General features: G+C 61.6%; 43 protein-coding genes, 1 pseudogene and 1 riboswitch (1 of these 45 running past the window's edge). Of the genes and pseudogenes, 30 read left to right on the forward strand and 14 right to left on the reverse strand.

The window, feature by feature from the left end; genetic code table 11:
- Window positions 1-87 precede the first annotated feature (87 nt).
- A complete protein-coding gene (gene putP, locus HX805_RS06435; protein WP_003209422.1) occupies window positions 88-1,572 on the forward strand; it encodes a sodium/proline symporter PutP in 1,485 nt (494 codons plus the stop codon).
- Between the two features lie 268 nt (window positions 1,573-1,840).
- Here the strand turns inward: putP and HX805_RS06440 are convergent, their stop codons facing one another.
- Window positions 1,841-2,335 (reverse strand): DUF2165 family protein, encoded by a 495-nt coding sequence (locus HX805_RS06440; protein WP_008439179.1) that lies wholly within the window; start codon window positions 2,333-2,335, stop codon window positions 1,841-1,843.
- A 188-nt stretch (window positions 2,336-2,523) separates the two neighbouring features.
- Here HX805_RS06440 and HX805_RS06445 point away from each other — a divergent pair.
- A pseudogene (locus HX805_RS06445) lies at window positions 2,524-4,558 on the forward strand (type VI secretion system tip protein VgrG).
- Window positions 4,559-4,620: 62 nt separating this feature from the next.
- Window positions 4,621-5,268 carry a DUF4123 domain-containing protein gene (locus tag HX805_RS32295; RefSeq protein WP_256348088.1) on the forward strand — a complete coding sequence of 216 codons (648 nt, stop codon included), beginning with the start codon at window positions 4,621-4,623 and terminating at the stop codon, window positions 5,266-5,268.
- Here HX805_RS32295 and HX805_RS06450 read toward each other — a convergent pair.
- Window positions 5,254-6,531 carry an O-acetylhomoserine aminocarboxypropyltransferase/cysteine synthase family protein gene (locus HX805_RS06450; protein WP_008439168.1) on the reverse strand — a complete coding sequence of 426 codons (1,278 nt, stop codon included), beginning with the start codon at window positions 6,529-6,531 and terminating at the stop codon, window positions 5,254-5,256. The two genes, HX805_RS32295 and HX805_RS06450, sit on opposite strands and share 15 nt — an antisense overlap.
- Before the next feature lie 174 nt (window positions 6,532-6,705).
- Between HX805_RS06450 and HX805_RS06455 the strand changes: the two genes are divergently transcribed.
- Entirely contained in the window at window positions 6,706-7,542 is an 837-nt protein-coding gene (locus HX805_RS06455) for a 23S rRNA (adenine(2030)-N(6))-methyltransferase RlmJ (protein ID WP_003209435.1), read from the forward strand.
- A gap of 134 nt (window positions 7,543-7,676) precedes the next feature.
- Here HX805_RS06455 and msrA read toward each other — a convergent pair whose 3' ends face one another.
- The 4 genes from msrA to aceE all read right to left on the reverse strand — a co-directional run bounded on the left by msrA (window position 7,677) and on the right by aceE (window position 15,714).
- Window positions 7,677-8,324, reverse strand: coding sequence for a peptide-methionine (S)-S-oxide reductase MsrA (gene msrA / locus HX805_RS06460; RefSeq protein WP_003209436.1), 648 nt, complete (start codon window positions 8,322-8,324; stop codon window positions 7,677-7,679).
- 74 nt (window positions 8,325-8,398) lie between these two features.
- Window positions 8,399-11,089 carry a bifunctional diguanylate cyclase/phosphodiesterase gene (locus HX805_RS06465; protein ID WP_177080407.1) on the reverse strand — a complete coding sequence of 897 codons (2,691 nt, stop codon included), beginning with the start codon at window positions 11,087-11,089 and terminating at the stop codon, window positions 8,399-8,401.
- A gap of 315 nt (window positions 11,090-11,404) precedes the next feature.
- Window positions 11,405-13,057 (reverse strand): dihydrolipoyllysine-residue acetyltransferase, encoded by a 1,653-nt coding sequence (gene aceF / locus HX805_RS06470; RefSeq protein WP_177080406.1) that lies wholly within the window; start codon window positions 13,055-13,057, stop codon window positions 11,405-11,407.
- An 11-nt stretch (window positions 13,058-13,068) separates the two neighbouring features.
- The gene (gene aceE / locus HX805_RS06475; protein ID WP_003209439.1) at window positions 13,069-15,714 is read right to left on the reverse strand and encodes a pyruvate dehydrogenase (acetyl-transferring), homodimeric type; all 2,646 of its coding nucleotides are present in this window, start codon (window positions 15,712-15,714) and stop codon (window positions 13,069-13,071) included.
- A gap of 383 nt (window positions 15,715-16,097) precedes the next feature.
- Here aceE and glnE point away from each other — a divergent pair, with 383 nt between their 5' ends.
- From glnE to HX805_RS06515, 8 genes are read left to right on the forward strand one after another with little or no spacing between them, the layout of a single operon-like run.
- The gene (glnE, locus tag HX805_RS06480; protein ID WP_177080405.1) at window positions 16,098-19,037 is read left to right on the forward strand and encodes a bifunctional [glutamate--ammonia ligase]-adenylyl-L-tyrosine phosphorylase/[glutamate--ammonia-ligase] adenylyltransferase; all 2,940 of its coding nucleotides are present in this window, start codon (window positions 16,098-16,100) and stop codon (window positions 19,035-19,037) included.
- Between the two features lie 55 nt (window positions 19,038-19,092).
- Window positions 19,093-20,127 (forward strand): lipopolysaccharide heptosyltransferase II, encoded by a 1,035-nt coding sequence (gene waaF / locus HX805_RS06485; RefSeq protein WP_177080404.1) that lies wholly within the window; start codon window positions 19,093-19,095, stop codon window positions 20,125-20,127.
- A 1-nt stretch (window position 20,128) separates the two neighbouring features.
- Window positions 20,129-21,187, forward strand: a complete 1,059-nt coding sequence (gene waaC, locus HX805_RS06490) for a lipopolysaccharide heptosyltransferase I (RefSeq protein ID WP_177080403.1) — start codon at window positions 20,129-20,131, stop codon at window positions 21,185-21,187.
- The gene (locus tag HX805_RS06495; protein WP_003209448.1) at window positions 21,187-22,311 is read left to right on the forward strand and encodes a glycosyltransferase family 4 protein; all 1,125 of its coding nucleotides are present in this window, start codon (window positions 21,187-21,189) and stop codon (window positions 22,309-22,311) included. The genes waaC and HX805_RS06495 overlap by 1 nt, the downstream gene beginning before the upstream one ends.
- Window positions 22,308-23,114: a lipopolysaccharide core heptose(I) kinase RfaP gene (gene rfaP / locus HX805_RS06500; RefSeq protein ID WP_177080402.1), complete on the forward strand. Its 807-nt coding sequence runs from the start codon at window positions 22,308-22,310 to the stop codon at window positions 23,112-23,114. The genes HX805_RS06495 and rfaP overlap by 4 nt, the downstream gene beginning before the upstream one ends.
- On the forward strand, window positions 23,114-23,848 hold the full coding sequence (locus HX805_RS06505; protein ID WP_003209451.1) for a lipopolysaccharide kinase InaA family protein: 735 nt from the start codon (window positions 23,114-23,116) through the stop codon (window positions 23,846-23,848). The genes rfaP and HX805_RS06505 overlap by 1 nt, the downstream gene beginning before the upstream one ends.
- Window positions 23,845-24,597, forward strand: coding sequence for a lipopolysaccharide kinase InaA family protein (locus HX805_RS06510; protein ID WP_008439156.1), 753 nt, complete (start codon window positions 23,845-23,847; stop codon window positions 24,595-24,597). The genes HX805_RS06505 and HX805_RS06510 overlap by 4 nt, the downstream gene beginning before the upstream one ends.
- Entirely contained in the window at window positions 24,597-26,039 is a 1,443-nt protein-coding gene (locus tag HX805_RS06515; protein WP_177116709.1) for a lipopolysaccharide kinase InaA family protein, read from the forward strand. The genes HX805_RS06510 and HX805_RS06515 overlap by 1 nt, the downstream gene beginning before the upstream one ends.
- A gap of 66 nt (window positions 26,040-26,105) precedes the next feature.
- On the opposite strand, the gene HX805_RS06520 is transcribed toward HX805_RS06515, so the two are convergent.
- Complete coding sequence (locus HX805_RS06520; protein WP_177116710.1) at window positions 26,106-28,196, reverse strand: TonB-dependent receptor; 2,091 nt, start codon at window positions 28,194-28,196, stop codon at window positions 26,106-26,108.
- Window positions 28,197-28,353: 157 nt separating this feature from the next.
- Here HX805_RS06520 and HX805_RS06525 point away from each other — a divergent pair, with 157 nt between their 5' ends.
- The 7 genes from HX805_RS06525 to HX805_RS06555 all read left to right on the forward strand — a co-directional run bounded on the left by HX805_RS06525 (window position 28,354) and on the right by HX805_RS06555 (window position 35,420).
- Window positions 28,354-28,686 carry a YceK/YidQ family lipoprotein gene (locus HX805_RS06525; protein ID WP_177116711.1) on the forward strand — a complete coding sequence of 111 codons (333 nt, stop codon included), beginning with the start codon at window positions 28,354-28,356 and terminating at the stop codon, window positions 28,684-28,686.
- Between the two features lie 53 nt (window positions 28,687-28,739).
- A complete protein-coding gene (locus HX805_RS06530) occupies window positions 28,740-29,093 on the forward strand; it encodes a YceK/YidQ family lipoprotein (protein ID WP_008439144.1) in 354 nt (117 codons plus the stop codon).
- A 154-nt stretch (window positions 29,094-29,247) separates the two neighbouring features.
- Window positions 29,248-31,005 carry a carbamoyltransferase gene (locus HX805_RS06535; protein WP_008439143.1) on the forward strand — a complete coding sequence of 586 codons (1,758 nt, stop codon included), beginning with the start codon at window positions 29,248-29,250 and terminating at the stop codon, window positions 31,003-31,005.
- A complete protein-coding gene (locus tag HX805_RS06540; protein ID WP_177080399.1) occupies window positions 31,006-31,902 on the forward strand; it encodes a GNAT family N-acetyltransferase in 897 nt (298 codons plus the stop codon).
- The gene (locus tag HX805_RS06545; RefSeq protein ID WP_177116712.1) at window positions 31,899-33,305 is read left to right on the forward strand and encodes a PIG-L deacetylase family protein; all 1,407 of its coding nucleotides are present in this window, start codon (window positions 31,899-31,901) and stop codon (window positions 33,303-33,305) included. The genes HX805_RS06540 and HX805_RS06545 overlap by 4 nt, the downstream gene beginning before the upstream one ends.
- A gap of 85 nt (window positions 33,306-33,390) precedes the next feature.
- Window positions 33,391-34,539 carry a glycosyltransferase family 4 protein gene (locus HX805_RS06550; RefSeq protein WP_134325632.1) on the forward strand — a complete coding sequence of 383 codons (1,149 nt, stop codon included), beginning with the start codon at window positions 33,391-33,393 and terminating at the stop codon, window positions 34,537-34,539.
- Window positions 34,536-35,420, forward strand: coding sequence for a glycosyltransferase (locus HX805_RS06555; RefSeq protein WP_102604281.1), 885 nt, complete (start codon window positions 34,536-34,538; stop codon window positions 35,418-35,420). Before HX805_RS06550 ends, HX805_RS06555 begins: the two co-directional genes overlap by 4 nt.
- A gap of 66 nt (window positions 35,421-35,486) precedes the next feature.
- Here the strand turns inward: HX805_RS06555 and HX805_RS06560 are convergent, their stop codons facing one another.
- On the reverse strand, window positions 35,487-37,364 hold the full coding sequence (locus HX805_RS06560) for an O-antigen ligase family protein (RefSeq protein ID WP_008439137.1): 1,878 nt from the start codon (window positions 37,362-37,364) through the stop codon (window positions 35,487-35,489).
- A gap of 159 nt (window positions 37,365-37,523) precedes the next feature.
- On the opposite strand from HX805_RS06560, the gene msbA reads away from it, so the two are divergent.
- Window positions 37,524-39,329: a lipid A export permease/ATP-binding protein MsbA gene (gene msbA, locus HX805_RS06565; protein ID WP_003209481.1), complete on the forward strand. Its 1,806-nt coding sequence runs from the start codon at window positions 37,524-37,526 to the stop codon at window positions 39,327-39,329.
- A 154-nt stretch (window positions 39,330-39,483) separates the two neighbouring features.
- Window positions 39,484-40,905 (forward strand): bifunctional D-glycero-beta-D-manno-heptose-7-phosphate kinase/D-glycero-beta-D-manno-heptose 1-phosphate adenylyltransferase HldE, encoded by a 1,422-nt coding sequence (gene hldE, locus HX805_RS06570; protein ID WP_003209486.1) that lies wholly within the window; start codon window positions 39,484-39,486, stop codon window positions 40,903-40,905.
- Window positions 40,906-41,038: 133 nt separating this feature from the next.
- On the opposite strand, the gene HX805_RS06575 is transcribed toward hldE, so the two are convergent.
- The 4 genes from HX805_RS06575 to HX805_RS06590 all read right to left on the reverse strand — a co-directional run bounded on the left by HX805_RS06575 (window position 41,039) and on the right by HX805_RS06590 (window position 44,522).
- Window positions 41,039-42,007 carry a hypothetical protein gene (locus HX805_RS06575; RefSeq protein WP_008439131.1) on the reverse strand — a complete coding sequence of 323 codons (969 nt, stop codon included), beginning with the start codon at window positions 42,005-42,007 and terminating at the stop codon, window positions 41,039-41,041.
- Between the two features lie 41 nt (window positions 42,008-42,048).
- Window positions 42,049-42,861, reverse strand: coding sequence for an aldo/keto reductase (locus HX805_RS06580; RefSeq protein ID WP_003209490.1), 813 nt, complete (start codon window positions 42,859-42,861; stop codon window positions 42,049-42,051).
- Window positions 42,858-44,033 (reverse strand): FAD-binding oxidoreductase, encoded by a 1,176-nt coding sequence (locus tag HX805_RS06585; protein WP_177080396.1) that lies wholly within the window; start codon window positions 44,031-44,033, stop codon window positions 42,858-42,860. Before HX805_RS06585 ends, HX805_RS06580 begins: the two co-directional genes overlap by 4 nt.
- Before the next feature lie 153 nt (window positions 44,034-44,186).
- Window positions 44,187-44,522: a multidrug efflux SMR transporter gene (locus tag HX805_RS06590; protein ID WP_003209492.1), complete on the reverse strand. Its 336-nt coding sequence runs from the start codon at window positions 44,520-44,522 to the stop codon at window positions 44,187-44,189.
- Window positions 44,523-44,625: 103 nt separating this feature from the next.
- On the opposite strand from HX805_RS06590, the gene HX805_RS06595 reads away from it, so the two are divergent.
- Complete coding sequence (locus HX805_RS06595) at window positions 44,626-45,516, forward strand: LysR family transcriptional regulator (RefSeq protein WP_008439125.1); 891 nt, start codon at window positions 44,626-44,628, stop codon at window positions 45,514-45,516.
- Between the two features lie 23 nt (window positions 45,517-45,539).
- Window positions 45,540-46,817, forward strand: coding sequence for a lipid IV(A) 3-deoxy-D-manno-octulosonic acid transferase (gene waaA, locus HX805_RS06600; RefSeq protein WP_177028654.1), 1,278 nt, complete (start codon window positions 45,540-45,542; stop codon window positions 46,815-46,817).
- Between the two features lie 122 nt (window positions 46,818-46,939).
- Here waaA and HX805_RS06605 read toward each other — a convergent pair whose 3' ends face one another.
- Window positions 46,940-48,379: a TolC family outer membrane protein gene (locus HX805_RS06605; RefSeq protein ID WP_087692490.1), complete on the reverse strand. Its 1,440-nt coding sequence runs from the start codon at window positions 48,377-48,379 to the stop codon at window positions 46,940-46,942.
- Between the two features lie 196 nt (window positions 48,380-48,575).
- Window positions 48,576-48,681: riboswitch (TPP riboswitch) on the forward strand.
- A 145-nt stretch (window positions 48,682-48,826) separates the two neighbouring features.
- Here HX805_RS06605 and thiC point away from each other — a divergent pair.
- Together thiC and cytX are read left to right on the forward strand one after the other, a co-directional pair.
- Complete coding sequence (gene thiC, locus HX805_RS06610) at window positions 48,827-50,731, forward strand: phosphomethylpyrimidine synthase ThiC (protein WP_008439122.1); 1,905 nt, start codon at window positions 48,827-48,829, stop codon at window positions 50,729-50,731.
- A gap of 189 nt (window positions 50,732-50,920) precedes the next feature.
- Window positions 50,921-52,210: a putative hydroxymethylpyrimidine transporter CytX gene (gene cytX, locus HX805_RS06615; RefSeq protein ID WP_177080395.1), complete on the forward strand. Its 1,290-nt coding sequence runs from the start codon at window positions 50,921-50,923 to the stop codon at window positions 52,208-52,210.
- On the opposite strand, the gene HX805_RS06620 is transcribed toward cytX, so the two are convergent.
- Window positions 52,179-52,925, reverse strand: coding sequence for an RsiV family protein (locus HX805_RS06620; RefSeq protein ID WP_003209503.1), 747 nt, complete (start codon window positions 52,923-52,925; stop codon window positions 52,179-52,181). The two genes, cytX and HX805_RS06620, sit on opposite strands and share 32 nt — an antisense overlap.
- A 211-nt stretch (window positions 52,926-53,136) precedes the next feature.
- Between HX805_RS06620 and HX805_RS06625 the strand changes: the two genes are divergently transcribed.
- The 5 genes from HX805_RS06625 to parE form a co-directional block, all read left to right on the forward strand.
- Window positions 53,137-53,754, forward strand: coding sequence for an NUDIX domain-containing protein (locus HX805_RS06625; RefSeq protein ID WP_177080394.1), 618 nt, complete (start codon window positions 53,137-53,139; stop codon window positions 53,752-53,754).
- Entirely contained in the window at window positions 53,745-54,194 is a 450-nt protein-coding gene (locus HX805_RS06630; protein WP_003209507.1) for a DUF1249 domain-containing protein, read from the forward strand. The genes HX805_RS06625 and HX805_RS06630 overlap by 10 nt, the downstream gene beginning before the upstream one ends.
- A 99-nt stretch (window positions 54,195-54,293) precedes the next feature.
- Window positions 54,294-55,109, forward strand: coding sequence for a 3',5'-cyclic-AMP phosphodiesterase (gene cpdA, locus HX805_RS06635; protein ID WP_177054821.1), 816 nt, complete (start codon window positions 54,294-54,296; stop codon window positions 55,107-55,109).
- 49 nt (window positions 55,110-55,158) lie between these two features.
- Entirely contained in the window at window positions 55,159-55,767 is a 609-nt protein-coding gene (locus tag HX805_RS06640) for a YqiA/YcfP family alpha/beta fold hydrolase (RefSeq protein ID WP_003209516.1), read from the forward strand.
- Window positions 55,768-55,811: 44 nt separating this feature from the next.
- Window positions 55,812-57,671 carry the 5' portion of a DNA topoisomerase IV subunit B gene (parE, locus tag HX805_RS06645; protein WP_003209518.1) on the forward strand. It continues 45 nt past the right edge of the window, so 1,860 of the gene's 1,905 nt are visible here — the first part of the coding sequence; the start codon lies at window positions 55,812-55,814; its stop codon lies off the right edge, out of view.

Here is a 57,671-nt window from a genome sequence, read left to right on the forward strand (position 1 = left end):
GCGCCAGGCTTCGTCTATCCACTAGCAAAGTGGATGGCCGTCCGGACAGACCGCCGCTACATAAAAACAAAGCCAGGGCGTAACTCAATGAGCGTAAGTAATCCTACCCTGATCACATTTGTGATCTATATCGCTGCCATGGTGCTGATCGGCTTTATGGCCTATCGCTCCACCAACAACCTTTCCGACTACATCCTCGGCGGTCGCAGCCTCGGCAGCGTGGTCACCGCGCTCTCGGCCGGTGCCTCGGACATGAGCGGCTGGTTGCTGATGGGCTTGCCCGGCGCGATCTACATGTCTGGCCTGTCGGAAAGCTGGATCGCCATCGGCCTGATCGTCGGTGCCTACCTGAACTGGCTGTTTGTAGCTGGCCGCCTGCGGGTGCAGACCGAGCACAACGGCGACGCCCTGACCCTGCCGGATTACTTCTCCAGCCGTTTCGAAGATAAAAGCGGCCTGCTGCGAATCATCTCTGCGGTGGTGATCCTGGTGTTCTTCACCATCTACTGCGCTTCCGGCATCGTGGCTGGCGCCCGTCTGTTTGAAAGCACCTTCGGCATGTCCTACGAGACCGCGCTGTGGGCCGGTGCTGCCGCGACCATTGCCTACACCTTCGTCGGTGGTTTCCTGGCCGTGAGCTGGACCGACACCGTGCAAGCCACGCTGATGATCTTCGCCTTGTTGCTGACCCCGATCATCGTGCTGCTGGCCACCGGTGGCGTCGACACCACCTTCCTGGCGATCGAAGCGCAGAACCCTGACAACTTCAACATGCTGAAAAACACCACCTTCATCGGCATCATTTCGCTGATGGGCTGGGGCCTGGGTTACTTCGGCCAGCCGCACATCCTCGCGCGCTTCATGGCGGCGGATTCGGTGAAATCGATTGCCAACGCACGTCGCATCTCCATGACCTGGATGATCCTGTGCCTGGGCGGCACCGTGGCGGTGGGCTTCTTCGGTATCGCCTACTTCTCGGCGCACCCGGAAGTCGCCGGTCCCGTGACCGAGAACCACGAGCGTGTGTTCATCGAGCTGGCCAAGCTGCTCTTCAACCCATGGATTGCCGGTGTGCTGCTGTCGGCCATCCTGGCGGCGGTAATGAGCACCCTGAGCTGCCAGTTGCTGGTGTGCTCCAGTGCCCTCACCGAAGACTTCTACAAAACCTTCCTGCGTAAAAACGCCTCCCAGGTCGAGCTGGTATGGGTCGGTCGCGCCATGGTGCTGTTGGTGGCGCTGATCGCCATCGCCATGGCCGCCAACCCGGAAAACCGCGTACTGGGCCTGGTGAGCTACGCCTGGGCCGGTTTCGGTGCTGCGTTCGGTCCTGTGGTACTGATCTCCGTACTGTGGAAAGGCATGACGCGTAATGGCGCATTGGCCGGCATCCTGGTGGGTGCGATCACCGTGATCGTGTGGAAGCACTTCAGCCTGTTTGGCCTGTACGAAATCATCCCGGGCTTCATCTTCGCCAGCCTGGCGATCTACTTCGTGAGCAAGCTGGGCGCTCCGACGGCTGGCATGCTTCAGCGGTTTGACGCAGCCGAGGCGGATTACAACCTCAACAAGTAATCGGCGGGGGCTTGAATGCCCGCTGAAGTGAAAACGGCCCGCATCTTTTGGATGACGGGCCGTTTTTTTGCCTTCCAGATCTCGCAGTGTTGTTTTCACAGATTCAGATGATCACTGAAGTAAACGGCCAATTTAAGGGCTCGCCTGGTGGCTGTGAGCGTTGAATGTGAGGCGGTTTTTATACTTTGGGAAAAGGGCTACAAACTACCGTCAGCTATCTGACAGTAGTTTGTGAAAGGGCATCCACCGATTTTGAATTCGTGGTTTTTCAGTCGTGGTCAGTGTCCGGCTGGTTGAGAAAAATCAGCACACCCAGGATCGCCATATAGAACTTGAACGCCGCTTCCTGGCCGTTCCACTGATGGGATTGCCACATCAGGAACCACTCGCCGCCGATCACCATAAAGCCGAAGAACCACACCACAAAACCCAGGGTCAGCCCGACGATTGCGCTTTTCTTGGCGCGATTGAAGTCGATACCTGTGGCACGACGAGCCCGCCACAAGGCCAGTGCTCCACGCGCCAGCAGCACGGCCGTCAGGGCTTCACCGGCGATGATCAGCCAATATGCACCGTGCCACAGCCATGGGGTGGTGATGGCGCGATACATCGCGGCGTTGCCGGGGAAGGTGGTGTCCATGCTCAGCACATGTTTGACGAAGGCAAAGTTGGAGCCGTAGTCGGTGATGTTGCTGAAGGCCACGAGTGTGGCGAAGGCTGCCAGGGCAAGGGTCAGGACGATTTTTGCGTAGCGGGTGGCCATGTTTTTTCCATTGTCATGGGGCGATGGGGGACGAATACGCTAGCACGCTGGTGGTAGGGCTTCGATGCCTGATACATGAAGATTAAAGAGCCTGCGATGTAGGGATTTACTGATTTGCCTGCAGCGCACTCAGCTCGGCAAACAGCTGGTGCAGAATCGGCCACCCACTACTCGCAGAGAAACACCGGATGTTCGCTCCTGCCAATCAAAGTGCCTTTAGCCTGACCCTCGACGGTGTGCCAAGTGTTCTCAAGGTACGTGAGTTCACTGGCGATGAATTCATCAGCCTGCCCTATCGTTTTGACCTTGAACTGGTCAGCGAGCAACCCGACCTTGACCTGGAAAGCTTGATGCATCGCCAGGCGTTCCTGGGGTTTGATGCGCATGGCCATGGTATTCATGGCCAAGTTTATCGGGTGGCACAAGGCGACTCGGGCAAGCGCCTGACGCGTTATCAGATCACGCTGGTTCCGCGGTTGGCTTATCTTGAGCACAGCGCTCACCAGCGGATTTTCCAGAACCGGACGGTGCCGCAGATCATTGCACTGGTGCTGGAAGGGCAGGGTATCCAGGCGGATGCCTTCTCGTTTCAACTGAGCGGGGTGTACCCCGAGCGTGAGTACTGCGTTCAGTTTGGCGAAACCGATCTGGCGTTCATCCAGCGCTTGTGCGCCGAGTCGGGCATTCACTACCACTTCCAGCATCACCCCGAGCGCCACCTTTTGGTGTTCGGCGATGACCAGAGCGTGTTCGCCCAGCCTGAGCAAGCCACTCAATACGCGGCGGGTTCGGGGATGGTTGCCGACACGCCGGTGATCAAGCGTTTTACCCTGCGGTTGAAGACCCGTACCACCGATGTGAATCTGCGGGACTACGACTTCAGAAAGCCACGCCTGAGCTTGGAAAGCACGGTGTCCGGCGGCCAGCGTCCCATGCTGGAGGAACAGTGTTATCCCGGGAATTTTACGGATCGCGCTCATGGTAAATACCTGGCGCAACGTAGGTTGGAGCGCCATCGCGGTGACTTTCGCCAGGCCAGTGGCCATAGCGACCAGCCGTCCCTGGTCAGCGGGCAGTTCCTGAGGATGGAAGGGCATCCTCGCCAGGAATGGAATGATTTGTGGCTGGTCACCCAGGTGACGCATGCAGGGCGCCAGCCTCAGGTGCTGGAGGAGTCGGCCATCGACGCCTCAGGTGATGAATCGGCTCAGGGCTACAGCAATCACTTTGTCGTAACGCCATGGGAGGTGCCGTTTCGAACACCGCTGCTGGTATCGCGACCGCCGGTGTCTGGCTATCAAAACGCCGTGGTTACAGGGCCGGCAGGCAGCGAGATCCATTGTGACGAGTATGGCCGGGTCAAGGTGCAGATGGCCTGGGATCGCGCCGGGGAGCACGACGAACATTCCAGTTGCTGGCTGCGGGTGGCCAGTGGCTGGGCCCATGAGCACTACGGCTCGGTGTTGATCCCGCGGGTGGGCATGGAGGTGCTGGTGGGTTTCGTCGACGGCGACGCCGACACGCCGCTGGTGGTCGGTTGCCTGGCCAATGCCGCCACGCCGGTGCCGCTGGACCTGCCAGCCGACAAGACCCGCAGCATCTTCCGTAGCCAGACCAGCCCCGGCGGCGGTGGCTACAACGAGCTGCGCATCGAGGACCGCAAGGGTGCCGAGGAAATCTACCTGCGCGCCCAGCGCAACTGGACCCAGCATGTACTGCACGACCAGCACGTGCAGGTCGACAACCAGCGCGACGTAATCGTTAAAGGCCTTGATCGTCAAGAGCTTCAGGGCGAAGAACAGCGCACCACCCACGGCAACCGCCTGACCGAACTCAAGCAGGACGATCACCTGATGGTCGCGGGTTCCCAGCAGGTACGTGCCGGGTTGACCATTCACATCGGTGCCGGGCAAAACGTCGTTATTGATGCGGGTGCCAGCGTGACCCTCCAGGCCGGTGGGCAGTGGATCAACGTTTCGGCGGGCGGGATTTTCAGCAGCACGCAAATCCAGCTTGGCGGCTCCCCGGCACCGGCGGGAGCGCCGCTGACGCCGGGGCTGCAGGAAAAGTTGCTGGCGGTAATACCTGCACCGTTGAGTGCCGTCCAGGTGTTAAGCCTGAAGCGCAGCGCACCCTTTTGCGAAGAGTGCGAGCGCTGCAGGAATGGCGTGTGCAATACGCCCCCTGCATCGCAATACATCACTGCCCGCGGGTGCGCCATGATTTCTCCCGGGCAGTGGCTTGAGGCTGCGCCGTTGCAGGCGGGCGAGCAGTTGTTTGTGGTGATGGGCAATGCCAGCGACTGCAAGCCGCTCGATGCGTGGCGGCGTACCGACGGACGTGCACTTAGCCCCATCTGGGCGGGTAGCGAGTATGCAGCGTGGGAGGAGGTCATGCCCTACGTCGCGGTGGTCGCCGTCGACAGCGCTTTTTTGAAATGGGCCGCTGAATGTGAAGGTATCGGCTGGGGTTGGCTGGCGGTGTCGTCCTGTTCCTTGCACACCGTCGTCGAGCATCTGCGCAGCCTGACCAAGGTACTGTTGCCGGAAGGGCCGGCGGTGTTCTTTCGCTTCTGGGACGGTGCTTATGTCCTGCCTGTGTTGCAGGCGCTGGGGCCACAGGCAAAGGAGTGGCTCCCGGTGTTCAGTCGCTACTGGATCAATGGTCGCCAGCATGAGGTAGCGGTTACGGCAGCGGGAGCGGCAAAGCCCGGCCCATGGTGGCAAGTGCCGCCGCATGTTCTCCAGCACTTGGGTGAGCAATCGAGCGTTACGCAGGTGGACAACCTGTTGCAATGGCTGGAAGAACAGCGCCCGGACCTGTACAGCGCCTTTGTGCCGGCGACCTTGAAGCACAAGGTCGCCTACTTCGTGCGCCGGCCGGATGTCAGCCATCAGGCGCTGGCCGCCTGGCTGGCCTCAGAGCTGGGTTGAGGCCAGCGACTGCTGCAGGTCCTCGATCAGGTCTTCAATGGCCTCGATGCCCACCGACAGGCGAATCATCTCCGGCTTCACCCCGGCCTTCGCCTGCTCCTGTTCATTCATCTGGCGATGGGTGGTGGACGCCGGGTGGCAGGCCAGGGACTTGGCATCGCCGATGTTCACCAGGCGCTTGAAGATCTGCAGCGAATCGTAGAAACGCACGCCCGCCTCATAACCACCCTTCAGGCCGAAGGACAGAATCGCCGACGGTTTGCCCTGCATGTATTTTTGCGCCAGGTGATGGTGGGGGTGATCCGGCAGGCCGGCGTAGCTGACCCACTCCACCAGTGCGTGGTCTTGCAGAAAGTGGGCAATCTTCAAGGCGTTTTCGGTGTGGCGCTCCATGCGCAGGGCCAGGGTTTCCAGGCCTTGCAGCAGCAGGAATGCATTCATCGGCGCCAGGGCCGCGCCGGTGTTGCGCAGCGGCACGGTACGGGCGCGGGCAATGAACGCCGCCGGGCCGAATTTTTCGGTGTAGACCACACCGTGATAGGCCGGCTCCGGCTGGTTGAGTCCGGGGAATTTCTCCGGGTACTGGGTCCAGGGAAAGGTGCCGCTGTCGACGATCACGCCACCCAGCGAGTTGCCGTGGCCGCCCACGTATTTGGTCACCGAATGCACGACGATGTCCGCGCCGAACTGGATCGGCTTGCACAGGATTGGCGTGGCCACGGTGTTGTCCACCATCAGCGGCACGCCACGGGCGTGGGCGACGTTGGCCAGGGCTTCGATATCGATGATATTGCCTGCCGGGTTGCCGATGCTCTCGCAGTACACCAGTTTGGTGTTGTCATCGATCAGCTCGGCGATGGCTTCGGCGCAGTCGTCACGGGCGAAGCGCACGTCAACGCCGAAGCTCGGCAGTAAGTGGGCGAACAGGGTGTAGGTGCCACCGTACAGTTGCGGGGTGGTGACGATGTTGTCACCGGCACGGGTCAGGGTCTGGATCGCGTAGTGGATCGCCGCGCTGCCGGCCGACACCGCCAGGGCCGCGATGCCGCCTTCCAGTGCGGCGATGCGTTGCTCCAGCACGTCGTTGGTGGGGTTCATGATGCGCGTGTAGATATTGCCGGGCACGTCGAGGTTGAACAGGTCGGCGCCGTGCTGGGCGTTATCGAATTCGAAAGCGACGTTCTGGTAGATCGGCACGGCGACGGCCTTGGTAGTCGGGTCCGACTTGAAGCCATGGTGCAAAGCGATGGTGGCGTCTTTCATGAGTTGTTATGACCTCCATGGATAATTGCTCGCCACAATAAATCCGCTTTCGCACCGCCAATTAGACTATTTTCGGCAGCGCCCCTGTGTTTGCGGCATAAGCGCCACCTGACGCGCAGCCCTGCACCTTTGCCTGCGTAAAAGGTAAACTTCGCCCCCTGCGCAGGAGCAACCATGAATTATCGTCACGCCTATCACGCCGGCAACCACGCCGATGTCTTCAAACACCTGACCTTGACCCGCCTCATCGCCCTGATGTCGCGCAAGGAGCAGCCGTTTGCCTATCTCGACACCCACGCCGGCATTGGTCTGTACGACCTGCAGGGCGACCAGGCGAACCGTACCGGTGAATACCTGGAAGGCATCGCCCGCCTGTGGGGCCAGGCCGACCTGCCGCCGCTGACCGCCGATTACATGCGTGTGCTGCACGAGATGAACCCGGATGGCGAGTTGCGCTACTACCCGGGTTCGCCGGAGCTGGCGCGACGCCTGACTCGTCCTCAGGACCGCGTGCTGCTCAACGAAAAGCACCCGGAAGACGGCCTGCTGCTCAAGGACAACATGAAGGGTGATCGTCGGGTGAAAGTCCACCTTGGCGAAGGCTGGCACGTGCCACGGGCATTGCTGCCGGTGCCGGAAAAGCGTGCGTTGATGTTGATAGACCCGCCGTTCGAGAAGCTCGACGAGATGCAGCGCTGCGCCGCGTCCCTCAAGGAAGCCGTGAGCCGGATGCGCCAGACAGTGGCTGCGATCTGGTACCCGGTGAAGGACCAGCGCATGCTGCGCCGCTTCTACCAGGACCTGGCCGGTACCGGTGCGCCGAAGTTGCTGCGGGTGGAATTGCTGGTGCATCCGCTGGACACGCCCAACACCCTGACCGGTTCGGGTCTGGCGATTGCCAATCCGCCGTGGGGGCTGGAGGAGGAGTTGCGTGAGCTGCTGCCGTGGTTGTCCAAGCAGCTTGGGCAAACCCAGGGTGGCTGGCAGATGGATTGGCTTATCGCCGAGTAAGCCAATCTCAAGGTATTGAAGACCCAATGTGGGAGCGGGCTTGCTCGCGAATGCGGTGTATCAGAAACACATTCAGTGACTGACACTCCGCTTTCGCGAGCAAGCCCGCTCCCACATTTTTATCGGTGTCGCTCTTAGATCGGGCAGGTCACGCCGGTGCCGCCGATTCCGCAGTAACCCTGCGGATTCTTCGCCAGGTACTGCTGGTGGTACGCCTCGGCGAAATACACCGTCGGCGCTTCTTCGATTTCGGTGGTGATGGTGCCCAGGCCGGCCTTGGTCAATTCCGCCTGATAAGCCTCTGCGCTGGCCTTCGCCGCCTCCAGGTGCTCCGGCTTGACCGCGTAGATCACCGAGCGGTACTGGCTGCCGATGTCATTGCCCTGGCGCATGCCCTGGGTCGGGTTGTGCAGTTCCCAGAACATTTTCAGCAGCTCTTCGTAGCTGATCTTGTCCTGGTCAAACACCACCAACACCACTTCGCTGTGGCCGGTCAGGCCCGAGCAGACTTCTTCATACGTCGGGTTCGGCGTGTAGCCGCCGGCATAGCCCACCACAGTGCTGACCACACCGTCGCGCTGCCAGAAACGACGCTCTGCACCCCAAAAGCAACCCAGGCCGAAGATCGCAAACTCTACGTTGTCGACAAAGGGGCCCAGCAGGGGGTTGCCGTTGACGAAGTGCGTCTCGGGCAGCGACATCGGGGTTTCACGGCCAGGCAAAGCTTGTTCTTGAGTGGGAAGCACGTTTTTATTCACCAGGATTTCCGAGCGCAAGACCATGATCAGTCCTCTCAGTCAGATTGAGTTACAAGTAAGAGTTCAGACTGCCAGTGTGCCCGAGTGTTACCGCGCTGTCAGGCGATTGGCCCGCGAGGGTAGCGTTTAAGCATCGTCATCAGCTCGGCCCCCGGGATTGGCCGGTCGAACAGGTAGCCCTGGCCGACGTCGCAACGGTGGCGGCGCAGGAACGCCAGCTGCTCGGCAGTCTCGATGCCTTCGGCCACCACCTTGAGCTTGAGGTTGTGGGCCATGGCGATCACCGCCGAGGTGATTTCCATGTCGTCCTGGTTGTCCGGGATTTCATGGATGAAGCTGCGATCAATCTTGATGATGTCGATCGGGAATTTTTTCAGGTAGCTCAGCGACGAGTAACCGGTACCGAAGTCATCCATCGCCAGGGTCAAGCCGAAACTCTTCAGTTGGTCCAGTTGCAGGCGCGTGTCTTCGGTGGCTTCCAGCAGCAGGCCTTCGGTCAACTCCAGTTCCAGCAGGTTGGCCGGCAACTGTTCCTCCTTGAGGATCGTGGCAATCGAGGCCACCAGGTCCGGGTCGGAAAACTGCTTGGGCGACAGGTTGATCGCCACTTGCAGGTTGCCCATGCCGGCGGCGGTCAGCTGTCGGCTCATGCGGCAGGCCTGGCGGGCGATCCATTTGCCGATGGGGATGATCAGCCCAGTCTCTTCCGCCACGCTGATGAATTGATCGGGGCGGATCATGCCCTTTTCCGGATGGTTCCAGCGTAACAACGCTTCCATCCCCAGCAGACGACCGCTGCGCAGGCACAGCTTGGGCTGGTAGAACACGTCCAGTTCGTTCTGGGTCAGGGCGCGGCGCAGGTTGTTTTCCACGAACAGCTTGTAGCTGGCTTCGGCATTCAGCGCTTCGGTAAATACCTGCACCTGGTGTTTGCCGTTGGCCTTGGCCTTGTGCAGCGCCAGGCCGGCGTTGCGCATCAGGGTCTGCGGATCGCGGCCATGCAGCGGCGCGCAGGCGAGGCCCACGGAGCCGGTGACGCTGATCAGCTGGTTGTCGACGAACATCGGCTTGTCGAGGGTCGCCAGCAACTGGCTGGCGACCTGCTGGCCGGTTTCAAGGTCGGTATCGTCCAGCAGCACGGCAAATTCGTTACTGGCAAATCGCGCCAGGCTGCCACTGGCGGTCAGGCTGTTGCGCAGGCGCCGGGCCAGGCTGATCAGCAGCTTGTCGCCGGTCTGGTGGCCGAGGCTGTCGTTGATCCGCTTGAAGTTGTCGATGTCCACCAGCAGCAGGCTGATGGGGCTGTCGCTGTCCCGGGCAAAGCGTTCGTCCAGGTTGCGGATGAACGCCGGGCGGTTGCCCAGGTTGGTCAGGTTGTCGGTGTAGGCCAGCCGCTCGATGCGCTGCTGGGCCAGCTTGGTCTGGGTGATGTCTTCGTAGATGCCTATGTAATGGGTCAGCTCACGGTTGTCGCCATAAACCTTGGAGATCGACAACTGGCCCCAGTAGGGTTCGAGGTTCTTGCGCCGGCTCTTGAACTCGCCTTGCCAACTGTTGCTCTTGGCCAGGCTTGAAGGCGCGTCGAACAGCAGCTCGCTGAGGTTCTCCAGTGCCGGCAGTTCCGACAGCTGGTGGCCGTGGACTTCTTCGGTGCTGTACTGGGTGATCGCGGTAAAGCTGGGGTTGACGTATTCCACCACGCCGTCGCAATTGACCAGCAGGAACGCATTGGCGCTTTGCTCCACGGCTCGCTGGAACAAGTGCAGGGCACTGGTGGCGGTGCGGCGGTTGTGGTTGTTGATCACCTGGGCGAACTGGTCGGCCAGCTCGCCGGCAAAGGCGATCTCGTCGGACTGCCAGACGCGGGTGCTGCCACTTTGCTCCAGGCACAACACGCCGACCACGTTGCCATCGACGCGGATGCTGGCGTCGAGCATGGCGTGGATGTCCCGCGGGCGCAGGCTCTCGGCCATTTCACGCGTGCGTGGGTCGCGCATGGCGTTGGTGGCGTCGATCGCACGGCTGGTTTGCAGGGCTTCCAGGTAATCCGGGAAGCCACTGGCATCGATAGACTCTGGCAGGTGGTGCTGCTGATCGGCGCGGTGATAAGCGGAAATCGGCACCAGATGCTGGTTTTCGAGGTTCCAGATGCTCGCGCAGTCGATCTGATAGATATCGCAGGCACTGCGGGTGATCAGCTCGGCGGCTTCTTGCAGGGAGTTGTTGGTGCTGTAGCGCTGGCGGGCCAGCAGCAGGATCAATTCCTGCTGGGCGCGCACCCGCTCAAGGTGTTGCAGTTGTTCCTGCTGGGCGCGCTGGTTGAGTTCCAGGGCAATCTGCAAGCGGCTGTTCTGGCTCTCCAGGTCTGCCGCAGGGGCCGGTGGGAGATCACTGAACAGGCCGTCGACCACCATCAGGTAGCCGCGCAGCAGGTGACGATTGTGTTGTTTGTAGGCTTCACCCAGTTCCAGCAGGCTCAACGGGCCGTCGTTGGTGTGCAGGGTGTAGCGCACCAGGTAATGCGGGCTGATGCTCAGCTGTTCCTGGATCGCATCATGCAGCTGATAGCGCGCCTGGGGCTCCATCAGGCTGGCGTAGGGCGAGCCGATCAGGGCGCACAGTTCCATCGCGGGCAGGCCGAACTGGCGTTCGCAATTGGGGTCGAGGTACAGCAGGGCCCAGCTAGCCTCATTAAGCCGCTCGAAACGCAGCATACCGAGGCGCGAAGGCACCGGTAATTGCGTCACTACCTCGGCCGCCGTACGGGCGACATCGGGTTGGCTTTTCATGGGGAAACTCGCTTGGAAAAATGCGCATCGCGCCGGGCTCACGCCCTCTTTACTGTTGCCTGCGGCAAGGTTGCATCATGCAGCACAGGCTGACAAGAGAGGATGAAGGCTAAGTGCTATAAGTGGGTTATCGGCCAGCGAGCGGTTTTCTGCAACCGGGGTGATGGGCGGTGTACAACCTCGATTTCCGTGTCCAGGTTTTCCCTGGAAAGCAGGCAAAAAAAGCCCCGCCAATTGGCGGGGTTGAGGTACGAGCGTGGCGCTCGGAAATCGTTGAAGCCAGGTCTTCTGCATGGGCAGAAGACCTGTTGTGGCTTAAAGCAGGATGGTGCGGATGTCGTTCAGCAACTGGCTCAGGCGCTGGGTGAAGCGTGCGGCAGCCGCGCCGTTGATCACACGGTGATCGTAGGACAGCGACAGTGGCAGCATCAGCTTCGGCTGGAACGCTTTACCGTCCCACACAGGCTGGATAGTGGCCTTGGAAACACCCAGGATCGCCACTTCCGGCGCGTTGACGATTGGCGTGAAGCCAGTGCCGCCAATGTGCCCGAGGCTGGAGATGGTGAAGCACGCGCCCTGCATGTCGTCCGGGGTGAGCTTCTTGTCGCGGGCCTTGGCAGCCAGTGCAGCAGCCTCAGCGGCAAGCTGCAGCAGGCTCTTCTGGTCGACGTTCTTGATGACCGGTACCAGCAGGCCATCCGGAGTGTCGACGGCAAAGCCGATGTGCACGTACTTCTTGCGAATGATCGCCTTGCCGCTTGGCGCCAGCGAACTGTTGAAGTCCGGCAGCTCCTTGAGCAAATGTGCGCAAGCCTTGAGCAGCAGGGGCAGCACGGTCAGCTTCACGCCGGCCTTCTCGGCCACGGCTTTCTGCGCAACGCGGAATGCTTCCAGGTCGGTGATGTCGGCCTGGTCGAACTGGGTCACGTGCGGGATGTTCAGCCAGCTGGCGTGCAGGCCGGCCGCGCCGATTTGCATCAGGCGGGTCATCGGCACTTCTTCGATTTCGCCGAAGCGGCTGAAGTCGACGGTGCGGATCGGCGGAATGCCCGAGCCACCGGTAGCAGCGCCGGCAGCCGGAGCTTCCTTGGCCTTCTGCATCATGGATTTGACGTAAACCTGCACGTCTTCCTTGAGCACGCGACCGTGAGGACCGCTGGCGGTTACCGCGCTCAACTCGACGCCGAATTCACGGGCCAGTTGGCGCACGGCAGGGCCGGCATGAACCTTGGCACCGCTTGGCGCAGGTGCAGCCGCCGGAGCCGGTGCGGCCTCGGCTTTTGCAGCAGGCGCAGGTGCAGGCGCGGCGGCAGCCGGTGCGGCTTCAGCCTTGGCGGCCGGAGCAGCGGCGGCTGGAGCGGCAGCAGCAGGAGCCGAAGCGCCCGCTACTTTCAGCTTGAGGATGAAGTCACCAGTGCCGACTTCGTCTTCCAGCTTCACGGCAATGCTTTCCACCACGCCGGCTGCCGGCGAAGGGATTTCCATGGAGGCCTTGTCGGACTCCAGGGTGATCAGCGATTGATCGGCTTCGACGGTGTCGCCGACTTTAACCAGCAGCTCGATGATCTTGGCCTTGCCCGACGAACCGATGTCCGGAACATGAATGTCCTGGACTGTTTCGGCGGCAGGTGCAGCCGCCGGAGCCGCAGGGGCCTCGGCAGCAGCGACAGGCTTCTCGGCGGCAGGAGCCGGGGCAGCAGCAGGAGCGGCCGCCGCAGGGGCCGCATCAGCGGCACCTTCGATTTCCAGCTCAAGCAGTTCGTCGCCTTCTTTCAGGCGGTCGCCCAGCTTCACTTTCAGGCTTTTGACCACGCCGGCCTTGGGAGCAGGGATTTCCATGCTCGCCTTGTCCGATTCCAGGGTCAGGATGCTCTGGTCGGCTTCGACGGTGTCGCCGACCTTCACAAACAGTTCAATTACTTCACCTTCACCGCTGCCGATGTCAGGTACGCGAATGAGTTCGCTCACAGAAAGTCTCCTCAGCAGTCCAGTGGGTTGCGTTTTTCCGGGTTGATCCCGAACTTGACGATAGCGTCTGCTACCACCTTGGGTTCGATTTCACCACGGTCAGCCAAGGCTTCCAGGGCTGCCAACACCACGAAGTGACGGTCGACTTCGAAGAAGTGACGCAGCTTCTTGCGGCTGTCACTACGGCCGAAACCGTCGGTGCCCAGGACTTTGAATTCCTTGGACGGTACCCACTGACGAATTTGTTCAGCAAACAGCTTCATGTAGTCGGTAGAGGCGATAACCGGACCCTTACGGCCAGCCAGGCACTCTTCGACGTAGGTGCGCGCAGGCTTCTGGCCTGGGTGCAGGCGGTTGCTGCGCTCTACGGCCAGGCCGTCGCGACGCAGTTCGTTGAAGCTGGTAACGCTCCATACGTCAGCACCGACGTTGAACTCTTCACGCAGGATTTTTGCAGCTTCACGCACTTCGCGCAGGATGGTGCCGGAGCCCATCAGTTGCACGTGGTGAGCGGCTTCCTTGGTGTCTTCTTCGAGCAGGTACATGCCCTTGATGATGCCTTCCTCGACACCGGCCGGCATGGCTGGCTGCTGGTAGGACTCGTTCATCACGGTGATGTAGTAGAAAACGTCCTGCTGCTCTTCGGTCATCTTCTTCATGCCGTCCTGGATGATCACCGCCAGCTCATAGCCGTAGGTTGGATCAAAGGTGCGGCAGTTCGGGATGGTGCCCGCCAGGATGTGGCTGTGACCGTCTTCGTGTTGCAGGCCTTCGCCGTTCAGCGTGGTCCGCCCGGCAGTACCGCCGATCAGGAAGCCACGGGTACGGCTGTCGCCTGCTGCCCAAGCCAGGTCGCCAATACGCTGGAAACCGAACATCGAGTAGAAGATGTAGAACGGCAGCATCGGCTGGTTGTGGCTGGAGTACGAAGTACCGGCAGCGATGAAGGAGCTCATGGCGCCCGCTTCGTTGATGCCTTCTTCGAGGATCTGGCCCTTCTTGTCTTCCTTGTAGAACATCACCTGGTCTTTATCGACTGGCTCGTAGAGCTGGCCGACGGAGGAGTAGATGCCCAACTGACGGAACATGCCTTCCATACCGAAGGTACGGGCTTCGTCCGGGATGATCGGCACGATACGCGAGCCGATTTCCTTGTCTTTGACCAGCTGCGCGAGGATCCGCACGAAAGCCATGGTGGTGGAGATTTCACGGTCGCCCGAGCCGTCCAGGATTGCCTTGAGGGTATCCAGTGGCGGAGTCGGGATGTTGAAGCTCTTGGCGCGGCGCTGAGGCACGAAACCGCCCAGTGCAGTGCGACGCTCGCTGAGGTAGCGGGCTTCGGCGCTGTTTGGCTCCGGCTTGAAGAACGGCAGGTTCTCCAGCTCTTCGTCCTTGACCGGGATGTCGAAGCGGTCGCGGAACAACTTCAGGCTGTCGACATCGACTTTCTTGGTGTTGTGCGCAGTGTTCTTCGCTTCGCCGGCACCGGTGCCATAACCCTTGATGGTCTTGGCCAGGATGACGGTCGGTTGTTCTTTGTGGTTGACCGCTTCGTGGTACGCCGCGTAGACCTTGTACGGGTCGTGGCCGCCACGGTTGAGTTTCCAGATCTCGTCGTCGGACAGGTCTGCAACCATTGCCTTGAGTTCAGGCGTGTTGAAGAAGTGTTCACGTACGAACGCGCCGTCTTTGGCTTTGTAGTTCTGGTACTCGCCGTCGATGACTTCGTCCATGCGACGTTGCAGGATGCCGTCGACGTCCTTGGCCAGCAGTGGGTCCCAGAAACGGCCCCAGATGACTTTGGTCACGTTCCACTGAGCACCACGGAACACGCCTTCGAGTTCCTGGATGATCTTGCCGTTGCCGCGAACCGGGCCGTCGAGGCGCTGCAGGTTGCAGTTGATGACGAAGATCAGGTTGTCCAGCTTCTCGCGGCCAGCCAGGGAAATGGCGCCCAGGGATTCCGGCTCGTCACACTCGCCGTCGCCCAGGAAGCACCAGACTTTCTGCTTGCCTTCAGGGATGAAGCCACGGGCTTCCAGGTACTTCATGAAGCGTGCCTGGTAGATCGCCTGGATCGGGCCCAGGCCCATGGATACCGTCGGGAACTGCCAGAAATCAGGCATCAGCCAAGGGTGCGGATAGGACGAGAGGCCCTGGCCGTCGACTTCCTGGCGGAAGTTGTTCATTTGTTCTTCGGTGATGCGGCCTTCCATGAACGCACGGGCGTAGACGCCTGGCGAGGTGTGGCCCTGGAAGTAGATCAGGTCGCCGCCATGTTCTTCGGTCGGGGCCTGGAAGAAGTAGTTGAAGCCGATGTCATACAGGGTTGCGCTGGAAGCGAAGCTGGAGATGTGACCGCCCAGGTCAGAATCTTTCAAGTTCGTGCGCATTACCATCGCCATGGCGTTCCAGCGTACCAGCGAGCGAATGCGGCGTTCCATGAACAGGTCGCCAGGCATGCGTGCTTCGTGGGTTACCGGGATGGTGTTGCGATACGGCGTGGTGATGGCGTAGGGCAGTTGCGAGCCGCTGCGGGTCGCGAGTTCGCCCATACGGGTCATCAGGTAGTGAGCACGGTCTTCGCCTTCTTTGTCGAGAACCGATTCCAGGGCGTCCAGCCATTCCTGGGTTTCGACGGGATCGAGGTCTTGCATGGCTTGCTCCAGGGCGGAAAGGCTACCAGAATCGGTTGCCTGAAGTTTGCGACTGGCCTTGTGGGCAGACGACATAAATTCTTGGATGGCCGAAGGTTGCTTCGGCGTCCTGTAGTTTTACTACAAATCGTCGGCCATTTCAGCCTTTCGAATGTATATACGAGTAGTAAAACTACACAAGACTGAGCGGATTGCTCGGTCTAGCTGGCGAGCATAATCGTTATTGTTGATCTTTTGCGAACAAGAAAGGGTAGAGATTTGATGTTGACTGCCAAAAAAGAAAAATTTTCAGCTATTTCTAACCTTTGTTCGACAGTCCTTCACCGAGCGTGGTTCTTGCGTTCACAGCTACAAGCCCTTTACGCGCCGATCAAGGATAGACCATGAGCCTTCCAATGCAGGCCGAACTCCCGGCCATCCTGCTTCCATTTGCCAAGCGGGCCGAGCAGTCATTTCGTGACGCCGTGGCCGGATTGGACGGCGATAATGGCCTTTCTGAGTGGACGCCGCAACGTTGGGCTGACTTCGCCCGTGTGTGCGCCGCCAGTGATTTCGTCATTGAACAGAGTGTTCGTGACCCTTTGATGTTGCTCGAGCTGGTGGCCTGGGGCGAACTGGACCGCAGCTTTGCCCCCGGCGAGCTGTGCGGACAGATTGCGGCGGCCGTGCAACAAGCCGAGACAGAAGACGAACTGGGCCGGGTTCTGCGCCGCCAGCGCACCCGCCAGCAGGTGCGGATCATCTGGCGCGACCTGACCCGACAGGCGGACCTGGTGCAAACCTGCCGCGACCTGTCGGACATGGCCGACGCCAGCATCGACCAGGCCTATCAGTGGTTGTACCAGCGCCACTGCGTATTGTTCGGCACCCCCACGGGCCGTCGCAGCGGCGAACCGCAGCACATGGTCATCCTCGGCATGGGCAAGCTCGGCGCAGTGGAGCTGAACCTGTCGTCCGACATCGACCTGATCTTCGCCTACCCCGAAGGCGGCGACACGGTTGGCGTGAAGCGCTCGCTGGACAACCAGGAGTTCTTCATCCGCCTTGGTCAAAAACTGATCAAGGCCCTGGACCCGATGACCGTCGACGGCTTTGTGTTCCGGGTCGACATGCGCCTGCGACCTTACGGTTCAGCCGGGGCGCTGGTGCTCAGCTTCAACGCGCTGGAGCAGTACTACCAGGACCAGGGCCGCGACTGGGAACGCTACGCCATGATCAAGGCGCGGGTGGTGGCCGGTGACCAGGTGGCCGGTGCGCAACTGCTCGACATGCTGAGACCGTTTGTCTACCGGCGTTACCTGGACTTTTCCGCCGTCGAAGCGCTGCGCACCATGAAGCAGTTGATCCAGCAGGAAGTGCGGCGCAAGGGCATGGCCGAGAACATCAAGCTGGGCTCGGGCGGCATCCGTGAAGTCGAATTTATCGCCCAGGCGTTCCAGCTGATCCACGGTGGCCGTGACCTGAGCCTGCAGCAGCGCCCACTGTTAAAAGTGCTGGGTACCCTGGAAGGCCAGGGTTACCTGCCGCCGGCGGTGGTCGCCGAGCTGCGCGATGGCTATGAATTCCTGCGCTACACCGAGCACGCGATTCAGGCGATCGCCGATCGCCAGACGCAGATGCTCCCGGATGGCACCGAAGACCAGGCGCGGATTGCCTTCATGCTGGGCTTTCCGGACTGGACCGCGTTTCATGAGCGCCTGATGTACTGGCGTGGCCGGGTGGACTGGCATTTCCGCCAGGTGATTGCCGATCCGGATGAAGAAGAGGGCGAAGAGAGCGAGTTGGTGGTGGGCGGTGAGTGGTTGCCGTTGTGGGAAGAGTCCCAGGACGAGGGAGCCGCCTGCCGTCAGTTGCAGGAAGGCGGTTTTACCGACGCGCCCAAAGCCTTGAAAACCCTGGCCGGCCTGCGCAGCAGTCCGCAATTGCGTGCCATGCAGCGCCTGGGTCGCGAGCGTCTGGATGCATTTATCCCGCGCTTGCTGGCCCAGGCCGTCGAACATGCCAACCCGGACCTGGTGCTGGAGCGCGTCCTGCCCTTGGTCGAAGCCGTCGCCCGGCGTTCCGCTTATCTGGTGTTGCTGACGGAAAACCCCGACGCCCTGCGTCGCCTTCTGACCCTGTGCGCCGCCAGCCCGTGGATTGCCGAGCAGATCACTCGCTTCCCGCTGCTGCTGGACGAACTGCTCAACGAAGGCCGCCTGTTCAAGCCGCCGCTGGCGCCGGAACTGGCCGCCGAATTGCGCGAGCGCCTGACGCGCATCCCCGAAGATGACCTTGAGCAGCAGATGGAGGCCCTACGGCACTTCAAGCTGGCCCACCGCCTGCGGGTGGCCGCCTCGGAAATCGCCGGCAGCCTGCCGCTGATGAAAGTCAGCGACTACCTGACCTGGCTCGCCGAAGCCATCCTCGAACAAGTGCTGGCCCTGGCCTGGCGCCAGACGGTTGCCCGCTACGGCTCGCCGCAACGGGTGGACGGCACCTTGTGCGATCCTGGCTTCATCATTGTCGGTTATGGGAAAGTCGGCGGCATCGAATTGGGGCATGGTTCGGACCTGGACCTGGTGTTTATCCATGACGGTGACCCCCAGGCCGAAACCGACGGTGCCAAGCCGATCGACGGCGCGCAGTTCTTTACCCGGCTGGGGCAGCGAATCATTCATCTGCTGACCACCCAGACCAACTCGGGCCAGTTGTATGAAGTGGACATGCGCCTGCGGCCTTCGGGCGCATCCGGTTTGCTGGTGAGTTCCCTGGGCGCATTTGCGCGTTATCAGGAAAACGAAGCCTGGACCTGGGAGCACCAGGCGCTGGTGCGTGCGCGAGTGCTGGTAGGCAGTCAGGATGTGGGCCGTGCTTTCGAGCAGGTACGGGCGCAAGTGCTGGGCCGCGCGCAGGACCTGGACAAGCTGCGCCAGGAGGTCAGCGAGATGCGCGCCAAGATGCGCGACAACCTCGGCACCAAGTCCACGGCGGCGGGAACGGCGGCGAATGCCTTCGAACCCACGGTGGCGTTCGACCTCAAGCAGGACGCCGGAGGTATCGTCGATATTGAATTTATGGTGCAATACGCGGCTTTGGCGTGGTCTGCGCAACATCCAACGTTGCTGCGCTACACCGACAATATCCGCATTCTGGAAGGGCTGGAGCAGGTCGGGCTGATGCCCGCCGCCGATGCCCATTTGCTGCGCGAGGTGTATAAAGCCTACCGTTCCGCCGCTCACCGCCAGGCCCTGCAGAACGAGGCCGGTACGGTGGCCGGGGACCAGTTCGCTGACGAACGGCGCCAGGTGCAGCGAATCTGGCATGAACTGGGGTTAAGCTGAAACACTATATAAGGCGGGGAGGCATGAGCCTCCCCGTATCGTTTGTGGAAACTACATGAATATTCTGATCGTTGGGCCCAGTTGGGTCGGTGACATGGTGATGGCGCAGACACTGTTCCAGTGCCTCAAGCAACGTCATCCCGACTGCCAAATCGACGTGCTCGCCCCCGAGTGGAGCCGGCCGATCCTTGAGCGCATGCCCGAGGTGCGTCAGGCCTTGAGCTTCCCGCTCGGCCACGGCGCGCTGGAGCTGGCGACCCGTCGACGCATCGGCAAGTCCCTGGCCGGCCAGTACGATCAGGCGATCCTGTTGCCCAACTCGATGAAGTCGGCACTGGTGCCGTTCTTCGCCGGTATTGCCAAACGCACCGGCTGGCGTGGCGAATTTCGCTATGGCCTGCTCAACGATGTGCGCAAGCTCGACAAGGCCCGTTACCCGCTGATGATCGAGCGCTTCATGGTCCTGGCCTACGCGCCGGGAGCCGAGTTGCCGACGCCTTATCCGCGCCCGAGCCTGCAAATCGACCCGGTCACCCGAGACGCCGCCCTGGCCAAGTTCGGCCTGGAGCTGGACCGTCCGGTGCTGGCGCTGTGCCCTGGCGCCGAGTTTGGCGAGTCCAAGCGCTGGCCTTCGGAGCATTACGCCAAGGTTGCGGAGATGAAGATTCGCGAGGGCTGGCAGGTCTGGTTGTTCGGCTCGAAAAACGATCATTCGGTGGGCGAGGATATTCGCCAGCGCCTGATCCCGGGGCTGCGCGAAGAGGCGGTCAACCTGAGCGGCGACACGTCCCTGGCCGAGGCTATCGACTTGCTGTCCTGTGCCGACTCGGTGGTGTCCAACGACTCCGGCCTGATGCACGTGGCCGCGGCGCTGAACCGCCCGCTGGTGGCAGTGTATGGCTCGACGTCTCCCGGGTTTACCCCGCCGCTGGCCGACAAGGTCGAAGTGGTGCGCCTGGGCCTGGATTGCAGCCCGTGTTTTGATCGGACCTGCCGCTTCGGCCACTACAACTGCCTGCGCCAGTTGCTGCCGCAACCTGTCAGCGACGCGTTGCAGCGGTTGCAGGGCACTGTGGTCGAGGTTCGTTAAGTTGCGGGTTCTGGTAATCAAGACCTCATCCCTGGGCGATGTGATTCATGCCTTGCCGGCGTTGACCGACGCGGCGCGGGCGATCCCGGGCATCCGGTTTGACTGGGTGGTGGAAGAAGGCTTCGCCGAGATTCCCACCTGGCACCCGGCGGTGGACAAGGTGATCCCGGTGGCGATCCGCCGCTGGCGCAAGAACCTCTGGCAGACCTTCAAGAGTGGCGAATGGCGGCGCTTCAAGAAGAGCGTGCAGTCGACCAAATATGACCTGGTGATCGACGCCCAGGGCCTGCTGAAAAGTGCCTGGCTGACCCGCTACGTACGTGCCCCGGTGGCCGGTTTCGACAAACAGTCGGCTCGCGAGCCATTGGCGGCGCACTTCTATTCCCGGCGCCTGGCCGTGGCCCGTGGGCAGCACGCGGTGGAGCGCTTGCGCCAGCTGTTTGCCGTCGCCCTCGGTTATGACCTGCCAAAAGGCCTGGGCGACTACGGCCTCAGTGTCGACAAGCTGCTGGGCCTGCCGCCGAAAAAACCGTTTGTACTGCTGCTGCACGGCACCACCTGGGACACCAAGCACTGGCCGGAAGCCTACTGGCGCGACCTGGCCGAACGCATGGACCGCTTTGGCGTGGACGTGAAGTTGCCGTGGGGCAATGCCGCCGAAAAAGCCCGGGCTGAACGCCTGGCCCAGGGCCTGAAAAACGCCGAAGTGCTGCCCAAGCTGAACCTCGCGGGCGTGGCCCGGGTGCTGGCGGGTGCGAAGGCGTGTGTCGCGGTCGACACCGGCCTTGGCCACTTGGCCGCAGCGCTGGATGTGCCAACGATTTCCTTGTTCGGCCCTACCAATCCTGGCCTGACCGGGGCTTATGGCAAGGCGCAGATTCACCTGGCCAGCGACTTCCCGTGTGCGCCATGCCTGCAAAAGAAATGCACTTATCAACCGACTGCCGAAGACCAGCGTCGGTTCGATCTCAAGCGCGAGTGGCCCCTGTGCTTCACTCGCCTGAACCCTGAGCGTGTCGCAACTCGTTTAAGCACGTTGTTACTGGCTGAGGAACACTGATGCAACTGGCTTTTGTCCTCTACAAATATTTCCCCTTTGGTGGCCTGCAGCGCGACTTCATGCGTATTGCCCTGGAGTGCCAGCAGCGCGGGCATCAGATTCGCGTCTATACGCTGATCTGGGAGGGTGACGTGCCGCCGGGCTTTGAAGTACTGGTGGCGCCGGTCAAGGCGCTGGTCAACCATCGGCGCAATGAAAAGCTCTACGCCTGGATCCAGGCCGACCTGGCCAAGCGCCCGGTGGACCGCGTGGTGGGCTTCAACAAGATGCCGGGGCTGGACCTGTACTTCGCCGCCGACGGCGTGTTCGAAGACAAGGCGCAGAACCTGCGCAACCCGATGTATCGCTGGTTCGGCCGGTACAAGCACTTTGCCGAATACGAGCGTGCAGTGTTCGACAAAGACGCCAAGACGCAGATCATGGTGCTGTCCGAACACCAGCAGCAGCTGTTCACCCAGTATTACGGGACCCAGGCCGAGCGTTTTCATTTGTTGCCGCCGGGCATCGCCCGCGACCGCCGCGCGCCGCCCAATGCTGCCGAGATCCGCGCCGAGTTTCGTCGCGAATTCGGCCTGGCCGACGATGATTTGCTGCTGGTGCAGATTGGCTCGGGCTTCAAGACCAAGGGCGTCGATCGCAGCCTCAAGGCCGTGGCCGCGCTGCCGTCGAGCCTGAAGAAACGCACCCGGCTATTTGTAATCGGCCAGGACGACCCCAAAGTATTCCAATTGCAGAGTGCTGCGCTGGGCCTGGGCGACCAGGTGCAGTTCTTCAAGGGCCGCAGCGATATCCCGCGCTTTCTGCTGGGCGCTGACCTGTTGATCCACCCCGCGTACAACGAGGCGGCCGGCATGGTGCTGATCGAAGCGGTGGTCGCCGGCCTCCCGGTGCTGGTGAGCAAGGTCTGCGGCTACGCGTTTTACATCGACAAGGCCCAGAGTGGGCGGGTGTTGGACGAACCGTTCGAGCAGGCCCAGCTCAACCAGTACCTGGTGGATATGCTCGACGATCCACAAGCGCGCGCGGCGTGGAGCCGCAATGGTCTGGCCTTCGCTGAGACGGCCGACCTCTATAGCATGCCGCAGTACGCTGCGGACCTGATTCTGGCGGAGCCAAACCGATGAAGTTGATTCTTGCCGAACCGTTCAAGACCCTGTGGGCCGGACGCGATGCGTTCGCCGAAGTCGAGAAGCTGGACGGCCAGGTGTTTCGTGAGCTGGCCGCGCGCCGTACCCTGCGTACGGAAGTGGAAGGCCGCCATTATTTTGTAAAGATCCACCGGGGAATTGGCTGGGGTGAAATCCTCAAGAACCTGATCACGGCCAAGTTGCCTGTCTTGGGCGCGGGCCAGGAGTGGGACGCGATCCAGCGCCTGCATGAACTCGGCGTGCCCACCATGACCGGCGTGGCCTTTGGTGAAAAGGGCAGCAACCCGGCCGACCAGCACTCGTTCATCGTCACTGAAGAGCTGGCGCCTATCGTCAGCCTTGAAGACCTGACCATGGACTGGGTCAAACAGCCGCCCGTGCCGGCGATTCGGCATGCCTTGACCCTTGAGCTTGCGCGCACCCTGAGCACGATGCACCGGGGTGGCGTGAACCACCGTGATTGCTACCTGTGCCACTTCCTGTTGCACACCGACCAACCGGTTACCGTGCACAACATCAAGCTCTCGGTGATCGACCTGCACCGTGCCCAGGTGCGTTCGAAGATTCCCCGGCGCTGGCGTGACAAGGATCTGGCGGGGCTTTACTACTCCGCCCTGGAGATCGGTTTGACCCGGCGCGACAAACTGCGGTTTCTCAAGGCCTACTTCCAGCAGCCTTTGCGCCAGATCCTGGGCGAGCAAAGCGCGCTGCTGTCGGCGCTGGAACGCATGGCCGCCAAGCTTTACGCACGCAAGCAACGATACGGGGATGCGCTCTGATGGCGGGTTGGAACCTGGAACCCGCTTACGCCGCCCTGGCGGATGACTTTGGTAGCCTGGAAGCCGTGTTCGCCCTGCAAGGCGAGCGGCTGACCCGCGATCCGTTGTCCGAAGTGATTCGCGTGGAGCGCGGCGGGGTCAACTATTACGTCAAGCGCTACGTCGGTGCAGGCAAGGGGTTGCGCCGCTATCTGGGCAAGCCACGAGTCAAGTCCGAATGGCAGAACCTCAAGCGCTTCGCCAAGTGGGGCATACCCACCGCCGATGTGATCGCCTGGGGTCTGGAGCGTAAAGGCCTGGCGTATCACCGCGGGGCGATGATCACGCGCGAGCTGCCGAAGACTGAAGACTTGTCGGCATTGGCCGAGCGCAATGACCCGCAACTGTCAGACCCGGTGTGGGTCAACAAGATCAGTCGCCAGCTCGCTGAATACACGCGGACCATGCACGACCACCGGTTTACCCACAACGATTTGAAGTGGCGCAACTTGTTGGTGGACGACCAGCAAACCCTGTACCTGATTGATTGCCCCAATGGCGATTTCTGGCGCGGGTTCTGGCTCAAGTACCGCATTACCAAGGACCTGGCCTGCCTGGACAAAGTCGCCAAGTATCACTTGTCGGCTACCCAGCGCCTGCGCTTCTACATGCAATACCGTCAGCGCAAACACTTGAGCGCGGCGGACAAACAGCGAATTCGCCACGTGGTGAAGTTTTTCGAGGGGCGAGAATGAGTGATTTCCTGGCGGCCGAAGATCGAGCATTGCTTGAGCGCAACGGCCTCGGCACTTTCGACGCGCTGTGGGCCAAGCAACTGGACGCGGTGGACGAGCCCAATACCAGCCGCGGCGGCTGGAGCAGCGTGTTTCGCCTCGAACTCGAAGGCCAGGGCTACTACCTCAAGCGCCAGAGCAACTACCTGACGCGCACCTTGCACCGCCCGTTTGGCGAGCCGAGTTTTGCTCGCGAATTTCGTAATATCAGCCGCTATCGGCAATTGGGTATTCCGGCATTGCAGGCGGCGTTTTTCGGTGAGCGCAAAGTGGCCGGAGAGCATCGGGCGATGTTGCTGACCCGGGCGCTGGATGGTTGGAATGACCTGGATTCATTGCTGGAGCAATGGTCTGAGTTGAGCGACGTGCAGCAGCGGGCAATCCTGCTGGCCTGCGGTCAGCTTGCTCGTCAGTTGCACAGCGTGGGCCAGGTGCATGGCTGTTTTTATCCCAAGCATATTTTCCTGCAAGCCACCGGCGACGGGTATGCGGCACAGTTGATCGACCTGGAGAAAACCCGCCCGCTGCTGTTCGGCTGGCGTGACCGGGTCAAGGACCTGGAACCGCTGTTGCGCCGTGCGCCGCAATGGTCGGACGATCAGGTTCGCCAGCTGTTGGCGGCCTACCTGGACCAGCCGCAGGACAGCGCATTGGTTGCCACCTGGCACCAGCGCCTGGCGGCCCGGCGCAGTCACAAGGAGAACCGCTGATGCGTTTGTCCGAACTGAAAAATGCCGGCCGCACGCCAAGCCTGCCCCTGAGCATCGAACTGGCAGACGCTGCCGGGCCTGGGCAGTTGCAACTGCTGAGCCTGCTGCGGGTATTGCCGGGCCAGCGTTATGTCGGCGCAGCTGTGTGGCGCGGGCGCCCGGTGCTGGCCAAATTGTTGGTGGGCAGCAAGGCGGCGCGGCATTTTCAGCGTGAACTCAAGGGCGTGCGGTTGTTGGCCGAACAAGGCCTGACCACACCGCTGTTGCTGGCCGATGGTCTGCAAGAGGGTGAGGGCGGTTGGCTGCTGTTCGAGTTTCTTGAAGGCGCCGACAGCCTGGCTGATGCTTGGCAGGCTGTTGAACACCTGCCGCCGCTGGCTGACCAGCAGCAAGCGGTGCTCGCCGAAGCGCTGGGTGCGATTGCGCAGATGCACGCCAAGGGCCTGTGGCAGGAAGACCTGCACCTGGACAACCTGCTGCGTCAGGACGGCAAACTATATTTGATCGACGGCGCCGGGATCTGTGTCGAAGAAGTGGGCAAACCGCTGTCGCGTAACCGGGTGCTGGAAAACCTTGGGGTGTTTTTCGCGCAGTTGCCGAAAAACCTCGAGCCGTTTACCGAAGAGTTGCTGGTGTATTACCTGCTGAGCAATGGCGAACACGCGTTGCCGCTCGAAGCGTTGCAGAAGCAGGTACGCAAGGTCAGCGTCTGGCGCTTGAAGGACTTCCTGAGCAAGGTTGGCCGGGAGTGCACGCTGTTCAGCGTCGTGCGCGGGCCGTTCGCCCTGCGCGCGACTCGTCGTGAGGAAGAAGCGGCGATGCTGCCGGTGCTGGCGCAGGCCGATGCGCTGCTCGACCAGGGCCACCTGTATAAAACCGGCGGGGCGGCCAGTGTCGCCAAGGTCGAGGTGGCCGGTCGACCACTCGTGATCAAGCGCTACAACATCAAGAGTTTTGCCCATTGGCTCAAGCGCTTCTGGCGCCCGAGCCGGGCCTGGCATTCGTGGCGCGAAGGCAATCGCCTGGCGTTCCTCGGCATCGCCACGCCCAAGCCGCTGGCGTTGCTGGAAAAGCGCTTGCTGTGGCTGCGCAGCCGCGCGTATCTGGTGACCGAGTACCTGCCGGGGCCGGACATCATCGAGCGGTTCGCGCCGTATGTTGAGAGTGGCGAGGCACCCGAGGCCGAATTGCAGGCCCTAGATAATTTGTTCGCAGAGTTGATCCGCGAGCGCATCAGCCATGGGGATTTCAAGGGGCATAACCTGTTCTGGCACACGGATCGCTGGGCGCTGATCGACCTGGATTCGATGTGTCAGCACACGTCCTTGAGCAGCTTCGCTCCGGCATATGCCAGGGATCGGGCAAGGTTTATGCGTAACTGGCCTGAGAGCAGTGCGTTGTATCGGGTGATTGATCAGCGGTTGCCAAAGGCAGTGGGCTAGGGGTTTAGGGCCGCTGCGCGGCCCAACGGGAGCAAGCTCCCTCGCCACAAGTTCAATGGTCAGTTTCTAAAATGTGTACTCGGCGCCTGCGCCGGCGTACCAGGAGCGTCCCGGCGCTGCTTCGTAATAGCGGCCGTTGCCGTCTCCGACGATGACCGACCCTACGTACTGGCGATCCAGCAAGTTATCCAGGCGCAAGGTCTGGTGAAAGGTCCAGTGCTCCACCTTCTGCTCAAACCGCGCGCGCCAGTTGAATACGCTGTAGCCCGGTGCCGCGTGTTGCTGGTTGGTGTCTTCGACGTAGACCTTGCTGCGGTACATGCCTTCCACGGCGGTGCTGACCCAGTCCCGGGGTTTCCAGTTGAGCTCTGCGAATAGTGTGGTTTGTGGCACACCGGGGAGGTAGTTGCCTTTGTCCACCGGTTTGCCGCCGCCGATGAAGTCGCTGTCGTAGGTGGCTTGCAGGCGGGTGTAGGCGATGTTGGTGCTCCACTGCTCGCTGAGCTGGCTTTCGATGCCCAGCTCGAAGCCGCGGCGCAGGGTGCGGCCGGCGTTCTGGTAGCTGGTGCGGCCGCCGATCGATTGGTCCACCACCAGCTCGTCCTCGGTGGTGATCTGGAAGACAGCGGCGTTGACCCGGGTGTCGTTCAACTGTGCCTTCACGCCCACTTCATACTGCGTGCTTTCCGACGGCTTCAGGCCGAAGTTGAACCCTTCGATGTTGCCCGGCGCGTACGCCAGTTCCGCCTGGGTTGGCGTCTCGAACCCCTTGCCGGCACTGACGTAGCCGTGCAGGTCGGGCGTGAAGGCGTACATCACGCTCACGGACGGTGTGTTCTTCTGATAGGTCTTGTTGCCGCTGGAGTCGCCGTTGCTCAGGAACTGGTCGTCGACATCCAGTTCCATGGTGCTGTGGCGTACCCCGGCTTGCAGGGTCCAGCGATTGATGGCCCAGTTGGCCTGGATGTAGGGGTCGAGGCTGCGGGCGGTGTCGATTTCATCCCGGCGCAACTGGCCTTTTACGCCAAGGGTGCTGCCGCTGTAGTTCTGGTAGCCGTGGCGGCTGTCTTCGCTCTGGTCGAAATCCAGGCCGGTGATGATCATCAGCTCGCCCGGCACGCTGTCGACCGGTTGCATCCAGCGCACGGAGCCGCCGTAGAACTTGCGGTCGAACTGCACCACGCCGCCGCCGCGTTCGTTGGCGGGCGTTCCCTTGGGAATCGACAGGTACTGAATCACGCTCCGCCGCCCGGTATAGGCATTCACCTGCAGTGTGGCATCACCGAAATACCGCTCGTAATTCATCCCCAGTTGCTGGTGGTCGATGCTTTTGCGGGTGTTGTATAGCTCGGCGGCGCTGCTGACTGAGCGCGGGTCGGCCTTGTACGCATCCCACGCCTGCCCCAGCGGATCCTGCGTGCCGTTCTGTTCCAGGCTGCTGTAGATCAGCGCCAGTTTGCTGTCTTCATCGGGCTCGAAATTGAGCTTGGCAAAGGTCTGGTCGCGGCGGGCGCTGCTGTGGTCGCGATAACCGTCGGTGTCCATGCGCGAGGCGTCCAGCACGAAGCCTGCGCCGTCTGCCGCGCCTTCGGCGGTGAGGTGGTTCTTGCTCAGGCCGTCACTGCCCACCAGCGTCTCGGCACCGATGCGCGGCGGGCCTTCGCCGTTGCGGGAGAACATTTGGATCACGCCGCCGGCATTGCTGCCATACAGCGTGGCGGCCGGGCCGCGCAGGACTTCGATGCGCTCGGCGGTGTCGAGGTTGAACGTCGCCGCCTGGCCCTGACCGTCCGGGGTGCTGGCGGGTATGCCGTCGGCGATCAGCTTGATACCGCGCACACCAAATGCCGAGCGGGCACCGAAGCCACGGGAGGAAATCTGCAAGTCCTGGGCGTAGTTCTGGCGATTTTGAACCACCAGGCCGGGCACGCGGGACAGTGCCTCTGAAGCATTGATGCCCAGTTGGCCATCGCTGATTTGCTCACGGCTGATGCTGTCCACCGAATACGGCAGGTCAAACGACGGGCTGGCACTGCGCGAACCGGTGACCACGCTGGGGTCCAGGACCAGTGGCGCTTCATCGGCCTGGGCGCTGCTGTACAGGCCAAGCAGTCCGGGAAGCAGCATCGCAAATCGAGTGGGTACAACAACTTTCATGAGTAAACCAGCATCCATGGCGCACAAAAGTGCGCGAGTTTAACGATTCAGCCAGCTTTTGCCATTTCGGAATCTTCTTACATGGCGCGGCGGTGCGTGGGGTCTGGGTCACCAACAGGGCCGATGTTAGCGTTGCTGGCCATTCAGAGGGCTTGCCATGACGCTAAAAATGATTGCTGCGCTAAGCATTGGAATCCTTGTGTTGAGCGGCTGCGGAACGGCCAATACGCTGTTGCGTGAAGACGCGGCGGCGGCACGTGAACTCAGGAAGCAAAAAACCTACTGCCAGTCGATTCCCCGTATCTACAGCGGGGTTGCCTTTGATTTCTGCCTGCTGCACGCCGCGCCGGACCTCACTGGCGTGCTGATGCCATTCGTTCTATTGGATATAACGGTCTCGGGCATTGTTGATACAGTGGTCCTGCCCTATACGGTCTACAAGCAAGGTACCGATGGCAACATCAGTATCTATTGGCGCCCGGGTTCATAAACGGATCCGGCAAGGTTGTATGGGGCAGGGATGAATGCCCACACTTATGCCAAATGGAGTTGTCCGTGAGTCTTGCAACCAGAGTCCTTCTCGCCGCTGTACTGGTATCCACCACCGGTTGCGGCACCATCAACACGGTGTTTCGCCCGGACGCCGTTGCCAGCCAGAACCTCAAGGAATCGCGCAGTTATTGTGAAAACGTGCCGCGTATCTACAGTGGGGTGATCTACGGTTTCTGCACCTTGAACGGCGCGCCCGACACCACCAAAGAGCACACGCGCGATGCCTCCGGCTCCCTGCCGATCTTCGCCGCCGAGCTCGTGGCCTCCGGCTTGCTCGACACCCTTGTGCTGCCCTACACGGTCTACCGCCAGAACAGGGACGGCAGCATCGAGATTTTCCGCTAGGCCTGCAGTGACAACCGGTCGCCACAATCCCTAGATCATCCCGCGCCGTGTTTACGCTATAATCCCGCCCTTTAGCTGTTTCTCGCCCAGGCGGGGAGCACACTTTTTTCAGGCGTGACGCGCCTGCATGCAGACTAAAAGAGGCTAGACCCCTGTGGCATTGACGATTCTTGGCCTGTCCGGCGCCCTTAGCCATGATCCTTCCGCAGCCTTGTACATCGACGGCAAGCTGATCGCTGCCGCCGAAGAAGAGCGCTTCGTGCGCGACAAACATGCAAAGAACCGCATGCCCTACGAGTCGGCGAAGTTCTGCCTGGAACAAGCCGGTATCAAGCCTTCCGACGTTGATGTGGTGGCGATTCCGTTCGCCCCCATCAGCCTGTTCGGCGAGGCCCGCTGGCACTATGCCAAGCGTTACTGGTACGCCCCGGACCGCGCCCTCGACGCGATCCTGATGGGCAACCGTCGCTACAAGCGCTATCGCAACAAGATCGTCTGGTGCCTGGAGCAACTGGGCTTCGATCCGAAGAAAATCAAGATCGAACCGGTTGAACACCATCTGGCTCACGCGTCCAGTGCCTACCACTGCTCGGGCTTCCAGGAGAAGACCGCGATCCTCGGGATCGACGGCAAGGGCGAGTACGCCACCACCTTCTTCGGCTACGGCGAAAACGGCAAGATCCACAAGATCAAGGAATTCTACGATCCGGACTCCCTCGGCGGCCTGTATGGCGCGATCACCGAGTTCCTCGGTTTCGAGATGCTCGACGGTGAGTTCAAGGTCATGGGCATGGCGCCGTATGGCGATGCCAGCAAGTACGATTTCTCGCGCCTGGCCTCCTTTGAAAACGGCGAGCTGGTGATCAACACCGACTACGCCAACGTCATCGGCCTGCGCCGCTACAAAGAGAAGGGCAAGGGTTTCTACTTCTCGCCAAAACTGATCGAGTGGCTGGGTCCGAAGCGCGAAGGCGATATCGCCGACGAGCCGTACATCCACTACGCGGCCAGCATGCAGGCGCTGTTCGAGAAGCTGGCGTTGCAGATGATCGACCATTACCTGGGCGACATCCTCAAAGACACCGGCAAGCTGGCGTTTGCCGGCGGCTGTGCGCTGAACGTCAAGCTGAACCAGAAGATCATTGCCCGCGACGACGTCAAGGAGCTGTTCGTGCAGCCGGCGTCCGGCGATGCCGGTACTGCGGTGGGTGCAGCCGCCTACGTGTCTCACGCCCGTGGCGTACCGGTTGAGAAGATGGAACACGTCTATCTCGGCCCGTCCTACAGCAACGAAGACGTGATCGCGGCGTGCGCCAAGCACGAGAGCAAGCCGGTCTGGCGCAAGATTGAAAACATGCCCAAGCGCATCGCCAGGATCATGGTCGACGGCAACCCGGTGGCCTGGTTCCAGGGCCGCATGGAGTTTGGCCCGCGTGCCCTGGGCGGTCGTTCGATCATCGGTTGCCCAAGCGCCACCGGCGTGGCTGACCGGATCAACCACCAGATCAAGTTCCGCGAGCGCTGGAGGCCTTTCTGCCCGTCGATGCTCGACACCGTTGCGCCACAGATGATCAAGGTCGATCACCCGGCGCCGTTCATGACCTTCACTTTTGAAGTGTCGGAAGAGTGGAAAACCCGCGTGCCGGAAGTGGTCCATGAAGATGGTACCTCCCGTGCCCAGGTGCTCAAGCGCGAATACAACCCGCGCTACTACGACATGATGAAAGAACTGGAAGTACTGACCGGCAATGGTGTGTCGCTGAACACCTCGCTCAACCGTCGTGGCGAAGCGATGATCTGCTCGCCGACCGACGCGCTGAACATGTTCTTCGGTTCCGACCTGCAGTACCTGATCATGGAAGACATCCTCGTGGTCAAGGACGGCGTGGACCCTTATGACGCCGTGGTCTAAATGCTGAACCGCTTCCAGGGCTGGCGTGAACGTGGCTGGACGCCTGTCGAGGCCGAGGTTTACGCCCAGGCCTGGCAGCGTTTTGGCGGCAGCGTGGCGACTCATCCGCAGATCGTCGAGCGGCTGGCGCACCTGGCGCAGATTCCGGTGCGCTACCTGGGCTGGGAGCAGGACGGTGAGCTGAAGGGCGCAATTGCTACCTGGGGGCGCGACCTGGCCCTGTCCAAGGACGTGCTCAAGCGCAAAGGCAAAAAAGGCCTGTTTGATCTGGGTAACGCCGAGATCATCCTGCCGATTGCCGCCGATGCGCAGGTGCCGTTGCGCCATCGCGCGCGTTATCTCTCTGCATTGAATGAAGGGCGCGTGAGCACCCTCAGGCCCCAGGCCGAGCAGTTGGCCATGGCGCGCACACCGGAAGAGCTGTCGAAGAAGTTTCGCTACAACCAGCGCCGCGAACTGCGTTTGCTGGAAGAGGCGGGCGGCGTGGTAAGGGCGGTCGGCGAGTTTTCCAGCCGCGAACTGGCGGCGATTTACTGCGACCTGTTCCAGCGGCGCTGGGGTTTCCCGGCGGCGGGTGCCGAGCGCTTGGCCGAGGTGCTGGAGTTGCTCAAGGAATTCCTGTTCGGCTCGGTGCTGTTTCTCAATGACGCTGCGATTGCCGTGCAACTGGTGTATCAGGTGCAGGCGCCGCAGTGGGTCAGCGCCGAATACGTCAACGGCGGTGTCGACCCTGAAACCAATGCGTTCAGCCCCGGCAGCGTGCTGAGTTTCCTCAATACCCAAAGTGCCTGGGAGCAAGCGCGGGCGAGCGACAAGCCGCTGCGTTTCTCCTTCGGGCGTTCCGACCGTGAATACAAGGAGCGCTGGTGCAACCCGGTGCCGGTGTTCAGCGTATGAGTCGCAAACAGCAATTGCTCAAGCAGCACCGGCGCAACAAGCGTATTGCGCTGTTGGTGGGCCTGTTGCTATTGGTGGCTGTCGGTGTGCTGGTGGCCTGGTGGTTGCCACTGGTGCTGGCCGTGGTGCTGTGGGCCGCACATGAGGCCTGGTTTGCCGATCATCTGTTCTACTCGCCGAAAGACGATTATGAGTACGCGTTTCCTGAGGGGAGCGAGTGCGCGGGCCTGCGTCTTGAAGCCGGGCGCCTGCTGTTGGACACGCCTCTGGTGGGCGATGAAACCCTGATCGTCGGGATTGAACTCAAAAGCTCTTGGCTCGGGCGTTTTCTCGATCCAGCGGTGGACGTGTCGGGCCTGGATGCACCCGACCGGCAAGTCTTCGAGCGTGGTCTTTCAGGCCGGCGTTACCTCAACCTGACGGGCATGGGCGAAGCACTCGCCGGCGGTAAGCTGCGCTTGCGCGGGCGCTTCTGCCGGATCAAGGGGCAGCCGAAGCTCTGGTTGTTCCGCCAGCCGGACTACCGTCGCCAACGGGTGATGGTCATCGCGCCCCATGCCGACGATGCCGAATTGGCCGCTTTCAGCCTGTACAGCCAAGCCGACGAGAGCTGGATCGTCACCCTGACGGCGGGCGAAATCGAAGCCGATCACTATCAGCAGATGGGCATGCCCAAGGCCGATGCCGCACGACTCAAAGGCCGCCTGCGTGCCTGGGACAGCGTCACCGTGCCGCGTTGGGCGGGCGTTCCCGAAGCGCAGTGCGTGCAGTTGGGGTACTTCTGCATGCAGCTTGCAGCGATGCAGGCCGCACCGGATCAGCCCCAGGCTTCCCGGGAAGCCCAGTTGGACGATACGCGGCTGTTTCGCCAGTTCAATGCCCTGGCCTTGCCCGGGGATGTGGACGGCGCCCCGACCTGGAATAACCTGATTGCCGACCTGCGGGCATTGCTGCTCAAGGCGCGCCCGCAGGTGATCGTGTTGCCGACGCCGTTGCTGGATCCGCACCCGGATCACATCTGCGCCCACGCCGCGATTCTCGAAGCCTTGCAAGGCCTGGAGTGGCAACCGGGCACGTTGCTCGGCTACGCCAACCACCTGCATGATAACGATCGTTGGCCCATGGGTGATTCGGGCGCTGGCGTGGCCTTGCCGCCGCGTTTTGATGCCTCTCGTGAACTGGTGCCTTGCAGTTTGCCGCTGACGCTCAGCCAGCAGCAGGACAAGGCCATGGCCCTGGGCATGATGCACGACTTGCAGCCGCGGGCGCCGTTCAAGCGCCGCGTGCGCAGGTGGTTGCAGCAATTATTGGCGGGCCGTAGTCCATCGCCTTACGGAGAGAATGAGTTCTTCCGCAAGGCGGTGCGCCGTCATGAGTTGCTCTGGGTGTTGAAGCAGGATTGAGACCTTATTGAAGGCAGGCTTGCAGCGCCTGCCGCCCCTTTTCGCCGGGCTGCGCGCCCGCAGCCAGATTGCAGCATGGAGAGTTATGAAACCTCGTTTCAAGGTTTTGCAGTTACAGCCGGACTACAACGTCAAGACCCACGACTTCGCCGACCTCGGCGAGCAGATCGTCAAGGCCTTGCCGGCTGAACGTTTCGAGGTCACATCCGGGTTCCTCAGCGGCCGCCCGCTGCCCGGCCAGCCCCTGAGCGTGGCTGAGCACTCCCATTATTTCGAGTTGCCGGAAAAGTCCCTCAAGGGCATTCGTTTCGGCGCGATGTGGCAGATCTACAAATATTGCCGCGAGCAGAAATTCGACGTGGTCATCTGTAACCGCTTCAAGTCGGTGAACATGATGCTGTCGCTCAACCGCTGGTTGAAGATCCCCCTGTGCATCGGCATTTCCCACGGTTTTGGCGAGTACGCCCGGGGCTACCGCCGGCGCCAGACGCAGAAGTGGGTCAGCCCGGCGTGGCGATTCGTCGGGGTGTCGGCAGCGGTCAGGGATTACCTGGTGGACCTCAACTGCGGGTTCACCCGCGAAAACACCACCTTTGTCACCAATGCCATCGACATCCCCCAGGCCGAAGCCTTGCAGTTGCCACGGGATGAAGCGCGCGAGGCCCTGGGCCTGCCGCTGGATGCACGGATGATTGGCGCCCTGGGCCGCCTGGTGCCGATCAAGGGCCACACCCATTTGTTGCAAGCGTTCGCCACCCTCAAGGACAAATACCCTGAGGCCCAGGTGGGGATCATCGGCTCCGGCCGCGCCGAAGCTGACCTGCGCGCCGATATCGAGCGCCTGGGCCTGACCGGCCGTGCGCACCTGCTGGGCTTTCGCGAAGATGGCATGAAGTATGTGCGCGGTTTCGACATCTGGACCATGCCGTCGTTGTTCGAAGGCCTGGGCCTGGCGCTGCTGGAAGGCATGAGCGGCCATCTGCCGGTCATCGCCTCCAATGGCCCGGCGATGCTGCCGTTGGTGCAAGGTGCCGGCGGCCTCTCCCATGATCCGGGCAATGTCGAGCAGTTGGCGGCAGCACTGGACACTTACCTGGCGCTGAGCGACGAAGAGCTGCGTGCCAAGGGTGAGCAAGTGTTCCGCTACCTGGAAGAAAACCACACCCTGGACGAGTTCCGGCACAAGTATTTGAACCTGATCGAAACCGGTCTGCGTGAAGTAGGTAAAGCATGAGTCTGCAGCAACCCCTGGTCACTGTGATCATCGCCTCCTACAACCACGGGCCGTACATCGAGCAGAGCATTCTCAGTGTGCTCGGCCAGACCTACCCCAACATCGAGTTGCTGGTGGTAGACGATGGCTCCAGGGATGACAGCGTGGAGCGCATCCAGCGCTTGCAGGCCGAACACGGGTTTGATTTCCAGGTGCAGCAGAACCAGGGCCTGACCAATACCCTGAACGGTGCCATCGCTCGCGCCAAAGGCAGCCTGATCGCGCCATTCGGCTCCGATGACATCATGCTGCCCGAGCGCATCGCCACCCAGGTTGCCTACATGGAAGGCAAGCCGAAGGTGGGCATTTGCGCCGGCAATATCGAGTTGATTGATGGGGACGGCAAGCCATACCCGGAGAAGAAGCAGCGCCGCGACTTGCCGTTTCGCAGCCTGGATTTCGATGACCTGTTCCTCGATCGCAAGCCCTTTCCGCCGGCACCGACGCTGATGATCCGTCGGCAGGCGCTGGAAGAGGTCGGAGGGTTCGATCCGCTGATTCCGCTGGAAGACTTGCTGATCGAATTGAAGATCACCCACGCCGGGTACACCATCGACGTGTTGAACGTGGTGATGGCGCGCTATCGCCAGCACGCGACCAACACCTACAAGAATCACCGCTACATGATCCAGAACATCCTCAAGACCTACGGGTTGTTCAGCGATCATCCAGCCTACGATCAGGTTCGCTACAACTTCCTGAACTCGATGTTCCTCAAGACCGCCGACCGTGACCGCCCACTGGCGCGGGAGATCCTCAAGCAGATTCCGTTGAAGTTCTGGGGTCGCAAGACCTTGCGTGGGTTGGTGCGGCTGTACCTGGCGCCGCAGCGCAGCTCATAGGGCTTCGGCCGGGCCATTGCGTTCACCGCAATGGCCCGGGGCCTGCAACCCCGGCGCTTCAAACCATCACTTGGCCGGGTTCGCTACCTGCGCAACCGGACGATTGAGCCTGGACACCTGGTCACGGATCTTCGCCGTGGCGCTTGGCGATGCTGCCGAAGCGTAGCCAGCGGCGAGTTGTTCAAAGTGGGTTTCGAACAACCAGTTGCGGTCCTGGGGATAACGCTGCATGTGCCGCAGGTTGCGCTGGCGCAGGGCGTTACGCAGCGGCGATGGGTAGATGCGCATGTCTGCCACGTCAATCAGGCCGAACTCGCCATCATCCATCAAAAGTACGTTGCCCAGGTGCAGGGAGCGGAAGTACACGCCGCGCTCGTGGAGCTGGGCCATGAACCGGCCGAAACGTTCGATCAGCGATTCCCGCAGGCTGCTGTCCAGGCTTTGCAGGGCCTGGCGCAGGGTCAGGCCGGGCAGCGGCTGATAACGTACGGCGCTGCTCGCATCCTTTAACTGATAGAGATTGAGGATGACCGGTGATGGAATCCCCAATGCACGCAGTTGCTCGCTGTTGCTGGCAAAGCGCTCTGAATAGGGATTGAAGCTGCCTGAGGTGTACCAGCGACGAGGACGGAACAGCTTGAGGAAGCTGCCATCCTCCAGGCGCAGGACCTTGGGCCCCAGGCCATCGGCTTCGATCACGTGGGCGTTGGCGCACAGCTGTTCGAAGTCTTGCGATTTCAGGCGTTGAACCGGCATGCGCAGCAGGCTGCGGCGACGCTGGGCGATGCTCAGGCCGGCGATCAGTGCCAGCGGGATCCACAGCAGGAACCAGTGCTCTTTTGGTCGCGAGAGAATGCCGCCGCCTTCGGTCAGGCCGGCACCGATGCCATAGGCCAGCAGGGAGGAGGCCAGGATGAACAATGGCTGCGCACGTTCCTTGAGGCTTTTGTACAGGCCCCAGCCGAGCATGAATATCCACGGGATGAAGCCGATGATGCCGACGTAATAGAGCACGCCGAGGGCAAAGCTGTGGGGTTCGCGCAGTTGATTGCCGTCGGCGAGTGTCAGGTACAACTCTGAGTCGTAGCTGTGGCCGATCCAGGGGTGTTCGGCAATACGCTCAAGCGACATGCTCCAGAGTTCGAAGCGGGACGAGCTGCCACGATTGGTGATCAGTTCGGGATAGAGCAGCAGCAGCGCCGCGGCCCCCAGCGCCATACAGGCGATCAGCAGGGCCGAGCGCCGATTGCGAGTGATGAAACTTAGCCAGAGCACGGCAAGGAGCAGGGCAACCAGCGGCGTTCTCGAGCCGGTGGCCATCACTGCAGCGCCCATGATTGCCAGTGCCGGAACGCTGAACCAGAGTACGTGCGCACGCTTGGTGGTCATGCATACGTACAGCCAGTAAATGCAGAAGAAACCGAATACGTGAGAGCTCAACAGCGGATTATCAAGAGCGCCACGCCCGCCGATCATTCGCGAGCCATCCGAGAGGTGGGGAGCAAAAGCCACCAGGCTGCAGGCGCTCGATATCAGCGCAATCAGCGCGGCACAGAAGAAGATCGGCTTGAACAGTTCGCTGCGGTAATGCAGCAACAGTCCTAAGCCGACAAACAACGTGAAGGTATTCGGTGGCCGCTTGAACAGGTCGGAGTCTGTCGTGGCCTCAGGGCTCCAGAGCAGGCTGGTGAGCGCCCAGCCCGAGAAAACCAGGAAGGCAATCGCCAGCGGCTCGCGCAATACCTGCTTGAATTCCGTCGGGCGCAGGCACAGCAGCAACAGTGTCGGCGCTGCGAACAGCAGGTAGTAGAACCTGTGCAGCACGTTTCGATTGGTGACGAAGAACAGCGAACTCAGGAGCAACAACAAGCCGATGGGCAGAATCCACAAACAGAGGAAGTCGAAAACGCGATTTGAGCCATAGGTAAGGCGCTTGGAGTGCATACAGAAAAGCCGTTCCAGAATAAAGAAAGCCGACCATACTAAAGTAGTGGCTATATAATGTCGTCCGTTGGATCCAACGGGGCTGCGGTTGTGCCGCGTGCAAGTACAACAGAGAAGCTGTGCTAAAGTCAGCCTCCTTTTTCAAAACCGCCGCGTGATATGACCGACTCCAGTCCGAGCGCAAGCCCTTCGAGCTTGAAAATATACTTCCGCCTGCTCAGCTACGTTAAGCCCTATGCCGGCTTGTTCGCGTTGAGTATCGTCGGCTTTCTGATTTTCGCTTCGACCCAGCCGATGCTGGGCTACATCCTCAAGTACTTTGTCGATGGCCTGTCCAACCCTGAAGCGGTGTTGTTCCCCACGGTGCCTTTCCTGCGTGACCTGCAACTGCTGCAGGCCGTGCCGTTGCTGATCATCCTGATCGCCGCGTGGCAGGGCCTCGGTTCGTTCCTGGGCAACTACCTGCTGGCCAAGGTTTCCCTGGGCCTGGTCCACGACCTGCGGGTGCAGTTGTTCAACAACCTGCTGACCCTGCCGAACCGCTATTTCGACAATCACAACTCCGGGCACCTGATCTCCCGCATCACCTTCAACGTGACCATGGTCACCGGTGCTGCGACCGATGCCATCAAGGTGGTGATTCGCGAAGGCATGACGGTGATCTTCCTGTTCGCCTCGCTGCTGTTCATGAACTGGCGGCTGACCCTGGTGATGATCGCCATCCTGCCGTTGATTGCCGTGATGGTCAGCACCGCAAGCAAGAAATTCCGCAAGCAGAGCAAGAAGATCCAGGTTGCGATGGGGGACGTCACCCACGTTGCCTCGGAAACCATCCAGGGCTACCGCGTGGTGCGCAGCTTCGGCGGTGAGGTGTATGAGCAGAAGCGCTTCCTCAAGGCGAGCCTGAGCAACACCAACAAGCAACTGCGCATGACCCGCACCGGCGCGATCTATACGCCGGCGCTGCAACTGGTGATCTACAGCGCCATGGCAGTGTTGATGTTCCTGGTCCTGTACCTTCGCGGTGATGCGTCGGCGGGTGACATGGTCGCCTACATCACGTTGGCCGGCCTGTTGCCCAAGCCAATCCGCCAGCTGTCCGAAGTCAGCTCGACCATCCAGAAAGGCGTGGCCGGTGCCGAAAGTATTTTCGAGCAGTTGGACGAAGACGTGGAAATCGATCGCGGCACCATCGAGCGCGACAAGGTCAGCGGCCGCCTGGAAGTGCGCAACCTGAACTTCACCTACCCGGGCACCGAGCGTCATGTGCTCAAGGACATCACTTTTACCGCAGAGCCCGGGCAGATGGTTGCCCTGGTGGGGCGTTCGGGTAGCGGCAAGTCGACACTGGCCAGCCTGATCCCGCGCTTCTACCACCATGAGAGCGGTGAGATCCTGCTCGACGGCGTGGAAATCGAAGACTATCGCCTGCTCAACCTGCGTCGGCACATCGCCCAGGTGACCCAGCACGTGACCCTGTTCAGCGACACGGTGACCAACAACATCGCCTACGGTGACCTGGCCGGCGCACCGCGGGCCGATGTCGAGGCGGCAGCGGCCGATGCCTATGCCAAGGACTTCATCGACCAGTTGCCCAAGGGCTTCGACACCCAGGTCGGCGAAAACGGCGTGCTGCTGTCCGGCGGCCAGCGCCAGCGCCTGGCAATCGCCCGGGCCTTGCTCAAGAACGCGCCATTGCTGATCCTCGACGAGGCCACCTCGGCGCTGGACACCGAATCGGAGCGCCATATCCAGGCCGCCCTGGACAAGGTCATGCAAGGCCGCACGACCCTGGTGATCGCTCACCGCCTGTCGACCATCGAGAAAGCCGACCTGATCCTGGTGATGGACGATGGCCGGATAGTCGAGCGCGGTACCCACGGCGAATTGCTGGCGCAAAACGGTTACTACGCCCGACTGCATGCCATGGGCCTGGACGCGCCGATCCCGGCCGACATCACCTGATCTGCAGGAGCCGGCTTGTCGGCGATGGCCACCGCGGTTGCACTGAAAAACCGCGGTGGCCGCATCGCCGGCAAGCCGGCTCCTACATTGCACAAGCCTTTGACAACCCTGTGGTAATATCGCGCCCCTGTTCATTTTGTATGTGGGTTGCTCCATGAAGTTGTCCATGCCGCGATTCGATCAAGCCCCTGTCTTGGTGGTCGGCGATGTCATGCTCGACCGTTACTGGCATGGCGGTACCTCACGGATTTCCCCTGAGGCACCGGTACCGGTAGTCAAGGTCGAGCAAATCGAAGACCGTCCAGGTGGCGCTGCCAACGTTGCCCTCAATATTGCCGCCCTCGGCGCCCCGGCATCCCTCGTGGGTGTGACCGGCGACGACGAGGCTGCCGACAGCCTGGCCAACAGCCTGAAGGGTGCGGGTGTGCGTGCGCTGTTCCAGCGCATTCCCCACCAGCCGACCATCGTCAAGCTGCGGGTCATGAGTCGGCACCAGCAATTGCTGCGTATCGATTTTGAAGAACCCTTCGCCACCGACGCCCTGGTGCTCAGCGCCCAGGTCGACGAGATGCTCGAAGGCATCAAGGTGCTGGTGCTGTCCGACTACGGGAAAGGCGCCTTGAAAAACCATCAGGTACTGATCCAGGCCGCCAAGGCCCGGGGCATTCCGGTGCTGGCAGATCCCAAGGGCAAGGACTTCTCGATTTATCGGGGCGCCAGCTTGATCACGCCGAACCTCAGCGAATTTGAAACCATCGTCGGCGGTTGTGTCGATGAGCACGAGCTGGTGACCAAGGGCGCCCAACTCATGGCCGACCTCGACCTGGGTGCCTTGCTGGTGACCCGTGGCGAACACGGCATGACCTTGCTGCGTCCTGATCACCCGGCCATGCACCTGCCGGCGCGGGCCCGTGAAGTGTTCGACGTGACCGGTGCCGGTGACACCGTGATTTCCACCCTGGCTGCGGCAATTGCGGCGGGCGAGGAACTTCCCCATGCGGTGGCCCTGGCCAACCTGGCAGCAGGTATCGTGGTCGGCAAGCTCGGTACGGCGGCCATCAGTGCACCTGAGCTGCGCCGCGCCATCCAGCGATCCGAAGGCTCGGAGCGCGGCGTGTTGAGCCTTGAGCAACTGTTGCTGGCGATTGACGATGCCCGTGCCCATAACGAGAGCATTGTCTTCACCAACGGTTGCTTCGACATCCTCCACGCCGGTCACGTGACCTACCTGGAGCAGGCGCGGGCCCAGGGCGATCGCTTGATCGTGGCAGTCAACGATGATGCGTCGGTCAGCCGCCTCAAGGGGCCAGGCCGGCCGATCAACAGTGTCGACCGTCGCATGGCGGTGCTGGCAGGTTTGGGTGCGGTGGACTGGGTGATCAGCTTTGCCGAGGCGACCCCGGAAAACCTGCTGGCCCAGGTCAAGCCGGACGTGCTGGTCAAGGGCGGTGATTATTCCGTCGACCAGGTGGTGGGTGCCGATATCGTCAGTGCCTACGGTGGCAAGGTCAAAGTGCTGGGGCTGGTGGAAAACAGCTCGACCACGGCGATTGTCGAGAAGATCCGCAATAACTGATGGTGGGAGCGGGTTCGTGTGGGAGCGGGCTTGCTCGCGAAAGCGGTGGGTCAGCTGGCAGATGCAGTGACTGATACACCGCCTTCGCGAGCAAGCCCGCTCCCACATTTGACTGCCGCGACCTGACGTCCGGTTACCGGTTGGCTTTTTTCTTCGGCACGATCTTGCGCAAGATCTGCCGCGCCTTACCCGTCAAGCGCTTCAATTTCGATTCTTTCTCCGGTGCACTCAGCCCTTGCTGGCGCAGCCAGTCCTTCCAGCGGATCCGCTCATCCCGCACGATCCAACCTTCCTGCTGGGCAAAGCTTTCAGCCAGATACAACCCTCGCGTACTCGCCGGATACAGCTGATCCTTCTTCAAGGTATACAGCTCCGCACACGGCTGCCCGTCCTTCAGCGGCATCAGGTACAGGTCCGGGCGCTGGCGGTCCAGGCGGGCCACCAATTGGTCGCCCTCCAGGCGCTCGTCCACATGAAACAGGCTCAGGGACTTCGCCTCCTTGGGCACTTCCAGGCGCAAGTCATAAATCAACTGCAGCGAAGCCGTGGGCAGGTGCACGTAGGCGCGTGGCCGTTCAATCAATTGCATGGTGGCGCAGCGCACCGGGCGCGCGGCCCCGGACAGCGGTGAGAGACGGAACGGCAACGCTTCGCGGTAGTGCAGGGCCGACGAGTAGGGCGCCGGCAGCCAGGTGTCATTGAAACGACCGCCCAGCCAGCCTTCCGGGGTTTCCAGCAGGCATTCCTCGGCGATTTCCTGGATGGCGGTGTGCAGTGGCAGGTTCAGTTCGTGGGCCGGCACATAGCCGGAGATCAGCTTGAGCACGACGTCGCCACGGTCTTGTCGGCGCTGGCGCACCAGCACCCAGTAATCGCGGTTCTGCCAGTGCAGCGTCAGGCGCACCGAGACCCCAAGGTTGGCCAGCTCCAGCACGAAACGCTCGGTGTCTTTCACCTCCACCGGCTTGCGCCGTTGCAGGGTCTGGGCGAAGTTGAGCGGCATGCCGACGCTCTGGTAGCTCAAGCCTTCGGGGGTTGCTTCGACATGCAGCGGCAGTGTCTTGAAGTTGCTGGGGTTCTTTCTTATGAGCGTTCGCGGCATGTCGGCTCCTTCTTGCGTCGGGGTCGGCCGCGTCGGCGGCATCAGAGTTGGCGAATGACCTTGGCAGCGGTCGCCACGTTGTGGGCGAGGTGCAGCGGATTAATGGTCCCGACAATAGCACTGGCAACGCCAGTTTGCGCAAACAACAGCATGAAACTGGCGTGAATTGGATCCACTCCGGATTCCAGGCAGACATGGCCACTGGCTAGTGCCTTTTTCACCAGGATGCCCTTGCCGTGTGCGGCGGCATAATCAATGACGGCTTTCTCGGCCTGTTCGTTCAAATTGTAGGTGACCATGGCGCAATCACCTTGTTCCAGAGCCTTTACACCGCCCTCGACGGTTTTGCCGGAGAAGCCGAAACCACGGATCTTGCCCTCGCGCTTGAGGTCTTCCAAGGTCTGGTAAACCTCGCAATCATTGAGGATATGCAGGTCGTTGCCGTCGGAGTGCACCAGCACCAGGTCGATAAAATCCGTTTCCAGTCGTTTCAGGCTGCGCTCCACCGAAAGCCGGGTGTGGGCTGCGCTGAAGTCGTGATGGGATACGCCTTCGGCAAATTCTTCGCCCACCTTGCTGACAATTACCCATTCCTGGCGCTGGCCGCGCAACAGCGGGCCCAGGCGTTCTTCGCTGCGGCCATAGGCGGGCGCAGTGTCGATCAGGTTGATGCCCAATTGCCGGGCCTGGCGTAACAGCATCCGCGCCGCATCGTCATCGGGAATCTGGAAGCCACTGGGGTATTTCACCCCTTGGTCGCGGCCCAGCTTGACGGTGCCCAGGCCCAGCGGCGAGACCAGCAGGCCGGTGCTGCCCAGTGGGCGGTGGAGGTCGTGCAGAGTCGGCAGGGTCATGGCAGCAGTTGCTCCCAGGCAGGTTGGGCGATGGCGGGTTTCGGCAGCTCGGGCAGTTTTTCGGTAGTTCCGGGCTTGATGCCGTCACGTTCCAGTGCGTTGATCACTCGATCGGCGAAATCCGGTGCCAATGCCAGCTTGGTCGGCCAGCCCACCAACAGGCGATCCTGTTCGGAGAGGAACGCGTTGTCCGGGCGGGTCAGGCCTGACTGCAATGGTTCGGCGCGGTCGACGCGCAAGGTGGCCCATTGGGTCTGGCTCATGTCGATCCAGGGCAGCAACTGCCCCAGCTCTTTTTGGGCGGTGGCGATCTGTTGCTCCGGGGTACGGGCCACACCTTCGGCTTCGGCGATATCGCCGCCCAGGTACCACACCCAATTGCCGTCGGCGGCGGGATGCGTGGTCACGGTGATGCGCGGCTTGGTGCCGCCCCCCAGGCAGTGGGCGTACAGCGGCTTCAGGCCGGGGCCCTTGGCGATGATCATGTGCAGCGGTCGGCGTTGCATGGCGGGCTGGCTCAGGCCCAGGGCGCCGAGCAGGTCAGCGGTGCCGCCGCCGGCGCTGATGACGATACGCTGGGCGCGGATCTCACGGCCATCGACCTTCAGGCCGACCAGTGTGCCTTCTTCCAGCAAGGGTTCGATCTGTTTGCCCGCGAGCAAGCCGTCACCGGCCAGTTGCGCCAGGCGTTCGATAAGGCTTGGGACGTCGATCACCAGTTCGGCCAGGCGATAGACCTTGCCCTTGAAGCGGCGATCTTGCAGGGCCGGTGGCAGGTCATCGCCCTTCACTTGATCCACGCGGCCACGCACGGCCTTGCTCGCGAAGAAACTGGTGAGGTTGCCGGCGATGGTGCCCGGCGACCACAAATAGTGGGCTTCGGACAGCAGGCGCACACTGGAGAGATCCAGTTCACCGTTGCCCGCCAGGGCTTCGCGCCAGCGGCGGGGCATGTCAGCGATGGCTTCGGAGGCACCGGTCAGGGCGCCGTGCAGTGCGTATTTGGCGCCGCCGTGGATGATCCCCTGGGACTTCACGCTTTGCCCGCCACCGAGGGTGGCGCTTTCCACCAATACCGTGGAAAAGCCCTGGCGGCGCAGGCGCGCATTGAGCCAGAGGCCGGCAACCCCGGCGCCGACAATCAGAACGTCGGTGGAAATAACGGATGGCATGCAGCGACCTCAGTGTTCAAGACAGGCTGCGCAGTATACAGGCTCATGAAGTGAATCTTCGCCCCAACGCTCCCGGATGACAGACGCACCGCGGGAGCTGTCGAGTGGAGCGAGGCTGCGAGTTTCAGCCTCAATTGAATCTCACGTGAACGCTCAGTGCCCGGCCGTTTTCGAGAACAACTGAATCACCACCACGCCCAGCACAATCAGGCCCATGCCCAGCATCGCCGGGATATCCAGTTTCTGCCCGTAGATAAACAGCGCGGCGATGCTGACCATCACGATGCCCATCCCGGCCCACACTGCATACGCGACACCCACCGGCACGGTGCGCACCACCAGCGTGAGCATCCAGAAGGCCACGCCGTAGCCGACGATCACCAGCAACAACGGGATTGGCGTGCTGAAACCCTTGATCGCTTTCATGGAAACGGTGGCGATCACTTCCGAGCAGATGGCAATGGCCAGGTAATAGTAGGCGGCGTTCATGGGGTAAATCCTCGGTACAGGGTCGCTTGATAAGGTTGGCATTTTAGAGACTTGTCAGATGCGGTAAAGTCATTACCTATCCGAATTGAAGATGGGTTGAGCCATGAGCGTGCAGTGGAGTCTTGAGCAAATGCGCCTGTTTGTCAGCGTCGCCGAGCAGCGTTCATTTTCGGCGGTGGCGCGGGACCAGCGTCGGGCACAATCGGCAGTCAGCAATGGGATTGCCCTGTTGGAGGCGGACCTGGGCGTATCCCTGTTTGACCGCAGCAGCGGCCGCCAGCCCCGTTTGACCGAGGCGGGCACGGCACTGCTCGAGGAGGCGCGGGAAGTCTTGCGCCAGTGCGAGCGCCTGAATGGCCGTGCCTTGTCATTGATGCGCGGTGAAGAGGCGCGCCTGCGCCTGGCCCAGGATGAAGCCATGCTCTATCAGCCGGTGCTCGATAGCCTCGAAGCGCTGGCGGGAAAATTTCCCAGCCTGGAAGTGCAGTTGTCCAGCGCCGCCCAAGGCGATGTCGCGCGCAAGCTGGTGGAGCGCAAGGCGGATCTGGGCCTGCTGTTCTATCACGATCAGATTCCCGAAGCGTTGGAGCGCCGCGTGCTGGGCAGTGTGGAGATGGTGACCGTGTGCGGTATCGGGCATCCCATGGCCAAGGAACAGTTCGTGGATTGCCAGCGCCTGGCGCAGTTTCGCCAATTGCTGATGGCGACCCAGACCAGCGTGTATCCCGGCAGCGAGGCCGCCAGCCCGCAAGTGTGGCGGGCTGACAGTTTCTACGTGCTGGCCGAATGGCTGGCGCGCGGCCTGGGTTGGGCCTGGTTGCCGCGGCATGTGGTGCAGTATCCGGCCTATCAGAACCAGATGGTCGAACTGAACAGCGAATGGACCCCGCCGGCGCTGGTGGTGGAGCTGGTCTGGCGCCGCGACGAGCCCCTCGGCCCGGCCGCGCGTTTCCTCGCCGAACGTTTTGCCGAGTGCTTGCAGGCGATCGACTGAAAAAGCCGATAAACTCCGCCGCCATGAATAGAACTCTCTACAGCTGTCTGTTTTACCTGGCGCTGCCGTTGGTAGCTTTACGTCTGTGGCTGCGGGCCCGCAAAGCGCCTGCTTACGCGAAGCGCGTGGGTGAACGCTTCTCCTGGGGCTTGCCGGTGATGCAACCCGGCGGGATCTGGGTGCATGCGGTGTCGGTGGGCGAAAGCATCGCCGCTGCGCCGATGATTCGCGGGCTGCTGGAACGTTATCCACAGCTGCCGATCACCGTCACCTGCATGACGCCTACCGGTTCCGAGCGCATCCAGGCGTTGTTCGCCAACGAGCTGCGCATCCAGCACTGCTACCTGCCGTACGATTTGCCCTGTGCGGCCAAGCGTTTTCTCGATCGCGTGCAGCCGAAACTGGCGGTGATCATGGAGACCGAACTGTGGCCCAACCATATTCACCAGTGCGCCAAACGCGGGATTCCCGTGGCATTGGCCAACGCGCGGCTGTCGGCTCGCTCGGCCAAGGGCTACGGGCGTTTCGCCAGGCTGACCGCGCCGATGCTGGCGGAAATGAGCCTGTTCGCGGTCCAGACCGAAACCGAGGCCGAGCGTTTTCGCAGCCTGGGTGCACGGCCCGAGACTGTCGAAGTCACCGGCTCGATCAAGTTCGACCTGACCATCGACCCGCAACTGCTGGCGCGCGCCGCCGCGTTGCGTGAACAGTGGCACGCCAGTGAACGCCCGGTGTGGATCGCCGCCAGCACCCACGAAGGCGAAGACGAAGTGGTGCTCGCCGCCCATCGCCAGTTGCTTGCCAGTTATCCCAATGCGTTGCTGATCCTGGTGCCGCGCCATCAGGAGCGCTTCAACCCGATGTTCGAGCTGTGCCAGCAGCAGGGTTTCGCCACGGTGCGTCGCTCCAGCGGCGAGGCGGTGACGGCGCAAACCTCGGTGTTGCTGGGCGACACCATGGGCGAGTTGCTGTTTCTGTATGCCCTGGCCGACAGCGCTTTTGTCGGCGGCAGCCTGGTTGCCACGGGCGGGCATAACCCGTTGGAGCCGGCGGCCTTGGCCAAGCCGGTGATCTGCGGGCCCCACGTGTTCAACTTCCTGGAAATCAGCGCAATGATGCGCGACGCCGGCGCGTTGCAGGAAGTGGACGATGCCGAGGGTTTGGCGGTGGCGGTGCAGCGTTTGTTCGAGCTGCCGCAGGATGCGCAGAAGATGGGGCAGGCGGGGCTGGCGGTGATGCGCGCCAATCAGGGGGCGTTGAAGCGTTTGCTGGACGGGTTGGGCAGACTGCTTAACGTCTAACAACACAAATCAAATGTGGGAGCGGGTTTGCTCGCGAATGCGCAGTGTCAGTCAGCGAATAAGTCGACTGATACACCGCTTTCGCGAGCAAGCCCGCTCCCACATTGGGTTAACTGGCGGTCTTAGTAACCCGGGTTAGCCTTCAGCTGCGCCGCGGCGGCCTTGGCCAGGTCCGGCGGCAGGAAGTCCTTGTCCGGGTTGTAGTCGGCCTTCAGGTAACGCGCCAGATCCTGCAAGTCCCCCGGGTTCAACGTGCCCGCCGCCTGCTTCAAGCGCAGGTTGTCGAGGATGTAGTCGTAGCGGCTGTTGTTGTAGTTGCGCACCGAGGTGTACAGCTGGCGCTGGGCGTCCAGCACATCGACGATATTGCGCGTGCCCACCTGGTAACCGATTTCCGTGGCTTCCACCGCGCTCTGGTTGGAGATGATCGACTGGCGGCGCGCCTGTACCTGCTCCACATCGGTGTTCACCGCGCGGTGCAGGTTGCGGGTGTTTTCCACCACCTGGCGACGCAGGCCTTCGCGCTGCTGCTCGGTCTGCCCCAGGCGGGAATAGGATTCGCGCACTTGCGAGCTGGTCAGGCCGCCGCTGTACAGCGGGATCCTCAACTGCAGGCCCACGGTGCGTTGCGACACGTCACCGTGATAAGGCTGGCCAAAGGCGCTCGGGTTGCTGAAGCCCAAGGCGTCGTTGTCACCTTTTTCATATTGCGCCACGGCATCCAGGGTCGGCGCGTGGCCGGCCTTGCGTTGCTTGAGGGTTTCTTCGGCGGCGGTGACCGCGTAGTTGCTGGCCAGCAGGTTCAGGTTCTGGCGGCCGGCGGTTTCGACCCAGGCCTTGGCGTCGTTCGGCGCCGGTGGCAGCACCGGCAGCGTGTGGACGATGCCCTGGATCGAGTTGTACTGGCGGTTGGTCAGGGTGATCAGCGCTTCGAAGGCGTCGTCCACCTGGCGCTGGGCCAGGATGCGATTGGCCCGTGCGGTGTCGTAGCTGGCCTGGGATTGCAGCACGTCGGTCTTGTCCGACAGGCCGACGTCAAAGCGTTCGTTGGACTGGTCCAGTTGGCGCTTGAACGCGGCTTCTTCGGCCTTGGTGGACGCCAGGTTGTCCTGGGCCCGCAGCACGGCGAAGTAGTTTTCGGCGCTTTGCAGGATCAGGTTCTGTTCGGTGGCCGAGAGTTGCAGCGCGGCCTGCTCGTTGACGGCTTCAGCGGCTTGCAGCTGGAACCAGCGATCAGCGCGGAACAGCGGCTGGCTCAAGGTCGCGCGCCAGGAATGGGCGTCGCGGTTGACCGTGGCGGCGGGCTGGTCCAGCTGGGTGCGCACATTGTTGATGTCGGCACCGGCCGACAGGTTCGGCAGCAACCCGGCGCGGGCCTGGGGCACCACTTCTTTCTGCGCGCCGTATTGGGCGCGGGCGGCGGCCAGGTCGGCGTTGTTGTCCACCGCTTCCTGGTAGACGCTGACCAGGTCGGTTTTGGTCGTCAGGGGCGCTTCAGCTGCCCAGACCAGTCCGTTGGTCGCACAAGACACGGCAAGAGCCAGTGAAAGTTTGCGCAGCATGAGGCGATCCCTAGAATAAATATTACAGCGATAATTTGGAGCCCAAGGCTAAGGCGGCCCATTCCTGGCGTCAAGACCTCAGGCAGTCACCGAGTGTAGTGGCGCTATCACGGCACAACAATCCTGTAATTACGCCATTCATCACGATGAATGCACCGCCGTTGGCAATTTGCCTGCTCCATGGTCTAGACTGGCCGCGTTCTTGTCGGGGTGCCTTGTTGGAAGGCTGAGATCGGTAAATACCGGATCCCGTTGAACCTGATCAGGTTAGCGCCTGCGTAGGGAACAAGATTTCTCGTCACCCGGCGAGTCCTCTTGTGCTTCGTCCGGGATGTTGTTCGACAATCGAACAGCCCGTGCGCCAAGCACAGCACTGTCACAGTGCGTCCATCCGTCACAGGTTCACTCCGACAAAAATCCACCGCCTGGATAGTTGGAGAGCCCGTGATGAGCATCGAATTAAAAAGCCAAAAATCAAAAAACACCGTGCACTTGAGTGAATCGGCCAAGGTCGACTCCGGTTCCGTGCAGCCGTTTACCCGCTCGCAAAAAATCTACGTTCAGGGCACCCGTCCGGATATCCGCGTGCCGATGCGTGAAGTCAGTCTCGACGTGACCCCCACCGACTTCGGCGGCGAAATCAATGCGCCCGTAGTGGTCTACGACACCTCAGGCCCCTACACCGACCCGAACGTGATCATCGACGTGCGCAAAGGCCTGGGCGATGTGCGCTCGCCGTGGATCGAATCCCGCGGCGACACTGAGCGCCTGTCGGGCTTGAGCTCGCACTTCGGCCAACAGCGCCTGAGCGATGCCGAGCTGACCGCGCTGCGTTTTGCCCACGTGAAAAACCCGCGCCGTGCCAAGGCCGGGGCCAACGTCACCCAGATGCACTACGCCCGCAAAGGCATCATCACCGCCGAGATGGAATACGTCGCCATCCGCGAAAACATGAAGCTGGAAGAGGCCCGCGCCGCCGGCCTGCTGGACCAGCAACACGCCGGCCACAGCTTCGGCGCCAGCGTGCCGAAAATCATCACCCCGGAATTTGTCCGCGAAGAAATCGCCCGTGGCCGCGCGATCATCCCGGCCAACATCAACCACACCGAACTGGAACCGATGATCATCGGCCGTAACTTCCTGGTGAAGATCAACGGCAACATCGGCAACAGCGCCCTGGGTTCGTCCATCGAAGAAGAAGTGGCGAAACTGACGTGGGGCATTCGCTGGGGGTCGGACACGGTGATGGACCTGTCCACCGGCAAGCACATCCATGAAACCCGCGAGTGGATCATCCGCAACTCGCCGGTGCCGATCGGTACCGTGCCAATCTACCAGGCCCTGGAAAAAGTCGGCGGCGCCGCTGAAGACCTGACCTGGGAGCTGTTCCGCGACACCCTGATCGAACAGGCCGAGCAGGGCGTCGACTACTTCACCATCCACGCCGGCGTATTGCTGCGCTATGTACCGCTGACCGCCAAGCGCGTCACCGGCATCGTGTCCCGTGGTGGTTCGATCATGGCCAAGTGGTGCCTGGCGCACCACAAAGAGAACTTCACCTACACCCATTTCGACGAAATCTGCGAAATCATGAAGGCCTACGACGTCAGCTTTTCCCTGGGAGACGGCCTGCGCCCGGGCTCGATTGCCGACGCCAACGACGCCGCGCAATTCGGCGAGCTGGAAACCCTCGGCGAGTTGACCAAGATTGCCTGGAAGCACGACGTGCAAACCATGATCGAAGGCCCGGGCCACGTGCCGATGCAGTTGATCAAGGAGAACATGGACAAGCAGCTGGAGTGCTGCGACGAAGCGCCGTTCTACACCCTCGGTCCGCTGACCACCGACATCGCCCCGGGTTATGACCACATCACCTCGGGCATCGGGGCGGCGATGATCGGCTGGTTCGGTTGCGCGATGCTCTGCTACGTCACGCCGAAGGAGCATTTGGGCCTGCCGAACAAGGACGATGTGAAGACCGGGATCATCACCTACAAGATCGCGGCCCATGCGGCGGACTTGGCCAAGGGGCATCCGGGGGCGCAGATTCGTGACAACGCGTTGAGCAAGGCGCGCTTTGAATTCCGTTGGGAGGACCAGTTCAACCTGGGCCTGGACCCGGACACGGCGCGTTCTTACCACGATGAAACCTTGCCGAAGGACTCGGCCAAGGTCGCGCATTTCTGCTCGATGTGCGGGCCGAAATTCTGCTCGATGAAGATCACCCAGGAAGTGCGTGAGTACGCGGCCAACCAGCGCATTGAAGCGGTGGATGTGGACGTGGCCAAGGGACTGGCGGAGCAGGCGGAGCGGTTCAAGCAGGAAGGTAGCCAGCTGTACAAAAAGGTCTGAATCAGAACCTGTGGCGAGGGAGCTTGCTCCCGCTGGAGTGCGCAGCGCTCCCGGAATCTGGATCGGTGTCTTGACTGACACTCATCGGTTGCAGGTTTTGGGGCGGCTTCGCCGCCCAGCGGGAGCAAGCTCCCTCGCCACAGGGGACTTTGCTGATTCAAATAATAGTGTCCCTTTGAGATAACACCCTTGAGCATTCAACCCAGCACCTATTCCCCAGACATCGCAGTCCCCTTGGACAAACGCGTCTTCGGCGCCCGCGATCTCTTTTCCCTGTGGTTCTCCCTGGGCATCGGCCTGATGGTCCTGCAAACCGGTGCACTGTTGGCGCCGGGCCTGGGCCTCTCCGGTTCCTTACTGGCAATTTTCCTCGGCACTTTGGTCGGCGTGCTGTTGCTGGCCGCCGTCGGCGTGATCGGCAGCGATACCGGCCTGTCATCCATGGCCGCCCTGAAACTCAGCCTCGGCACCAAGGGTGCAAGCCTGCCGGCACTGCTGAACCTGCTGCAGCTGATCGGCTGGGGCTCATTCGAAATCATCGTGATGCGCGACGCCGCCAGCCTGTTGGGCGCCCGCGCGTTCAGTGAAGGCAGCCTGCTGACCAGCCCATTGTTCTGGACCCTGGTATTCGGCGCCCTCGCGACCTTGCTTGCCGTCAGCGGTCCGCTGACCTTCGTGCGGCAGATCCTGCGCAAGTGGGGCATCTGGCTGCTGCTGGCCGCCTGCCTGTGGCTGACCTGGAACCTGTTTGCCAAGGCCGACCTGGCCACTCTCTGGGCCCAGGCTGGTGACGGTTCGATGCCGTTTGCCGTTGGCTTCGATATCGCGATTGCCATGCCGCTGTCCTGGCTGCCACTGATTGCCGACTACTCACGTTTCGGCAAACGCGCGAAAAACGTGTTCGGCGGCACGGCACTGGGTTTCTTCATCGGCAACTTCTGGCTGATGAGCCTTGGCGTGGCCTACACCCTGGCGTTTGCGCCGAGCGGTGAAGTGAATGCGTTGCTGCTGGCATTGGCCGGAGCCGGCCTGGGGATTCCGCTGCTGCTGATCCTGTTGGATGAATCAGAAAACGCGTTCGCCGATATTCACTCGGCGGCGGTGTCCAGCGGGATTCTGTTGCGCTTGAAAGTCGAGCACCTGGCATTGGCCATTGGCGTTATCTGCACGCTGATCGCCTGCTTTGCACCGTTGGCGCAGTACCAGAACTTCCTGCTGCTGATCGGCTCGGTGTTCGCGCCGCTGTTCGGCGTGGTGCTGGTGGATCACTTCATCCTGCGCCGTTGTGGCCATGGTGTTGCCGCCAACCTGCGCTGGCCGGCACTGCTGGCGTGGCTTGGAGGGATCAGCACCTATCACCTGTTGGCGAATCTGTACCCGGATGTCGGCGCGACCCTGCCGGCGCTGGTGCTGGCAGGGCTGTTGCACTTTATCCTGGGCCGGGCCTTCAGTGGCGTGCGGGCACCAGCTCAGGCTTGATCACGCCGGTGAGGCGCGCATAGGGGATGGTCATTTCGATCAGCCCCAATGCGTACGGCGCGATGGTGGTCACGTTGTACTTGAGCACCACGCCATTGCTGGTCAGCGCCACATTCGGGGTTTTCTGGAACGGCCAGTTCTTCACGAACTCCGGGTCACGGTCCATCTGCGAGTTGATCAGCCAGTTGTTGTGGGCGACTTTCGCGGTCTTCCAGAATGCATCTTCCTGGCCCGGCAACAGCATGTCGGTCAGGCTCAGCTCTTTGTGCAGCAGGCGTGAATAGTTGATGAAGCCGCGGCCCGGCTCGCCGTGGGCGGTGCCGGTGTCCAGGTAGCTGGACACTTCGATGATCACCAGTCCGTCATGCTGCTCACGTACCTTGGCCTGCAAGTACATGCTGTTGCGGTCCGGGGACTCACGCAAGAACTTGTCGCGGTAGGCGTTCAGGGTGGCGGGCATGGCCTGGCCAGGTGAAGTGCGGGCCATCTGCAGCAGGCGCTGTTCGATGATCTGGTCCAACTGCGGCTCGGACGGGAAGTGCACGGTGTCGATGTTTACCAGCGGGCAATCCGGACTGCTGCAGCCGGGTTTGATCTGCTCGGAGGCGTCGGCGGTGGTGTCCAGCGGCTTCAGGTAGCTCGGCTGGAACAGGCTCTGGCAAGCACCCAGGGTCAAGGCGATACAGGCCACGGAGGCGATTTTTAAAAGCGACATGTGTGTCCTTCATAAATCGAGGAAAGGTGAAAATGTGGAGCTTCGACTCCCGACAAGGCAGTCAGTTCGCCACTAAGCTGATTAGAGTGAGTTTGACGCCCGCCGTCTATCCCGGCAACCGGAAAGGGGCTGCATCAAGGGGCACGAGCGCGTTAGGATGGCGCGATGTCGAGGCCACCTCGACACCGCAAGGCAATAAACGAGGGTTGATATGACGGACACAGCGAAATCGACGCCGAGCAAGGTGGAGATTGTTCAGCGCGACAATGCCTACAAGGGCTTCTACAAACTGGATCGGCTGAAACTGCGGCACGAGAAGTTTGATGGCGGCATGAGCCGTGAACTCAATCGCGAAGTCTTTGTGCGTCATGACGCCGTGTGTGTACTGCCCTACGACCCGCAGCGCGATGAAGTGGTGCTGATCGAGCAGTTTCGCGTCGGCGCCATGGGGCGTACCGACAACCCGTGGCTGATCGAAATGGTCGCTGGCCTGATCGACAAGGATGAGCAACCGGAGGAGGTTGCACACCGCGAAGCCGAGGAGGAAGCTGGCCTTACATTCTCCGCACTCTGGCCGATCACCAAGTACTTTCCGTCGCCGGGTGGCAGCACCGAATTTGTCCACTTGTTCCTGGGCCGTTGCGAAAGCGTCGGGGCCGGTGGCGTCCATGGACTGGAAGAGGAAGCCGAAGATATCCGCGTCACCGTCTGGGCCTTTGAAGACGCCCTGCAGGCGGTACGTGACGGTAAAATTTCCAACGCAGCGAGCATTATTGCCCTGCAATGGCTTGCGCTTAATCGCGCGGAAGTGAGGGGGTTATGGCAGTAAAGGCACGGGAGCGATATCGGGTTGACCTGATCGGGCTGCAAGCAGCCTGCGAGGCCAACTATGCACGGCTGATGCGGCTGCTGCCGGACATGCGCCACACCCCCGAGGCGCGGCGCATTGCCGTGACCCACGGCGACCAGATGCTCGGCGTGCTGACCCTGGAAGTGATCGTGAACTGCCCGTACACCACCACTTTGCGGGTGCGTCAGGAGCACAGCCTGCCGTGGCTGCCGGTGCCGCAGCTGGAAGTGCAGGTGTACCACGACGCACGCATGGCCGAAGTGATCAGCGCCGAACATGCACGACGCTTTCGCAGCATCTATCCTTACCCCAACGTGTTCATGCACCAACCCGATGAGAAAGCACAGCTCAATGTGTTCCTCGGTGAATGGTTGAGTCACTGCCTGGCCCTGGGCCACGAGTTCGAAGTCGTTCGATAGATGTGAACTGCGTCCGCTTCACGGGTTTCCTCTTTGTGTCCTGCCCCAGCATAATCGCCTCAAATGTCCATTCCTGTGATCACGCCCTGGGAGAACGCCTTGCCGAGCGTATCCGCCATGAACCCTGACGCTTCGGCGTTGCTGGTGCAGTTGTCCGACAGTCACCTGTTTGCCGAGGCGGACGGCGGCCTGCTGGGCATGAATACCCGCGAGAGCCTGCAACGGGTGATCGACACGGTGTTGGTGCAGCAGCCGCAGATTGATCTGGTGCTGGCCACCGGGGATTTGTCCCAGGACGGTACGCTGGAGTCGTATCAGGCGTTTCGTGACATGACGCGGCAGATTCAGGCGCCGGCGCGCTGGATCCCGGGGAATCACGATGAGCCGCAGGTGATGCAGCAGGCGGCGGTCAACAGCGCGTTGCTGGAACCGGTGGTGGATGTGGGCAACTGGCGCATTACCCTGCTGGACTCGGCGGTGCCGGGTTCGGTGCCGGGGTATTTGCAGGATCAGCAGCTGCAATTGCTGGCGCAGTCGTTGAGTGAGGCGCCGGCTCGGCATCATCTGGTGTGTTTTCACCATCATCCGGTGTCGATTGGGTGCGCTTGGATGGAGCCCATCGGTTTGCGCAATCCTGAGGCGTTGTTTGCGGTGCTGGATCGGTTTCCGCAGGTGCGGGCGGTGCTTTGGGGGCATGTGCATCAGGAAATTGACCGGGAGCGCAATGGGGTGCGTTTGTTGGCTTCGCCTTCTACCTGTATTCAGTTCGCTCCCGGGAGTGAGGATTTCAGCGTGAGTGAGCAGGCACCCGGGTATCGCTGGCTGCGGTTGCATGCCGACGGGCGGTTGGAAACCGGTGTGGAGCGGGTGCAGGGCTTCGCGTTTCAGGTGGATTACGGTAGCAACGGCTACTGAGATTTCCCTGTAAACTGCGCCTCTTTGGCAGACCCACAGAGGACCCGGAATGTCCGCATCGATCTTGTATATCCACGGTTTCAACAGCGCACCAGCCTCCAACAAGGCCAGCCAGTTGATCACCGTGATGGACAGCCTCGGTCTGGCCGACCAACTGCGCGTGCCGGCCCTGCATCACCACCCCCGCCAGGCGATCCCCCAGTTGGAGGCGGCTATCCGTGACCTCGGAAGGCCACTGCTGGTAGGCAGCTCACTCGGCGGCTACTATGCAACCCATCTTGCCGAACGCCATGGCCTCAACGCCTTGCTGGTTAACCCGGCAGTCAGCCCTCATCGGATGTTCGACGGTTACCTGGGCACCCAGAAGAACCTCTACACCGATGAGACCTGGGAGCTGACCCACGACCACGTCGCGGCCCTGGCCGAGCTGGAAGTGCCGGCGCCCCAGGACGCCCAGCGTTATCAGGTGTGGTTGCAGACCGGCGATGAAACACTGGATTATCGCCTCGCCCAGCAGTATTACCGGGCCTGTGCCTTGCGCATCCAGGCCGGTGGCGATCACGGTTACCAGGGCTTCGCCCAACAGTTACCGGCGCTGTTGAGTTTTGCCGGCATAGGCTCCGATCAGTACCAATCCTTCGATTTCACCGCATTGTGAAACCGCAGGTTACTTTTTAATCGAACGACTCACGACGAGACCCCATGGCCACTCCCAGCGCTAGCTCTTATAACGCCGACGCCATCGAAGTCCTCTCGGGCCTCGACCCGGTGCGCAAACGCCCCGGCATGTACACCGACACCAGTCGGCCGAACCACCTTGCCCAGGAAGTCATCGACAACAGCGTCGACGAAGCCTTGGCCGGGCACGCCAAGTCGGTACAAGTCATCCTTCACGCCGACCATTCCCTGGAAGTGTCCGACGACGGTCGTGGCATGCCGGTGGACATTCACCCGGAAGAGGGTGTGTCGGGCGTCGAGCTGATCCTCACCAAACTGCACGCCGGCGGCAAGTTCTCCAACAAGAACTACCAGTTCTCCGGTGGCTTGCACGGTGTGGGTATTTCCGTGGTCAACGCCCTGTCGAACCACGTACGGGTCAAGGTCAAGCGCGACGGCAACGAGTATCAGATGACTTTCGCCGATGGCTACAAGGCCACCGACCTGGAAGTGATCGGCACCGTCGGCAAGCGCAACACCGGCACCAGCGTGTACTTCGCGCCGGACCCGAAATACTTCGATTCACCCAAATTCTCCATCAGCCGCCTCAAGCATGTGCTCAAGGCCAAGGCTGTGCTGTGCCCGGGCCTGCTGGTCAGCTTTGAAGACAAAGGCACCGGCGAAAAGGTCGAGTGGCATTACGAAGACGGCCTGCGTTCCTACCTGGAAGACTCTGTCAGCGAATTCGAGCGCCTGCCGAACGAGCCGTTCTGCGGCAGCCTGGCGGGTAATAAAGAAGCCGTGGACTGGGCCTTGTTGTGGCTGCCGGAAGGTGGCGACAGCGTCCAGGAAAGCTACGTCAACCTGATCCCGACAGCCCAGGGCGGTACCCACGTCAACGGTTTGCGCCAGGGCTTGCTGGATGCCATGCGCGAATTCTGCGAATACCGCAGCCTGCTGCCGCGCGGCGTGAAGCTGGCGCCGGAAGACGTCTGGGAGCGGATCGCGTTCGTCCTGTCGATGAAAATGCAGGAGCCGCAATTCTCCGGCCAGACCAAGGAGCGCCTGTCGTCCCGTGAGGCAGCGGCGTTTGTCTCCGGGGTGGTCAAGGATGCCTTCAGCCTGTGGCTCAACGAACACCCTGAATTGGGCCTGGCCCTGGCGGAACTGGCGATCAACAACGCCGGCCGTCGCCTGAAGGCCAGCAAGAAAGTCGAACGCAAGCGCATTACCCAGGGCCCGGCACTGCCTGGCAAGCTGGCGGACTGCGCCGGGCAAGACCCGATGCGCTCCGAGCTGTTCCTGGTGGAAGGTGATTCTGCCGGCGGTTCCGCCAAGCAAGCGCGGGACAAGGAATTCCAGGCGATCCTGCCCCTGCGCGGCAAGATCCTAAACACCTGGGAAGTCGATGGCAGCGAAGTACTGGCCAGCCAGGAAGTGCACAACATTGCCGTGGCCATCGGTGTCGACCCGGGCGCGGCGGACATGAGTCAGCTGCGCTACGGCAAGATCTGCATCCTCGCCGACGCCGACTCCGACGGCTTGCACATTGCGACCTTGCTCTGTGCATTGTTCGTCCAGCACTTCCGCCCATTGGTGGATGCCGGTCACGTCTATGTCGCCATGCCGCCGCTGTACCGCATCGACCTGGGCAAAGAGATTTTCTACGCCCTGGACGAAGCCGAGCGCGATGGCATTCTCGACCGCCTGGTGGCCGAGAAGAAACGCGGCAAGCCGCAGGTCACCCGATTCAAGGGCCTGGGTGAGATGAACCCGCCGCAGCTGCGGGAAACCACCATGGACCCGAACACTCGGCGCCTGGTGCAGTTGACCCTGGAAGATTTCGCCGCCACCTCGGAAATGATGGACATGTTGCTGGCGAAGAAACGCGCGCCGGATCGCAAG

It is taken from the genome of Pseudomonas sp. G5001, assembly GCF_013385475.1.
Taxonomy (GTDB): domain Bacteria; phylum Pseudomonadota; class Gammaproteobacteria; order Pseudomonadales; family Pseudomonadaceae; genus Aquipseudomonas.

Coding starts and splice junctions, on each gene's coding strand:
- HX805_RS06545 (WP_177116712.1), top strand. CDS start 31,899: ATGAGTCGCAAACAGCAATTGCTCAAGCAGCACCGGCGCAACAAGCGT.
- HX805_RS06620 (WP_003209503.1), bottom strand. CDS start 52,925: ATGTCGCTTTTAAAAATCGCCTCCGTGGCCTGTATCGCCTTGACCCTG.
- HX805_RS06450 (WP_008439168.1), bottom strand. CDS start 6,531: ATGAAAGACGCCACCATCGCTTTGCACCATGGCTTCAAGTCGGACCCG.
- msrA (WP_003209436.1), bottom strand. CDS start 8,324: ATGGTCTTGCGCTCGGAAATCCTGGTGAATAAAAACGTGCTTCCCACT.
- glnE (WP_177080405.1), top strand. CDS start 16,098: ATGAGCCTTCCAATGCAGGCCGAACTCCCGGCCATCCTGCTTCCATTT.
- msbA (WP_003209481.1), top strand. CDS start 37,524: ATGACCGACTCCAGTCCGAGCGCAAGCCCTTCGAGCTTGAAAATATAC.
- HX805_RS06640 (WP_003209516.1), top strand. CDS start 55,159: ATGTCCGCATCGATCTTGTATATCCACGGTTTCAACAGCGCACCAGCC.
- HX805_RS06580 (WP_003209490.1), bottom strand. CDS start 42,861: ATGACCCTGCCGACTCTGCACGACCTCCACCGCCCACTGGGCAGCACC.
- HX805_RS06540 (WP_177080399.1), top strand. CDS start 31,006: ATGCTGAACCGCTTCCAGGGCTGGCGTGAACGTGGCTGGACGCCTGTC.
- HX805_RS06520 (WP_177116710.1), bottom strand. CDS start 28,196: ATGAAAGTTGTTGTACCCACTCGATTTGCGATGCTGCTTCCCGGACTG.
- HX805_RS06590 (WP_003209492.1), bottom strand. CDS start 44,522: ATGAACGCCGCCTACTATTACCTGGCCATTGCCATCTGCTCGGAAGTG.
- HX805_RS06550 (WP_134325632.1), top strand. CDS start 33,391: ATGAAACCTCGTTTCAAGGTTTTGCAGTTACAGCCGGACTACAACGTC.
- HX805_RS06625 (WP_177080394.1), top strand. CDS start 53,137: ATGACGGACACAGCGAAATCGACGCCGAGCAAGGTGGAGATTGTTCAG.
- waaF (WP_177080404.1), top strand. CDS start 19,093: ATGAATATTCTGATCGTTGGGCCCAGTTGGGTCGGTGACATGGTGATG.
- HX805_RS06465 (WP_177080407.1), bottom strand. CDS start 11,089: ATGAAAAGCCAACCCGATGTCGCCCGTACGGCGGCCGAGGTAGTGACG.
- HX805_RS06560 (WP_008439137.1), bottom strand. CDS start 37,364: ATGCACTCCAAGCGCCTTACCTATGGCTCAAATCGCGTTTTCGACTTC.
- HX805_RS06515 (WP_177116709.1), top strand. CDS start 24,597: ATGCGTTTGTCCGAACTGAAAAATGCCGGCCGCACGCCAAGCCTGCCC.
- HX805_RS06495 (WP_003209448.1), top strand. CDS start 21,187: ATGCAACTGGCTTTTGTCCTCTACAAATATTTCCCCTTTGGTGGCCTG.
- rfaP (WP_177080402.1), top strand. CDS start 22,308: ATGAAGTTGATTCTTGCCGAACCGTTCAAGACCCTGTGGGCCGGACGC.
- HX805_RS06455 (WP_003209435.1), top strand. CDS start 6,706: ATGAATTATCGTCACGCCTATCACGCCGGCAACCACGCCGATGTCTTC.
- aceE (WP_003209439.1), bottom strand. CDS start 15,714: ATGCAAGACCTCGATCCCGTCGAAACCCAGGAATGGCTGGACGCCCTG.
- HX805_RS06595 (WP_008439125.1), top strand. CDS start 44,626: ATGAGCGTGCAGTGGAGTCTTGAGCAAATGCGCCTGTTTGTCAGCGTC.
- HX805_RS06630 (WP_003209507.1), top strand. CDS start 53,745: ATGGCAGTAAAGGCACGGGAGCGATATCGGGTTGACCTGATCGGGCTG.
- HX805_RS06530 (WP_008439144.1), top strand. CDS start 28,740: ATGGAGTTGTCCGTGAGTCTTGCAACCAGAGTCCTTCTCGCCGCTGTA.
- thiC (WP_008439122.1), top strand. CDS start 48,827: ATGAGCATCGAATTAAAAAGCCAAAAATCAAAAAACACCGTGCACTTG.
- HX805_RS32295 (WP_256348088.1), top strand. CDS start 4,621: ATGGGCAATGCCAGCGACTGCAAGCCGCTCGATGCGTGGCGGCGTACC.
- putP (WP_003209422.1), top strand. CDS start 88: ATGAGCGTAAGTAATCCTACCCTGATCACATTTGTGATCTATATCGCT.
- hldE (WP_003209486.1), top strand. CDS start 39,484: ATGAAGTTGTCCATGCCGCGATTCGATCAAGCCCCTGTCTTGGTGGTC.
- HX805_RS06505 (WP_003209451.1), top strand. CDS start 23,114: ATGGCGGGTTGGAACCTGGAACCCGCTTACGCCGCCCTGGCGGATGAC.
- HX805_RS06440 (WP_008439179.1), bottom strand. CDS start 2,335: ATGGCCACCCGCTACGCAAAAATCGTCCTGACCCTTGCCCTGGCAGCC.
- HX805_RS06585 (WP_177080396.1), bottom strand. CDS start 44,033: ATGCCATCCGTTATTTCCACCGACGTTCTGATTGTCGGCGCCGGGGTT.
- HX805_RS06575 (WP_008439131.1), bottom strand. CDS start 42,007: ATGCCGCGAACGCTCATAAGAAAGAACCCCAGCAACTTCAAGACACTG.
- HX805_RS06510 (WP_008439156.1), top strand. CDS start 23,845: ATGAGTGATTTCCTGGCGGCCGAAGATCGAGCATTGCTTGAGCGCAAC.
- waaA (WP_177028654.1), top strand. CDS start 45,540: ATGAATAGAACTCTCTACAGCTGTCTGTTTTACCTGGCGCTGCCGTTG.
- HX805_RS06555 (WP_102604281.1), top strand. CDS start 34,536: ATGAGTCTGCAGCAACCCCTGGTCACTGTGATCATCGCCTCCTACAAC.
- HX805_RS06605 (WP_087692490.1), bottom strand. CDS start 48,379: ATGCTGCGCAAACTTTCACTGGCTCTTGCCGTGTCTTGTGCGACCAAC.
- HX805_RS06525 (WP_177116711.1), top strand. CDS start 28,354: ATGACGCTAAAAATGATTGCTGCGCTAAGCATTGGAATCCTTGTGTTG.